Source organism: Nocardia sp. BMG51109 (genome assembly GCF_000526215.1).
GTDB lineage: Bacteria > Actinomycetota > Actinomycetes > Mycobacteriales > Mycobacteriaceae > Nocardia.
In genome coordinates this window covers 2,641,660-2,699,330 of record NZ_JAFQ01000004.1, presented here as the reverse complement: position 1 = coordinate 2,699,330, position 57,671 = coordinate 2,641,660, and the positions used below count along the sequence as shown (strand labels likewise).

General features: G+C 69.0%; 53 protein-coding genes and 3 pseudogenes (2 of these 56 only partly in view). 26 read left to right on the top strand and 30 right to left on the bottom strand.

What is annotated here, in order from left to right:
* The 10 genes and pseudogenes from D892_RS0113655 to D892_RS0113610 all read left to right on the top strand — a co-directional run.
* A protein-coding gene (locus D892_RS0113655; RefSeq protein ID WP_024801770.1) for an amidohydrolase crosses the window boundary here: on the top strand, positions 1-313 show its 3' end. It extends 530 nt beyond the left edge of the window; only the last 313 of its 843 coding nucleotides appear in the window; its start codon lies beyond the left edge, outside the window; its stop codon occupies positions 311-313.
* Between the two features lie 133 nt (positions 314-446).
* Positions 447-1,535 (top strand): CaiB/BaiF CoA-transferase family protein, encoded by a 1,089-nt coding sequence (locus tag D892_RS0113650; protein ID WP_084161064.1) that lies wholly within the window; start codon positions 447-449, stop codon positions 1,533-1,535.
* A 299-nt stretch (positions 1,536-1,834) separates the two neighbouring features.
* Entirely contained in the window at positions 1,835-4,459 is a 2,625-nt protein-coding gene (locus D892_RS0113645; protein WP_024801768.1) for a LuxR family transcriptional regulator, read from the top strand.
* Positions 4,460-4,972: 513 nt separating this feature from the next.
* Positions 4,973-5,404 (top strand): hypothetical protein, encoded by a 432-nt coding sequence (locus D892_RS43660; RefSeq protein WP_024801767.1) that lies wholly within the window; start codon positions 4,973-4,975, stop codon positions 5,402-5,404.
* 58 nt (positions 5,405-5,462) lie between these two features.
* Positions 5,463-5,732 carry an MmcQ/YjbR family DNA-binding protein gene (locus D892_RS0113635; RefSeq protein ID WP_024801766.1) on the top strand — a complete coding sequence of 90 codons (270 nt, stop codon included), beginning with the start codon at positions 5,463-5,465 and terminating at the stop codon, positions 5,730-5,732.
* A 210-nt stretch (positions 5,733-5,942) separates the two neighbouring features.
* Positions 5,943-6,365 carry a VOC family protein gene (locus tag D892_RS0113630; RefSeq protein ID WP_024801765.1) on the top strand — a complete coding sequence of 141 codons (423 nt, stop codon included), beginning with the start codon at positions 5,943-5,945 and terminating at the stop codon, positions 6,363-6,365.
* A gap of 213 nt (positions 6,366-6,578) precedes the next feature.
* Positions 6,579-7,398 (top strand): annotated as a pseudogene (locus tag D892_RS41135) (SUMF1/EgtB/PvdO family nonheme iron enzyme); the annotation flags it as partial.
* A gap of 86 nt (positions 7,399-7,484) precedes the next feature.
* Complete coding sequence (locus tag D892_RS0113620) at positions 7,485-9,989, top strand: arylsulfatase (protein ID WP_024801764.1); 2,505 nt, start codon at positions 7,485-7,487, stop codon at positions 9,987-9,989.
* A gap of 60 nt (positions 9,990-10,049) precedes the next feature.
* Positions 10,050-10,172, top strand: coding sequence for a hypothetical protein (locus tag D892_RS49165; RefSeq protein ID WP_255360221.1), 123 nt, complete (start codon positions 10,050-10,052; stop codon positions 10,170-10,172).
* A 44-nt stretch (positions 10,173-10,216) separates the two neighbouring features.
* The gene (locus D892_RS0113610; protein ID WP_156959504.1) at positions 10,217-10,699 is read left to right on the top strand and encodes a hypothetical protein; all 483 of its coding nucleotides are present in this window, start codon (positions 10,217-10,219) and stop codon (positions 10,697-10,699) included.
* Between the two features lie 355 nt (positions 10,700-11,054).
* Here D892_RS0113610 and D892_RS0113605 read toward each other — a convergent pair whose 3' ends face one another.
* The 3 genes from D892_RS0113605 to D892_RS46650 are packed head-to-tail and all read right to left on the bottom strand — an operon-like array spanning position 11,055 to position 12,099.
* Positions 11,055-11,600, bottom strand: coding sequence for a methylated-DNA--[protein]-cysteine S-methyltransferase (locus D892_RS0113605; protein ID WP_024801762.1), 546 nt, complete (start codon positions 11,598-11,600; stop codon positions 11,055-11,057).
* A gap of 53 nt (positions 11,601-11,653) precedes the next feature.
* Positions 11,654-11,926: a hypothetical protein gene (locus tag D892_RS0113600; protein ID WP_024801761.1), complete on the bottom strand. Its 273-nt coding sequence runs from the start codon at positions 11,924-11,926 to the stop codon at positions 11,654-11,656.
* On the bottom strand, positions 11,923-12,099 hold the full coding sequence (locus D892_RS46650) for a hypothetical protein (RefSeq protein WP_156959503.1): 177 nt from the start codon (positions 12,097-12,099) through the stop codon (positions 11,923-11,925). The genes D892_RS0113600 and D892_RS46650 overlap by 4 nt, the downstream gene beginning before the upstream one ends.
* A gap of 62 nt (positions 12,100-12,161) precedes the next feature.
* Between D892_RS46650 and D892_RS0113595 the strand changes: the two genes are divergently transcribed.
* Positions 12,162-13,652: a PLP-dependent aminotransferase family protein gene (locus tag D892_RS0113595; RefSeq protein WP_024801760.1), complete on the top strand. Its 1,491-nt coding sequence runs from the start codon at positions 12,162-12,164 to the stop codon at positions 13,650-13,652.
* A gap of 120 nt (positions 13,653-13,772) precedes the next feature.
* Here D892_RS0113595 and D892_RS0113590 read toward each other — a convergent pair whose 3' ends face one another.
* Entirely contained in the window at positions 13,773-15,062 is a 1,290-nt protein-coding gene (locus D892_RS0113590) for an adenylosuccinate synthase (RefSeq protein WP_024801759.1), read from the bottom strand.
* 297 nt (positions 15,063-15,359) lie between these two features.
* On the opposite strand from D892_RS0113590, the gene D892_RS0113585 reads away from it, so the two are divergent.
* Both D892_RS0113585 and D892_RS0113580 read left to right on the top strand, forming a co-directional pair.
* Complete coding sequence (locus D892_RS0113585) at positions 15,360-16,019, top strand: hypothetical protein (protein ID WP_024801758.1); 660 nt, start codon at positions 15,360-15,362, stop codon at positions 16,017-16,019.
* The gene (locus tag D892_RS0113580; RefSeq protein ID WP_024801757.1) at positions 16,016-16,801 is read left to right on the top strand and encodes a site-2 protease family protein; all 786 of its coding nucleotides are present in this window, start codon (positions 16,016-16,018) and stop codon (positions 16,799-16,801) included. Before D892_RS0113585 ends, D892_RS0113580 begins: the two co-directional genes overlap by 4 nt.
* A gap of 378 nt (positions 16,802-17,179) precedes the next feature.
* Here the strand turns inward: D892_RS0113580 and D892_RS0113575 are convergent, their stop codons facing one another.
* Both D892_RS0113575 and D892_RS0113570 read right to left on the bottom strand, forming a co-directional pair.
* Positions 17,180-18,331 carry an aromatic acid exporter family protein gene (locus D892_RS0113575; protein ID WP_024801756.1) on the bottom strand — a complete coding sequence of 384 codons (1,152 nt, stop codon included), beginning with the start codon at positions 18,329-18,331 and terminating at the stop codon, positions 17,180-17,182.
* A gap of 19 nt (positions 18,332-18,350) precedes the next feature.
* Complete coding sequence (locus D892_RS0113570; RefSeq protein ID WP_024801755.1) at positions 18,351-18,812, bottom strand: DUF3151 domain-containing protein; 462 nt, start codon at positions 18,810-18,812, stop codon at positions 18,351-18,353.
* Positions 18,813-19,930: 1,118 nt separating this feature from the next.
* Between D892_RS0113570 and D892_RS41130 the strand changes: the two genes are divergently transcribed.
* Positions 19,931-21,160: a hypothetical protein gene (locus D892_RS41130; RefSeq protein ID WP_024801754.1), complete on the top strand. Its 1,230-nt coding sequence runs from the start codon at positions 19,931-19,933 to the stop codon at positions 21,158-21,160.
* Between the two features lie 237 nt (positions 21,161-21,397).
* Positions 21,398-22,438 carry a fused (3R)-hydroxyacyl-ACP dehydratase subunits HadA/HadB gene (locus D892_RS0113560; RefSeq protein ID WP_024801753.1) on the top strand — a complete coding sequence of 347 codons (1,041 nt, stop codon included), beginning with the start codon at positions 21,398-21,400 and terminating at the stop codon, positions 22,436-22,438.
* Here the strand turns inward: D892_RS0113560 and D892_RS45115 are convergent.
* Positions 22,435-22,545 (bottom strand): annotated as a pseudogene (locus D892_RS45115) (DUF4185 domain-containing protein); the annotation flags it as partial. The gene D892_RS0113560 and the pseudogene D892_RS45115 overlap by 4 nt on opposite strands.
* On the opposite strand from D892_RS45115, the gene D892_RS47730 reads away from it, so the two are divergent.
* Positions 22,525-22,821 (top strand): excalibur calcium-binding domain-containing protein, encoded by a 297-nt coding sequence (locus D892_RS47730; protein ID WP_024801752.1) that lies wholly within the window; start codon positions 22,525-22,527, stop codon positions 22,819-22,821. The pseudogene D892_RS45115 and the gene D892_RS47730 overlap by 21 nt on opposite strands.
* A gap of 323 nt (positions 22,822-23,144) precedes the next feature.
* Here the strand turns inward: D892_RS47730 and D892_RS0113550 are convergent, their stop codons facing one another.
* A complete protein-coding gene (locus D892_RS0113550; protein WP_024801751.1) occupies positions 23,145-24,266 on the bottom strand; it encodes a BTAD domain-containing putative transcriptional regulator in 1,122 nt (373 codons plus the stop codon).
* A gap of 86 nt (positions 24,267-24,352) precedes the next feature.
* Positions 24,353-25,390, bottom strand: a complete 1,038-nt coding sequence (fbaA, locus tag D892_RS0113545) for a class II fructose-bisphosphate aldolase (RefSeq protein WP_024801750.1) — start codon at positions 25,388-25,390, stop codon at positions 24,353-24,355.
* A 297-nt stretch (positions 25,391-25,687) separates the two neighbouring features.
* On the opposite strand from fbaA, the gene D892_RS41125 reads away from it, so the two are divergent.
* Complete coding sequence (locus D892_RS41125; protein WP_084161541.1) at positions 25,688-26,371, top strand: VTT domain-containing protein; 684 nt, start codon at positions 25,688-25,690, stop codon at positions 26,369-26,371.
* Positions 26,372-26,374: 3 nt separating this feature from the next.
* On the top strand, positions 26,375-27,160 hold the full coding sequence (locus D892_RS41120; RefSeq protein WP_024801748.1) for a DedA family protein: 786 nt from the start codon (positions 26,375-26,377) through the stop codon (positions 27,158-27,160).
* Here D892_RS41120 and D892_RS0113530 read toward each other — a convergent pair.
* Together D892_RS0113530 and D892_RS0113525 are read right to left on the bottom strand one after the other, a co-directional pair.
* Entirely contained in the window at positions 27,063-28,112 is a 1,050-nt protein-coding gene (locus tag D892_RS0113530; RefSeq protein WP_369801824.1) for a glycoside hydrolase family 76 protein, read from the bottom strand. The two genes, D892_RS41120 and D892_RS0113530, sit on opposite strands and share 98 nt — an antisense overlap.
* A 321-nt stretch (positions 28,113-28,433) precedes the next feature.
* On the bottom strand, positions 28,434-29,426 hold the full coding sequence (locus D892_RS0113525; RefSeq protein ID WP_024801746.1) for a YafY family protein: 993 nt from the start codon (positions 29,424-29,426) through the stop codon (positions 28,434-28,436).
* Positions 29,427-29,515: 89 nt separating this feature from the next.
* Here D892_RS0113525 and D892_RS0113520 point away from each other — a divergent pair, with 89 nt between their 5' ends.
* Positions 29,516-31,774, top strand: a complete 2,259-nt coding sequence (locus D892_RS0113520; protein WP_024801745.1) for an excinuclease ABC subunit UvrA — start codon at positions 29,516-29,518, stop codon at positions 31,772-31,774.
* Between the two features lie 59 nt (positions 31,775-31,833).
* On the opposite strand, the gene D892_RS0113515 is transcribed toward D892_RS0113520, so the two are convergent.
* The 4 genes from D892_RS0113515 to D892_RS0113500 all read right to left on the bottom strand — a co-directional run bounded on the left by D892_RS0113515 (position 31,834) and on the right by D892_RS0113500 (position 34,448).
* A complete protein-coding gene (locus D892_RS0113515; protein WP_024801744.1) occupies positions 31,834-32,511 on the bottom strand; it encodes a hypothetical protein in 678 nt (225 codons plus the stop codon).
* Positions 32,511-33,140 (bottom strand): hypothetical protein, encoded by a 630-nt coding sequence (locus D892_RS0113510; protein ID WP_024801743.1) that lies wholly within the window; start codon positions 33,138-33,140, stop codon positions 32,511-32,513. Before D892_RS0113510 ends, D892_RS0113515 begins: the two co-directional genes overlap by 1 nt.
* Before the next feature lie 304 nt (positions 33,141-33,444).
* Positions 33,445-34,128 (bottom strand): RNA methyltransferase, encoded by a 684-nt coding sequence (locus tag D892_RS0113505; protein WP_024801742.1) that lies wholly within the window; start codon positions 34,126-34,128, stop codon positions 33,445-33,447.
* Positions 34,125-34,448, bottom strand: a complete 324-nt coding sequence (locus tag D892_RS0113500; RefSeq protein WP_024801741.1) for a hypothetical protein — start codon at positions 34,446-34,448, stop codon at positions 34,125-34,127. The genes D892_RS0113505 and D892_RS0113500 overlap by 4 nt, the downstream gene beginning before the upstream one ends.
* Before the next feature lie 135 nt (positions 34,449-34,583).
* Here D892_RS0113500 and D892_RS0113495 point away from each other — a divergent pair, with 135 nt between their 5' ends.
* The 4 genes from D892_RS0113495 (at position 34,584) to D892_RS0113480 (ending at position 38,233) form a co-directional block, all read left to right on the top strand.
* Positions 34,584-35,960 (top strand): sensor histidine kinase, encoded by a 1,377-nt coding sequence (locus tag D892_RS0113495; RefSeq protein ID WP_024801740.1) that lies wholly within the window; start codon positions 34,584-34,586, stop codon positions 35,958-35,960.
* Between the two features lie 379 nt (positions 35,961-36,339).
* A complete protein-coding gene (locus tag D892_RS0113490) occupies positions 36,340-36,981 on the top strand; it encodes a response regulator transcription factor (protein ID WP_024801739.1) in 642 nt (213 codons plus the stop codon).
* 281 nt (positions 36,982-37,262) lie between these two features.
* Positions 37,263-37,709, top strand: coding sequence for a DUF3592 domain-containing protein (locus D892_RS0113485; protein ID WP_024801738.1), 447 nt, complete (start codon positions 37,263-37,265; stop codon positions 37,707-37,709).
* A gap of 101 nt (positions 37,710-37,810) precedes the next feature.
* Positions 37,811-38,233 carry a DUF4145 domain-containing protein gene (locus D892_RS0113480; protein ID WP_024801737.1) on the top strand — a complete coding sequence of 141 codons (423 nt, stop codon included), beginning with the start codon at positions 37,811-37,813 and terminating at the stop codon, positions 38,231-38,233.
* Here D892_RS0113480 and D892_RS45110 read toward each other — a convergent pair.
* The 9 genes from D892_RS45110 to clpB form a co-directional block, all read right to left on the bottom strand.
* The gene (locus D892_RS45110; protein ID WP_198036892.1) at positions 38,190-38,489 is read right to left on the bottom strand and encodes a DUF4411 family protein; all 300 of its coding nucleotides are present in this window, start codon (positions 38,487-38,489) and stop codon (positions 38,190-38,192) included. The two genes, D892_RS0113480 and D892_RS45110, sit on opposite strands and share 44 nt — an antisense overlap.
* 157 nt (positions 38,490-38,646) lie before the next feature.
* Positions 38,647-39,774, bottom strand: a complete 1,128-nt coding sequence (locus D892_RS0113470) for an ImmA/IrrE family metallo-endopeptidase (protein ID WP_156959501.1) — start codon at positions 39,772-39,774, stop codon at positions 38,647-38,649.
* A 256-nt stretch (positions 39,775-40,030) separates the two neighbouring features.
* Positions 40,031-40,786 (bottom strand): lysoplasmalogenase, encoded by a 756-nt coding sequence (locus D892_RS0113465; RefSeq protein WP_024801734.1) that lies wholly within the window; start codon positions 40,784-40,786, stop codon positions 40,031-40,033.
* 144 nt (positions 40,787-40,930) lie between these two features.
* Entirely contained in the window at positions 40,931-41,989 is a 1,059-nt protein-coding gene (locus D892_RS0113460) for a beta-ketoacyl-ACP synthase 3 (protein WP_024801733.1), read from the bottom strand.
* Between the two features lie 69 nt (positions 41,990-42,058).
* Positions 42,059-42,604: an orotate phosphoribosyltransferase gene (pyrE, locus tag D892_RS0113455; RefSeq protein ID WP_024801732.1), complete on the bottom strand. Its 546-nt coding sequence runs from the start codon at positions 42,602-42,604 to the stop codon at positions 42,059-42,061.
* Between the two features lie 6 nt (positions 42,605-42,610).
* Positions 42,611-43,423 (bottom strand): SDR family oxidoreductase, encoded by an 813-nt coding sequence (locus tag D892_RS0113450; RefSeq protein ID WP_024801731.1) that lies wholly within the window; start codon positions 43,421-43,423, stop codon positions 42,611-42,613.
* Between the two features lie 21 nt (positions 43,424-43,444).
* Positions 43,445-44,683 carry a hypothetical protein gene (locus D892_RS0113445; protein WP_369801748.1) on the bottom strand — a complete coding sequence of 413 codons (1,239 nt, stop codon included), beginning with the start codon at positions 44,681-44,683 and terminating at the stop codon, positions 43,445-43,447.
* 124 nt (positions 44,684-44,807) lie between these two features.
* Entirely contained in the window at positions 44,808-45,701 is an 894-nt protein-coding gene (locus tag D892_RS0113440; protein ID WP_024801729.1) for a DUF5666 domain-containing protein, read from the bottom strand.
* 68 nt (positions 45,702-45,769) lie between these two features.
* Complete coding sequence (gene clpB, locus D892_RS0113435; protein WP_024801728.1) at positions 45,770-48,325, bottom strand: ATP-dependent chaperone ClpB; 2,556 nt, start codon at positions 48,323-48,325, stop codon at positions 45,770-45,772.
* Between the two features lie 404 nt (positions 48,326-48,729).
* Here clpB and D892_RS0113425 point away from each other — a divergent pair, with 404 nt between their 5' ends.
* From D892_RS0113425 to D892_RS0113415, 3 genes are all read left to right on the top strand, one after another.
* Positions 48,730-49,662, top strand: coding sequence for an NADP-dependent oxidoreductase (locus D892_RS0113425; RefSeq protein ID WP_024801726.1), 933 nt, complete (start codon positions 48,730-48,732; stop codon positions 49,660-49,662).
* 191 nt (positions 49,663-49,853) lie between these two features.
* A complete protein-coding gene (locus tag D892_RS0113420; protein ID WP_024801725.1) occupies positions 49,854-51,011 on the top strand; it encodes an FAD-binding oxidoreductase in 1,158 nt (385 codons plus the stop codon).
* Positions 51,012-51,052: 41 nt separating this feature from the next.
* Entirely contained in the window at positions 51,053-51,838 is a 786-nt protein-coding gene (locus D892_RS0113415) for an FAD-binding oxidoreductase (RefSeq protein ID WP_024801724.1), read from the top strand.
* Between the two features lie 106 nt (positions 51,839-51,944).
* On the opposite strand, the gene D892_RS0113410 is transcribed toward D892_RS0113415, so the two are convergent.
* The 6 genes and pseudogenes from D892_RS0113410 to D892_RS49380 all read right to left on the bottom strand — a co-directional run.
* Entirely contained in the window at positions 51,945-52,364 is a 420-nt protein-coding gene (locus D892_RS0113410) for a heat shock protein transcriptional repressor HspR (protein WP_036567012.1), read from the bottom strand.
* A complete protein-coding gene (dnaJ, locus tag D892_RS0113405) occupies positions 52,364-53,539 on the bottom strand; it encodes a molecular chaperone DnaJ (RefSeq protein WP_024801722.1) in 1,176 nt (391 codons plus the stop codon). Before dnaJ ends, D892_RS0113410 begins: the two co-directional genes overlap by 1 nt.
* 213 nt (positions 53,540-53,752) lie before the next feature.
* The gene (gene grpE, locus D892_RS0113400) at positions 53,753-54,427 is read right to left on the bottom strand and encodes a nucleotide exchange factor GrpE (RefSeq protein WP_024801721.1); all 675 of its coding nucleotides are present in this window, start codon (positions 54,425-54,427) and stop codon (positions 53,753-53,755) included.
* A pseudogene (dnaK, locus tag D892_RS41115) lies at positions 54,424-56,291 on the bottom strand (molecular chaperone DnaK). The gene grpE and the pseudogene dnaK overlap by 4 nt, the downstream one beginning before the upstream one ends.
* Positions 56,292-56,655: 364 nt before the next feature.
* Positions 56,656-57,435 (bottom strand): DUF1707 domain-containing protein, encoded by a 780-nt coding sequence (locus D892_RS0113390; protein ID WP_024801720.1) that lies wholly within the window; start codon positions 57,433-57,435, stop codon positions 56,656-56,658.
* Positions 57,436-57,512: 77 nt separating this feature from the next.
* Positions 57,513-57,671, bottom strand: partial view of a DUF1707 domain-containing protein gene (locus D892_RS49380; protein WP_198036891.1) — the end only. 918 nt of this gene lie beyond the right edge of the window; only the last 159 of its 1,077 coding nucleotides appear in the window; its start codon lies beyond the right edge, outside the window; it ends in the stop codon at positions 57,513-57,515.

Below are 57,671 nucleotides of genomic sequence, written 5' to 3'. Positions count from 1 at the left end.
CCGGGTGTCGATGAACGTCGTCACGGCGCTGCGGCGGATCCACGCGGTCAATCCCGAGGCGCTGATGTTCGGCTCCGATCTGCCGGGCAACCGCGCCGGGCGGCCGTTCCGGGACTCGGATATCGAGCTGATCGCCGACGCCATCGGCACCGACATGTATCGGGTCCTGGAGAACAATGCCCGCGCCTGCTATCGGCTGCCGGTGCGGGTGCCCCCGGCGCCCGAGGAGCCGACGCCCACCCTCCGCATCCGCCGCGCCGACCTGCCGAAACCCTCGCCGGGCGATACGTTGCCGTTCCCGGTGGTCGAATAGCGGCCACCACCGGGCCGGATCCGCGGCCCTCGGAATCGGGGCCGACCGCGGCTCACATCCTCGCGGGGAGCCGAGTTATTGTCGTATTGTCAATTACTGACGACGAGCGAGGTAGGGCGTGAGCACTCCATCCATGGCTTCCAGGCAGGGCCCGCTGGCGGGCATCCGAGTTGTCGAGCTGGCCGGCATCGGCCCCGGTCCGCACGCGGCGCTGCTGCTCGCGGACCTGGGCGCGGACGTGGTGCGGGTGCAGCGGCCCGGCATGCTGCCGGGGTTCATGGAGCGCCCGCAGTGGCGCGGCCGCACCATCGTCGAGGCGAACCTGAAGGAGCAGGCCGATATCGAGAAGGTGCTCGGACTCCTCGAGAGGGCCGATGTCCTGCTCGAGGGCTTCCGGCCCGGCGTCACCGAGCGCATGGGCCTCGGCCCGGACGAGGCGCTGGCGCGCAACCCGCGGCTGATCTACGGCCGCATGACCGGCTGGGGCCAGCACGGCCCGATGGCCGACCGGGCCGGCCACGACATCAACTACATCTCGCTGACCGGCGTGCTGAATGCCATCGGCCACAAGGGCGAACGGCCGGTGCCGCCGCTGAACATGGTGGGCGACTTCGGCGGCGGCTCGATGTTCCTGGTGTTCGGGGTCCTCGCGGCGCTGGTGGAGCGGCAGAGCTCCGGCAAGGGACAGGTCATCGACTCCGCCATGGTCGACGGCGCGCTGGCGCTGTCGCACATGATCTGGGGTATGCGTGGCATGGGCCTGTGGTCGGACGAGCGCGGCACCAACCTGCTCGACACCGGCATGGCGTTCTACGACACCTACGAGACCTCCGACGGCAAGTACCTGGCCGTCGGCTGCATCGAGCCGCAGTTCTACGCCGAATTCCTGAAGGGCCTCGAGGTCGATCCGGAGGGCCTGCCCGCGCAGCTCGACCCGAACGGCCAGGAACAGCTGAAAAAGCTGTTCGCGGAGCGGATCAAGACCAGGACCCGGGACGAGTGGGCGGCCGTATTCGAGGGCACCGACGCCTGCGTCACCCCCGTCCTGACCTTCACCGAGGCCACCGAGAACGGCCACATCGCCGCCCGCGAATCGCTGGTGGAGATCGACGGCGTGGTCCAGCACGCCCCGGCCCCCCGCTTCTCCCGGACGCCCAGCGGCACCCCCACCCCGCCACCGTCCGAGGCGACCCCCATCGACGAGGTGTGGGCCGACCGCTGACCGTTCCACGTGCCCGCTCCCGGGTTCGCCTGCGTTTCACAGGCTGCGCGGTGCGCCGCCGTGGCCGCACCCGGGAGCACCGCACATCCCCCGGGGCACGCCATTCCCCATGCGGCCCGGCGCTGACCACCGAGCGAATGCGGCCGGACCGGAGACCAACAACCTGGTCGCCTGAACAGTTGACTGGGCGCCGATCGCGCGATGGTTGATAGCAGGTGAACATCCGCCCTGGATCTGCCTGGGTCCGTTCGGGGTTCGTTCGCTCCGCTCACATTAGATGAGGCACTAAAGTAATCCGCATGGCTCGGAACTGGCCGATGATCGAACGCGGAAACGAACTCGAGTCGATCCGCGCGGCTCTCACCGGCACGGATTTCGTCGGCGCCGTGCTGACGGGGGATGCCGGCGTAGGGAAGACGACGCTGGCCCGACAGGCGACGGCCGCCGTGGGCGGCAACGTCCGGTGGGTGGCCGGCACCGAGTCGGCCCGCAGCATTCCGCTCGGCGTCTTCGCGCACATGGTGGGCGTCTACACCGCGCACGATCCGGTGACGTTCATGGCCGCGGCGCGCGAGGCGCTGCTCGCCGACGGCCACACCATCATCGGCGTCGACGACGCCCACCTGCTCGACCAGTTGTCGGCAACCCTGTTGCTGCAGTTGGCCATCGACAAGGCGGCGCACATCGTGTGCACCGTGCGCAGCGGCGTCCCGGTGCCCGACGCGGTGACATCGCTGTGGAAAGACGGGCACCTGCTACGAATCGACCTGTCCCCCTTCACCGAACGCCAGAGCGTCGAGCTGGTCGAGAATATGCTCGGCGGGCAGCTGGAGGGCTTCACCGCCAACCTGATGTGGGAGTCCTCGGGCGGAAACGCCCTGTTCCTGCGGCATCTGGTGGAGGGCGCGCTGGAGGCCGGATCGCTGAAGCAGGTCAACGGCGTCTGGCAGCTGCGCGGCCGGGCCGCGGTCACCTCGGAACTGGCCGCGCTGCTGGAGGATCGGGTCGAGCAGCTGCCCGAGGACGTGCTGCGGGTCCTGGAACTGCTCACCTTCTGCGAGCCGATCGATCTGGACGTGCTGGCCGAACTGGCCGGCGAGGAATCGGTGGAGTCGGCCGAATCCCGCGGCGTCATCCGGATCGTCAGCCTCACCGACAACGCCCACCAGCTGCTGGTGCGCTACAACCATCCGCTGTTCGGGGAGGTGATCCGGCGGCGGCTGGGCATCGCCTCGGCGCGGCGATTACGCGGCCGGTTGTACTCCTCGCTGCGGGAGCGGCCGATCAAGTCCGCCTCCGATCGCATCCGGCTGGCCGAATTGGCCCTGGACAGTGACAAATCCGCCGATCTGGAGCTGTTCGAGGCGGCCTCCGCCGACGCCATCGGGCTGGCCAACATCCCGCTCGGCGAGCGCTTCGCCCGGGCCGCCGTGGAGCGCCGCGGCGGTGTCGAATCGGCCGACCTGCTCGCCCGCGCGCTGCTGTACCAGGGCCATCGGATCGAGGCCGAGCGCACCCTGGCCAGTTTCGATCCCGATCAGCTGAACGAACTGCAACTGGTCCGCTGGGGCAGCACCCGGGTGGCGAACCTGTTGTGGTCCATGGGCGATGCCGACCGCGCCGACGAGGTGCTGGCGCTGGTCCGCGGCAAGGTCGACCATCCGAAGCTGCGACTGACGTTGCAGGGCTTGGCCTCCGCGTGCGCGGTGAACGAGAACCGGCTGGAGGACGCGTTCATCGACGCCGAGAAGGTGATGTCGGACGACGAATCGCCGCCGTGGGCGGTGTGGTGGGCCTCGTTCGGAGGTGGCCTGGCGCTGGCGCTGATGGGCCGCGGCGAGGCCGCCCGCAAGTACGCCGCGCGCGGGCACGAGGTGGAGTCCCACATCGACGGCCTGAACCGGTTCATGTCCGCGCACGCCGAGGTGCTGGCGCTGACCTTCACCGGCGATCTGGAGTCCGCGCGGCGGTGCGCCTCCGCGTATTTCGGCTACTCCTCGCCCGGGCAGTATCTGGCGTGGGGGCTGTCGAAGATCTTGCAGGGCACGGTCGATGTGGCCCAGGGCCGCTTCCCCGACGGCGTCGAGAACCTCGAGCAGGCCCTGGCCGCGCTCACCGCCGAGGGCGCCGCCGCGTGGATGTACCCGGCGAGAGTCCGCCTGGCCGAGGCGTATTCCGCGCTGGGCCGTGCCGCCGAGGCCAAGGAGACCATCGCCGAGGCCGATCGCCGCGGCGGCCGGCACTCGGCGATATACGAGGCGCAACTCGATATCGCGCGCGCCTGGCAGGCGGCGGCCGAGGGCACCGTCACTCCGGCGGTCCGGCTGGCCATCGCGGCCGCCGACGCCGCGGCCCGCTCCAATCAGCACGCCATCGAGGCGATGGCGCTGCACACCGCGGCCCGGTTCGGCGACCACTCCGTAGCGGGGCGGCTCGCCGATATCGCCGCCCGCATCGACGGCCGGCTGGTGCAGGCGCAGGCCCGGCACGCGGTGGCGGTCGCCTCCAACGACGGTCCCGGACTGGATACCGCCGCAGCGGAATTCGAGACGATCGGCTCGCTGCTGTCGGCGGCCGACGCGGCGGCGCAGGCGGCCTCGGCGCACGAGCGCTCCGGCGATCGCCGCCGGCTGCTGGAGTCGGCCGCGACCGCGAACCGGCTGGCCGCGGCGTGCGGCGGGGCCAGCACCCCCGCACTGCGGCAGTCCGCGCAGCCGCTCCCGCTGACGGCCCGCGAACGCGAGATCGCGAACCTGGTGGCGGCGGGCCTGACCAACCGGCAGATCGCCGACCGGCTCACCGTCTCGGTGCGCACGGTGGAGGGCCACCTGTATCGGGCCTGCATCAAGCTGGACGTGACCGATCGCGAGGCACTGGCGGAACTGATGCGGGGCGAGCCGCCGAGCGGCAAGCAGCGCAACTGAAACAGGCTGTGCCGCAACGACACCCACAATCTCGGTCGAGCGGCACAACCCACGTCCCGACGGCACGGCAGGCACCCGGCACCGCCCGCCGTGCGACTTGCACGGCGGGCAACCGACCCACACCGCCCGATCAGCCACCAACACGCGGCCGGCATCCAGCACCGCCCGACCAGCCACGTACACGGCAGACATCCAGCACCGGCCGACCAGCCACGTACACCCGGCAGACATCCAGCACCGGCCGATCGGCCACTTGCCGGCCAGGCATCCGGCACGGGCCCGATCAGCCATGTACGCGCGGCACGTATCCGGCGCCGACTGATCGGGCGACTCGCACACGGCACGGCCCGGCGCACCGGCACGACGGGGGCGTGTCGTCGCGAGACCACGGGCCGCGGCGCACCCGGCCGGACCGGCGGGCCGCCGCAACGGGGCACTGGGCGGAAGCCGCTCGGCCCGCTACGATCTTGCCTGGCGGCACAGGGTCGCCGGGGTCGGGAGATCACAGCGAGGATGGTGTCCGACGTGGTGCGTCGTAAGCGGAACGTGCAGACCGGAATTCGCGCCGCACTTGTGGCGCTGCCGGTAGCGATCGCGATAACGGGCGCCGGTGTGGCGATGGCCGCCCCGGGCCCCGGGCAGCCGGGGGTGACTTCACCACAGGCCGAGCAGAACACGGAACAGCCCGCCGAATTGCGCCCCGCCGCACCGCAGAACAGCGCTCCCGCGCCGAAGCCGCAGGCCGCACCGCGCCCGGCCCCGAAGCCGGAGGAGCCCGAGGCACCCCCGGCACCCGAACCGCGCAGCGTGCGAATCGGCGAGTTCCGCGCCCCCGTCCCGGACGCTGTCCCCAACGAGGTCGTAGACGGCGTGAACCGCACCGCCGAGGGCCTCCAGAACGCCCTCGTCCCGGGCGCCCCGCAGGCACAACCCGAGCAGAAATAGCGCCCCCGGCCCCGGGTTCTCCGACCAGCGCCCTCGCGCGGGGCCCAATCAGGACGGCGTGACGGGCGGGGTGTCGGCTTCGCCGATCGACGAGACCGTGATGGGCTTCGCGTTTCCCAAGGAGGAGCGAGCGGCGCTCGTCGCGAGCGAGCCGCACAAGTTTCAGATGCCGTCGGCATCGGATATGCGCTTCCACTGGATCCACGCCGACCTCGCGGCCCTGGACCCGGCCGAGGCCCGTGAACTCGTCGTCGATGCTTGGCGCATGGTCGTCCCCGAGAAACTCTCCCGCGCTTACGATCTCGCTCATCCCCACGGGCCTGTCTGAGGCTCGGACCCCATAACTTTCACTATCAACCCCACTCGCGCGAGCCAACCCTGCCCACCACCATCGAAAACTTGTGCAGCAGCAGAAGAAACGTCAGCGCGCCTGAATACGCACACACCGCCGAACCCGGCGACCGGCCCCGAAAAGGAGAGCATTGTGGACGACACCGACCAGCGAGGCCCCCGACCCGGGCGCGGGACCATCCAGCGGATGGACAACATCGCCATCGTCGTCGACGACCTCGCGGCTGCTACGGCGTACTTCGCCGCACTCGGACTGGAACTGGAAGGTGAGGCGACAGTCGAGGGCAGCGCGGTGGATCGCCTCGTCGGCCTCGAGGGAGTCCGATCGGACATCGCGATGATGCGCACCCCGGACGGCCACGGACGGCTCGAGCTGACCAAGTACCAGACGCCGCCGACCCGAGACGGTGACCCGCGCGCTCCGGCGAACACGCTGGGTATGCACCGCATCATGTTCGCCGTCGAGGACATCGACGACATCCTCGACCGCTTGCGGCCACACGGAGCCGAACTCCTCGGCGAGCTGGTGCAGTACGAGAACAGCTACCGGCTCTGCTACCTCCGCGGCCCCGCAGGCATCCTCGTCGCGCTGGCCGAGCAGATCGAGTGACACGGGCCGGACCGAGAGCATCGTCTCGCTGCGAACGTCCGCTTCTGCCGAACCAGACCCGCTGTGCCGGAAGACGTCCTCAAATACCGATTATGTGTTGTTGCTCCGGCCGGCCGGACAGAGTTCGCGCGATTTCTCGCCGACGAGGGTGGAGCTTGAAGAGCTCGGGGCCGCCGTGGACGCCCAGCCGATAAGCGAAGCCTCGGCGGCGCCGTCGAGCCGTTCTGGATGGACACCCATCCGGTCACCACTGCCGCGTTCGGCCGCTTCGTCCGGGACACGGGGTACGTCACGGTCGCTGAACGCGAACTCGACCCCGCGGACTTCCCCGGAGCCGACCCGGCAGATCTGCTTCCGGGCGGACTTGGTGTTTCGGGCGACGAACGGGCCTGTGCCGTTGAATGATTGGCGGCGGTGGTGGGCTTATGTTCCGGGAGCGAGCTGGCGTCACCCCGGCGAACCGGGGACGAACCTGGACGGGCGTGATCGGCACCCGGTGACCCAGGTGGCCTACGCCGACGCGGCGGCTTATGCCGAGTGGGCGGGCAAGACCTTGCCCAGTGAGGCGCAATGGGAATTCGCGGCCCGCGGCGGGCTGGAGGAGGCGGCCTACTCGTGGGGCGAGGAATTCGCGCCGCACGGCCGGCGAATGGCCAACACCTGGATGGGCCGCTTCCCCTGGGAGTTCGTGCCCGGCAAAGGGCAAGCGTCGCAGCCCTGTACCACCAAGGTCGGAACCTATCCACCCAACGGGTACGGGTTGTTCGATATGACGGGCAACGTCTGGGAATGGACCACCGACTACTACGTGCCCGGCCACAGCGTCGTCGCGGGCTCGTGCTGCGCACCGAGTGCGCCTGCTCCGCCGGAGCCCGGCGAACGATTTCCGCACCGGGTGATCAAGGGCGGCTCGTATCTGTGCGCACCGAACTACTGCCTGCGATACCGCCCGGCCGCACGCCGAAGCCAGTCCGAAGACACCGCCACCTGCCACCTCGGCTTCCGCTGCATCCTGCGCGCAGACGTTCTCTGAACAGCGTTTCGGCTCGCACCGGCGACTGCGATTCGGCGTCGGAGTGGCGTCGTGAAACGCCCACCCCCAAGCCATAGTCTTCCGCTATGACGCCGGATGAGCATCATTCGCCTAACGAGTCCGAATCCGAGGCCGCCACTCGGCCCCGCATTTCCAGGCGCTCGATCCTGGGTGGTTTCGCCGCGGCAGGCGTGGGGGCCGCGGCGATGCCGCTGCTCGGCGCTTGCAGCAGCGACGACAAGAACGGCCCGCCTGGTTACGGGACTGGAATCAACGACGGCTTCGACGGCGATATCGAACTCGATATTCGCGATTCCAAGCCCGACTGGCGGCCGTTCGAGGTGAAGAAGGCGCCCGATGGCGCGCCGAATGTGTTGGTGGTGCTCTTCGACGACACCGGCTTGGCGTCTTGGTCCCCCTACGGCGGGCGGGTCAACATGCCGACGTTGCAGCGCCTGGCCGACAACGGACTGACCTATACCCAGTGGCACACCACCGCGCTGTGCTCGCCGACCCGGTCCACCATGTTGACCGGCCGTAATCATCACGTGAACCGTTTCGCTGCCATTACCGAGGGCACCAACGGTTTCCCGGGCGCGGCGGGTCGCCTGCCCGCCCAGTGCGCGACAGTGGGGCAGATCCTGCAGGACAACGGCTACAGCACGTTCTGGGTCGGCAAGAACCACAACGTCCCCGAAGAAGACGTCTCCAGTGGTGGCGCGAAATCGGAATGGCCGCTGGCCAAGGGCTTCGACCGCTTCTACGGGTTCCTCGGCGGGGAAACCAACAACTGGTACCCCGATCTGGTCGAAGACAACCGGTTCATCGACCAGCCGGCCGGTCCCGAACAGGGTTACCACCTGTCGAAGGATCTGGCCGACAACGCCATCAAGATGATTCGCGATCAGCGCTCGTCCAATCCGTCCAAGCCCTGGTACATGTGGTTCTGCCCGGGCGCCAACCATGCCCCGCACCACAGTCCGGCCGAGTACGCCGACAAGTACAAGGGCCAGTTCGACGACGGCTATGACGCCTACCGCGAATGGGTGCTCGAGCGGATGATCGATAAGGGCATCATGCCCAAGGGCACCGCCCTGACCCCACTCGATCCGCTGCCGAAAGATGTTGCGGTGGAAGCTGATGCGGTGCGCCCGTGGGATTCGCTCAACGCCGACGAGAAGCGGCTCTTCGCTCGGATGGCCGAGGTGTTCGCCGGGTTCTCCGAATACACCGATGCCCAGGTGGGGCGAATCATCGACTTCTTGGAAGAGACCGGGCAGCTGGACAACACCGTGGTGATGTATGCCGCCGACAACGGTGCTTCCGGCGAGGGGTCGCCGAATGGTTCGGTCAACGAGAACAAATTCTTCAACGGCTACCCCGACGACCTCGCCGAGAACATGAAATACATCGACACCCTCGGCACTCCCGACACCTACAACCACTACCCGACCGGCTGGGCCGCGGCGTTCTCCACTCCGTTCCAGATGTTCAAGCGCTACGCCCAGTTCTCCGGCGGCACCTGCGACCCACTGGTCATCCACTGGCCCAAGGGAATCAAGGCCAAGGGCGAACTGCGCCACCAATACCATCACTGCACCGACATCGTGCCGACCATCTATGACGTCATCGGCCTGAAAATGCCCGAAGAGTTCCGCGGGGTGAAACAGTATCCACTCAATGGCGTTTCGATGCGCTACAGCTTCGATGACGCCGACGCCGCCACCAGGAAGCAACGCCAGTACTACGCGATGCTGGGCACCCGCGGCATCTGGGTCGACGGCTGGAAAGCCTCGTCGGTGCATGCCGCCCTGTCCGACAAGGGGCATTTCGATGACGACACGTGGGAGCTCTACCACGTCGACGAGGACCGTTCGGAGTCCGAGAATCTCGCCGATGAGAATCCCGACAAGCTCGAAGAGCTGATCGCCGCGTGGAACGAGGAAGCCGAGAACAACTACGTGCTTCCCCTCGACGACCGCACGGCGGTCGAGCAACTCGGCAACGAACGCCCGCAGTCCGAGCCGCCGCGTGACCGCTACGTCTACTACCCCGGCACCTCCCCGGTCCCCGAAGGCGTCGCGGTCAATATCCGCGGCAAGTCCTACAAGATTCTGGCCAATGTCGACATCCGGCCCGACGCCCAAGGTGTCGTCTTCGCCCACGGTTCCCGCTTCGGCGGTCACGCGCTGTTCGTCAAGGACGAGAAGCTGCACTATGTCTACAACTTCCTGGGCATCGCACCGGAACAAGACTTCGTCTCTTCGACACCGGTGACGCCGGGTAAACACACCCTGGGCATAGAGTTCACCCGCGAGAAGAGCGGGGACAACGGCGAATCCGTAGGCACCACCACGCTGTATCTGGACGGAAACCCGGTCGGCCAAGGCCCCATGCGTGCGCAGACCGGCAAGTTCACCCTCGCCGGTGACGGCTTGTGTGTCGGCTACGACAGCGGCGATGCGGTGTCCTCGCAATACCGCACACCCGGCACCTTCGCCGGCGGAACCATCCAGAGCGTCACCATCGACACCGGTAAGGAATCCTTCGCCGACCTGCAGAAGGACGCCGCCGCACTCAGCAAGAACTAGACCGACCACCCCGGCATCTGTCAACGGTCATCGGCGTCCAACGACCAGGAGGAGACAACCATGTCAGCATCGCTATCCGCGGGGCTGGTCGAGTTAGGTTCTGCGGCATTGGTTCTGGCCGACGAGGTCACCAGCATCGCCGCCAACATCGTCTACATCCTCAGCGTGTTCGGCCTTGTGTAACGACCCGGCGGCCCTCGCGCCGCCCTCACGACGAAGGAGCTGCAATGAAGGCCCTCGCACACACCCTCGCATCGACTGTGACCGTATCGACTGTGACCATGCTGGCCGCGCTGCCCCTGGCCGCAGGCGCCGCACACGCCGAACCGGAAACCACGCCCACCTGCATGGTGCCCGCGGACCCGACCGGCCAGATGCTGGTTCTGTGGGGCAATGCCGCGGCTGTTCCGGCCGGGGTACGCGGCGACAACCTGACGCTGGTCCGATTCACTGGTCCCGCCGCATACCGCTACTCGGTCGTCGGGGTCAGCGGATGGCGTGAAGCCACCTACGCCCGCGAGGACCCCGCGCCCGGCGTCGCGGTATTCAACAGCACCGAACACACCACGCCGGAACCGACCGACTTCACTATCACGCTGACCTGCCGCACCGACACCACCGGCAATTACCGATACACGACGCCGGCGATGCCGGAACCGGTCGACTCCGATGCACCCACCGTCTACCGGTTCGCCCCGCTCGCCAACTGATCAATGCCGGCCTGCCGGAGGTCGTCGAAGAACCGCAGCGCTCAGCCTGCGCGCGGCGACGGCCTTCGGCACGACCGAACGCACTGTATTGCCGCTTACCGAGCGGTTGTGCTGACCATATAGTGCACCCGGTTGCCCCGACCGCGACTCTCCAGTTCCGAGGCCAGGTCCCGGTGAAACAGGATCGGACAGTCATCCCGCACGCCGGTGTTGTCGCCGGTCCGGCTTCCCGGCTTCGGCCCGAAGTCGGTGTGGCCCGGAATCCGCAGCGAGATCCCGGTCGGAGCGTGCCGGTATGACGGGATGCGTCGCGCCGGGGAGGACGGGGCAAGGGTATGGCGAGGCTCTGCGGCGTTCAGAACAGGGTCGGCTCGCCGAAACCCGATGTGCGCTCGATCGCGAGCAGGTGCTGCTTGGCGGTGAGGCCGCCGGGGGCGGAGAAGCCGTGCAGGCCGTGGTCGGCGGCCAGGACCCGGTGGCACGGGACGATCAGGGGGATCGGGTTGCGGCCCAATGCCTGGCCGACGGCCTGTGCGGCGCCGGGCATTCCGATGCGGTCGGCGACCTGGCCGTAGCTGAGCGTGTGGCCCGGATCGATGGCCCGGGTGACCTCGTAGACGGCGCGGTGGAATTCCGGACTCCCGCTCTGGTCCAGCCGGATCCACCGCAGATCGTCCAGGGTGCCCGACAGGTGGGCGCGGACGCCCGCGATGGCCTCCGAGATCGGCTCGGGCGGTTCGGTTTCGCGTACTCCGGAGCCCCGCAGCAGCCGCGACCTGGTGGCCTCGGCGGTGGCTTCGGGAAGAAGGAACCGGACGACGCCGGTCTCGGCCCACGCGACGGCACAGGGGCCGATCGCGGTATCGAACAGCGCCCCGGCGAGGCGACCCGATGCTGGCATGGGGCCAGTCTGCACCCTGACACCGACAATTCCGACTCGACCAGGCCAGTAGTTCAGAACTGGACCTCTTCGCGATCGGTGCCGCGCACCGCCCGGCCGGCCTCCCCGCCCTCGTCCGGCTCGGACTCCCGGCGGGCCCGGATCGCGGTCAGCTCCGAGTACTGGCGCTGGTCGTCATAGTACGACAGCGACCAGTCGGCCATCGGCGCGTGCGGGCGGTACCGCTCGAACAGCTCCGCGGCGCGCTCGCCGCGCTTGGGCGCGTAGTGGTACACGACCACCGCGAACAGCACGACAACCGCCAGCGTCGCGCAGAAGGAGATCATGCCGGCCCCTCTCGCCGCCCGTCGGCGTATGACGCGTCCCAGTCGGTGAGCGAGTGCCGGGCCCGCAACGCGGCGCGCTGGAAAGCCCGGCGTTCGCCGGGCCGAGGCGCGTAGTCACGAACGGCGGCGGCCGACACCACGACGAATATCCCGATCACAAGAAGTGCAGCCATGCCCTGAGCATGCGCCCTAACTGGACTTGAAATACATATCCAGCAGCGCAATACTGGCCTGCATGGCGATACGTGTGATCGGCGCTGCCACCCTGGCCCGCGATCTCGGCCGGTGGCGGCAGGACGAAGCGGGCGCGCAGCGACGCACGTCGCGCCCGGCGTATCTCGCGCTGGCCGAGAGCATCCGGCTGCTGATCCACGACGGCCGCGCACCGCTGGGCGTCGCACTGCCCAGCGAGCGCGATCTGGCCACCACCCTCGGCGTCAGCCGCACCACGGTCACCTCCGCGTACGCGCTGCTCCGCGAGAACGGCTACCTGATCAGCCGGCAGGGCTCGCGCAGCACGGTGGCGCTCCCGGACGACGTGAAGCACGACGGCAGCAAGCCGTCCCGCAGCATCCTCGTGACGATGTCACCGGGCGAGCTGCCGACGATCGATCTGACCTACGCCGCGATGTACGCACCACCGGAGATGAACGACGCGTATTCGGCCGCGCTGCAAGGTCTTCCGATCTACCTGGGCACGCACGGCATGGATCCGGTCGGCGTGCTGCCGCTGCGCGAGGCGATCGCCCGCCGTTACACCGAGCGCGGCCTGCCCACCGACCCGGACCAGATCCTGGTCACCCTCGGCGCCCAGCACGGCCTGCGGCTGCTGCTGAACGTGCTCACCGCGCCGGCCGAACGGGTGCTCATCGATCACCCCACCTACCCGAACGCGATCGAGGCGATCCGCGACGTCGGCGCCCGCCCGGTGCCGGTGCCGCTGTGCCCGGAACACCCCGACGCCGCCTGGGATCTCGACGGAATCCGCAGTGCCGCACGGCAGACCGCGGCCGGCACCGCTTATCTGGTGCCCGACTTCAACAACCCGACCGGCCTGCTGATGAGCGCCGAGGGCCGCGCCGAACTGGCCGCCATCGCCCGCGAGACCCGGATGACGGTGATCGTCGACGAATCCATGGCCGATCAGCAGCTCGACGGTGAGACCCCGCTTCCGGCAGCGGCTTTCGCGCGCGGTTCGGAGATCGTGACGATCGGTTCGGCCTCGAAGTCGTTCTGGGGCGGCCTGCGCGTGGGCTGGGTGCGGGCCAACCAGGCGCTGATCACCAAGCTGCTCGGCACCCGCTCGACGGTCGACCTCGGCACCCCCGTGATGGACCAGCTGGCGACGGCGCACCTGCTCGGCCAGGCCGACACCATCCTGTCCCGCCGCCGCGACCAGCTGCGCAGCCGCCGCGCCGCGCTGCTCGACACCCTGGCCGAGGAACTGCCGGACTGGCATGCCGTCCCCGGCGCCGGCGGCATGTCGCTCTGGGTCCAGCTACCCACCCCGGTCTCGACCGCCCTCGCCGCCACCGCCCCCAACCACGGCGTACTACTCGCCGCCGGACCACGTTTCGGCGTCCAGGGCGCCTTCGAGCGCTTCCTGCGCATCCCCTTCACCCACGACGAGAACGACCTCCGCCTGGCCGTCAAGGCCATCGCCGCCGCCTACACCGCCCTCACCCCCCACGCCGCGGAGCCGCTGGCCCCCTTCACCTGCTACTGACCGAAATCACCTGCGGCACCGCATAATTCGCAAGCCGGTGGGCAGTGCGCGCTGCGCGATGCACGGTTTCGCGCTGCGCGTTGTTCGGCAGTGAGACGCCGCGCTGATACAGCTCGGCGCTCAGCCCAGGACGTCGTGGCGGACGATGGTCTCGTCGCGGCCGGGGCCGACGCCGATGCAGGAGATCCGCGAACCCGACAGCTCCTCCAGGCGCAGCACGTACGCCTGGGCGTTGGCGGGCAGGTCCTCGAAGGTGCGGGCGCCGGAGATGTCCTCCCACCAGCCGGGCATCTCCTCGTAGATCGGCCTGGCGTGGTGGAACTCGGTCTGCGTGGTCGGCATCTGCTCGACCCGCTCGCCGTCGATCTCGTAGGCGACGCAGATCGGCACCCGCTCCAGGCTCGACAGCACGTCCAGCTTGGTGAGGAAGTAGTCGGTGATCCCGTTGACGCGGCTGGCGTAGCGGGCGATCACGGCGTCGAACCAGCCGGTGCGCCGCGAGCGGCCGGTCGTCACGCCCACCTCGCCGCCGGTCTTGGCCAGGTACTCGCCGGACTGGTCGAACAACTCGGTCGGGAACGGGCCGGACCCGACGCGGGTGGTGTACGCCTTGAGGATGCCCAGCACCGCGCCGATCCGGTTGGGCCCGATACCCGACCCGACCGCGGCGCCGCCTGCGGTCGGATTCGAGGACGTCACATAGGGATAGGTGCCGTGGTCGACATCGAGCAGCGTGCCCTGCGACCCCTCCAGCAGCACCGTCTCGCCGCTCTCCAGCGCCCGGTTGATCAGCAGCCGGGTATCGCTGATCCGGTGCCGGAACCTCTCCGCCTGGGTGAGCACCTCGTCCACCACCTGCTGCGGGTCCAGGGCGCGGCGGTTGTAGATCTTCACCAGCACCTGGTTCTTGAATTCCAGTGCCGCCTCGACCTTCTGGGTGAGGATCTTCTCGTCCAGCAGGTCGGCGATGCGCACGCCCACCCGGGCCACCTTGTCCTGATAGCAGGGGCCGATGCCGCGTCCGGTGGTGCCTATCTTCTTATTGCCCAGGAAGCGTTCGGTGACCTTATCGATGGCCACGTGGTACGGCATGATCAGGTGCGCGTCGGCCGACACCAGCAGGCGCGAGGTGTCGACACCGCGTTCCTCCAGGCCCGCCAGCTCGTCCAGCAGCACACCCGGATCCACGACCACGCCGTTGCCGATGATGTTGGTCACGCCGGGGCTGAGGATGCCGGACGGGATCAGGTGCAGGGCGAAGTTCTCGCCGCCCGGCAGCACCACCGTGTGGCCGGCGTTGTTGCCGCCCTGGTAGCGCACGACCCACTGGACTCGACCGCCGAGCAGGTCGGTAGCTTTGCCCTTACCCTCGTCGCCCCATTGGGCGCCGATCAGGACGATTGCCGGCATGTGGAGTCTCCTACGGTTCGACGCGCAGCATCCGTGACGCTGCAGCTACCTGCCGTTTCCGAGGCGGTGGCCGGGAGCACAGTCTAATAGATGGCGGTTGCGGCCCATTCGGGCAGCGACCGCGGCCACCGTGACCGGCGCCGCACACCCCCCGGCCGAGCGGAGCGTGCCCGAATAAACACAGCTATGGTGGCTCGGGAGGCGAGCCGAACCGGGCCCGCCCGAGCGCAGCGAGGACAAGCAGTTGCCAGGGCAGTTGTCGGGGCAGTTGCCGGGTTCAAGGAGGGTGTACCGCAGTTGAGTACCCACGTTCTCCGCTGCAATGGTGCTCCGGTACCGATCGCGCTCGCATCATTGCCGACGACGCAGACCTCGGCCATTCCGGAAACCTCCGACCTCGATGAGCTGCTCCCGGTCCTGGCCGCCGACAGCCTGCCGCGGCTGATCGTCCTCGGCGAGGACGCCGGCCTGGCGGCGGTGCTCACGCATCTGCTGCGCACCGACCGGCTGGGCGTGGAGATCGGCTACGTTCCGGTGGACCGCACCTACGGCTCGCGCGCCTATCAGACCGGCACCGGATCCGCGGCCGCCAAGCGCGCGCTGGAGGGCAAGCCGGCCCCGACCCCGCTGATCCGCGACGACACCGGACAGGTGCTGGTCGGCCGGGCCACCGTGCACGGCCCGCACGGCGGCAAGCTGGAGGGTGAGGCCTATATCGACGATTTCCGGTTGTTCACCGGAAAGGTCGGCGCCCTGCACGTCTCGCCGACGCTGGACATGCCGGGGCTGCGCGCCACCGCCGTGCGCGGGCTGCGCAAGCGCCGCTGGGCGGCCGGGCGAGCCGTCCAGCTGGGTTCGCCGGGCGCGGTGGTGACCCGGGACGGCATCAACAGCGGCCGGACGGTGCCGCGGTCGAGTTTCTACCGCCACAACGAGCCTTGGCTGCTGGTCCGATGAGCACGCCGTTCAGCGCCAGGCGCATGTCGGGGGCGGTGCGCCCGAGCCCGGTCTTCTTGCTGATCGTCGCGGTCACCGTGCTCGGTGGCGCGCTCGCCTGGGACGCCGACGTGTCGTCGACCCGGGCCAAGGCGGGCGTATTCGTCCTGGTGGTGTTCGGCTGGATCGTGAGCCTGTGCCTGCACGAGTTCGGGCACGCCTTCACCGCGTGGCGGGCCGGCGACCGCGAGGTGGAGCTGCGCGGATATCTGACGCTGAATCCGCTGAAGTACAGCCATCCGGTGCTGTCGATCGTGCTGCCGATCGTCTTCATCGCGATGGGCGGGATCGCGCTGCCGGGCGGCGCGGTCTACCTGCAATCGGGCAGTTTCTCCTCGCGCACCCAGCGAATGATCAGCGGAGCGGGCCCGGCGGTGAACGCCGTGTTCGCGGTGGTGCTGCTGGTGGTGGTGCGACTGTTCGGGTCGTCGGACTCGCATCCGGCGTTCTGGTTCGGCCTGAGCTTCCTGGCCTATCTGCAGATCATCGCGACCGTGCTGAACCTGATCCCGGTGCCCGGAACGGACGGCTACGGCCTGTTGGAACCGTCGCTGAGCTATCAGACGCGGCGCTCGCTCGACCAGGTGAAGCCGTGGGGCTTCCTGCTGCTGTTCGCCCTGCTGATCGGCATCCCCCCGGTGCGGGACGCGTTCTACCAGCTCGTCGACACCCTCTTCGACCTGTCCGGGGTCCCCTGGCAGTGGTGGCGGTACGGCAGCAGCCTCACCTGGTTCTGGACGTAACAGCACCCGGTGCGCCGCGCCGACCGCCACCACCCTTTCCCCCCAATATTCCCCTCCCGGTCGGGCCGCTCGATACGACCTCGAGAACCGAGCGGCCCGCTTCGCTCGAGGGCGGACCGGCCACCACACCATATGGCCGGAATCTCCGCCGCCTTCGCGAAGTTCCGACCGCGCCACCCCTCGTCGACGCGGTCACCGATAAAGCTACGAGCCGGCGGGACCGCCGACACGAGTAGTGCACTACCCGAAGATCAATGGCCCCGTCGCACAGCGCGGACCGGGTGCCCCGCAGTTCGGCCGTGCTGCACGTGCACGGCTGCGTAGTCCGAATCGCCTGCGCGAGTGGGCGATCCGGTGGCAAACCCACCCGCCGGCGTTTCAGTCCTCCGGCGGCACATAGGGGTTCCGCACGGTCGTCGGCAGCAACGCGATCGCCGACAGCCGCTGCACCCCGCACACCTGCATGAGATCGACCACGATGGAACGCAACTGGGCGAACACCACGTGCGCCGACAGCCCGGCCCCGTCCACCAGATCCTTGGTGGCGCCCTTGGCGACCCGGCGCACCACCCGCGTCGACTCCGCGGCGTCGGGCTGCTCGCCCGGGTCGGCGAGCATGTAGCGGCGCACCACGTCCACCGCCTTGCCGAGTTCCTCCACCTCGTCGACCAGCCGCGGGTCGAGAATCTCGTCGTCGCGCACCAGCGTCAGCGCGCGGCGCAGCAGCACGCGGGTGTTGCGCACGACGTTGTCGAGCGGATCGGCGGCGGCGCGGACGGCCTCCAGCCGCTTCCGCGAATTCCAGTACAGCGGCGAGATGCGGCTGACCTCGCGGCCGCCCTCCAGCGCGCTGCGCAGCCCGTCGATCTGCGGCTGCGTGCCGCGGGCCGATTCCAGTGCCGCCCGGATCTTTTCGGGGTCCTGCTCGTGCAGCCCCTCGGCACAGTCGACGAGCGACGTGCCGACCACCGACAGGATGTCGGCGGCCTGCTGGCGGGCGCGCCGCACCGGATGCAGCGGGATGACGGCCACGACCAGGATGCCGACCAGCCCGCCGATCAGGGCGTCGATCATGCGGTTGGCGCCGCCGCCGGTGTGCGGCGGCATCAGCGTCGCCACCAGCACCGCGGAACTGGCCGCCTGCATCGGGATGATCGCACCGCCGTCGAGGAAGATCGCGATCGCCATCGCGATCGCGACCACCAGGGCGATCTGCCAGGTGCCCGCGCCGACCCGGGCGATGAAGAAGTCGCCGATGCCGATGCCGACCGCGACGCCGGCCACCAGCTCCACCGACCGCCGCAGCCGCGCCCCGAACGACACGCCCATCGAGATGACGGCGGCCATCGGCGCGAAGAACGGCTGCGGGTGGCCGACCACACGGTGCGCCAGGAACCAGGCCAGCGCGGCGCCGACGGCGCACTGCACGATCGGCAGCGCGGAGCGGCGCAGGCGCCGGGACGCGGTGCGCAGGCGGTCCCGCCCGCTGTCGCGGACAGCCTCGATCCGGAGCGATGTCGCGGGAGTCACAACGTCGAACGGGTCTCGCTCAGTCCAGGCCCAGTTCGGCCGCGGCCCGCGGATCGCAGTCCTCGAGCAGGTCCAGGCAGCGGGCGTACTCGTCCGACTCGCCGATGGCGCGGGCCGCCCGGGCCAGCGCGCCGACGGCACGCAGGAAGCCGCGGTTGGGCTCGTGGCTCCACGGCACCGGGCCGAAGCCCTTCCAGCCGTTGCGGCGCAACAGGTCCAGGCCGCGGTGGTAGCCGGTGCGGGCGAAGGCGTAGGCGGCGATCACGTCGTGGCCGATCGGGCTCGCGCCGTCCAGATCGGTGCCCGCGGCGGTGGCGCGGTCCAGTGCGTCCTCGGCCAGCTGGGCCCAGGCGAGCGACGCGGTCGGGTGCGCGGCGGCCACCTGGACCGGGTCCTGGTTATCCGCCAGCGCATCCTCCACATCGGGGAGTTCGGGGAGCAAAACCGGCTGGGGTCCGAGCAGATCGCCGAAGGAGGTCATGAGGACATTATCTACACGCCGTTTCGTTCGGGTCGGTAGCACCGCAATGTGCACTTCCGCCCGAAATGCTCGTTAGGCTGGCCCTCGAATTCATTGTTGACGTTGACCAAGGGGTATAGCGCGTGTCCGACCCGAACGACGACCAGAAGCCCGAGCGGCAGGCACAGCCGGGGTCCCCGGGCGCCGAGCCCCCGGAGCGGGCGAACGGACCCGACGCCGGGAAGACACAGCGCATATTCCGCCGCGACACGCCCGGACCGTCTCCGACGCCGCCGGGTGCGAACAAGCCGGGCGCCTCCGGCAGCGGGGCACAATCCGACCAGGGGTCGAGCGACGCCGGCGCGGAGTCGGCCCCGACCAGGCCGGTGCCGCAGGCCGGACGGGGTGCCGCGGGCCCCGGTAGCCAGAGCACCACCCCACCGGCCCCCACATCGCCGGGAGCCTCGAAGCAGACCCCCTCGGGCGAGGCGGATACGACCGCGATTCCGACACGGCCGGTGCCCACGACGCAACGGCCGGGCAACGAGCCGCCGGGTTCGGCACCGGGCCGTCCCGGATCCGGTGCGGCGCAAGGAGGAACGGGCGCCGCCGCGAGTTCGGCCGGGTCGTCCGGTCCCGGCAAGCCCGCAGACCAGCCAGGCGGCGCACAGCCGGGTTCCAGCAGGCCGTCCGGTCCCGGCACCCCCGGGCCCTACCGGGAACAAGGCGACGCGCAGCCGAGTTCGGCCGGGCCGTCCAGTTCCGGTACACCCTCGGACCGACGGGAACCGGGCGACGCGCAGCCGAGTTCCGGCAGGCCGTCCGGTCCCGGCACTCAACGGGAATCGGGTGCCGCGCAGACGAGTCCGGCCGGGCCGTCCAGTTCCGGTACACCCTCGGGCCAACGGGAACCGGGTGCCGCACAGCCGGGTTCGGACAGGCCGTCCGGTCCCGGTGCCCCCGGGGCTCAACGGGAACAAGGCGGCGCACAGCCGGGTTCCGGCAGGCCGTCCGGTCCCGCAACCCGACGGGAATCGGGTGCCGCGCAGCCAGGTTCGGGCGGGGCGCCGGGTTCCGGAAACCTTGGGGGCCAACGAGAATCGAGCGACGAGCAGTCGGGTTCGTCCGAGACCGAACCGGTGCCCGAGCAGCGGGGCGGCGCGACCGAGACGACGCGAGAGAAGCCGTCCGGAGCCGCCGAACCGCCTGCGGCACAGGGTGGTTCGGCCACGGCGAAGCAGAGTTCGGGCGCTGCCGGCCTCTCCGTCCCCGGTCCGCGCGCAACCGGGCAGCCTCCGACCGGCGCCGCGGCGCAGCGCCCGGACGGGGCCGACGCCGAAACCGAGGCCATTGCCAGGTCCGGCGGGCCGACGCGCGCCGACGAGAAGTCCGGCGGCACCGAACCCGGCAAGGGCTCCGGCAGCGCGGACGACGCGAAAACCGCTGCCATTCCGGCGGTATCGAATCCCTCCGACGCCGCGACCACGATATTGCCCGTGCAGAAGCCGGGCGATCAGGCCACCGAGAAATTCCGCACCGGCGGCGCTCCCCAGGGGAATCGTCCGCATACCGATCGAGTGTCGCCTCCGCCCGCCGGCCCGCCTCCGGTCACCCGCCCGCCCGCCACGCCGCGCCCGGCTCCGGGTCCGAAGAATTCCGGCCCGCACGGTCCCGCGGGCCCGCCGCCACCCGCGCCTCCGGCCGATCAGTCCGCCGGTATCGCGCGACCGCCGGCCCCACCGCGCCAGGCCGCGAGCGCCCCGTCACCGGCCGACATCCAGCCCACGCTGCCGACACAGTCACTGTCGCCGCAGCCGCCCCGGCAGCAGCAGCCGCCGCAGCCGCGCCCGGTCGCACCGCCCCAGCAGGTCCCGCCGGCAGGGCCTTCGGCCGGACCCCCGCCCGGCGCTCCGACCGCCTCGGGCGGGCGCAACCGGCGCCCGCTGATCCTGGCCGGTGCGGCGCTGGTGATCGTGATCGCGGCAATCGCGCTCGTGGTGGCGCTGATGGGCAGCAGCGAGGACAACTCGCCCGAGGCCCGCGTCAAGGCAGCTGTCACCGGCTACGCCGACGCGCTCGACGGCGGTGATCTGACCGAGCTGCGCGCGGCCACCTGCGGCCCGCTGCACGACTTCTACCAGAACATCGCCCCGGACCAGTTCGCCGGCGTGCACAAGCTGTCGGTGGACCAGAGGAAGGTGCCGAAGGTCGACAGCGTCGACTCGGTGCAGATCACCGGCGAGAAGGCGGTCGCGCAGGCGAGCGTCTACACCGAGGCCGATCCCGACCACCCGGTCGCCCGCACCTTCGATCTGCAGCAGACGCCCGACGGCTGGAAGGTGTGCGATCCGCCGAACGCCGCCGGCTGATTCCCCGTCCCCTACTGCGGTTCCGACCCCTATCCAGCGGCCTCTACACGACGGCGGCCGTGACGTACTGTCGCATTTCGGAGCCGGCGCGCGATGAACGTCACAGGACCTGTCAGCAGGTCCGACGCGCCGGTAGCATGGCCCCGTTTCCGAACCGATCCCGTCTCGGTCGGCTGGTCACGGGGGGTCGGCCACGTCAGGTTTACGCAGTAAGACTTTCGGGCAGGAGCAGGGGATATGCCGCAGCTGGCACCCGAGGCACCATCATCCGCGGCCACGGCCGATCAGCGGCACTTCCGGTTCCGCGATCACTACGAGGTCGGCCGGGAGAAGATCGGCGAGTTCGCCCGCGCGGTGCAGAACAGCCATCGGGCGCACCGATACGACGACGACGCCGCCGAACTCGGCTGGGACCGCGTGGTGGCGCCGCCCACCTTCGGATCGGTGATCGGCCTGAACATCACCCGGATCCTGCTCGATACGGCCCTGTCCCGATACGATCTGTCCCAGATCCTGCAGACCGATCAGGTCTTCGACATCCACCGCCCGATCATGGCCGGGGACCGGCTGCGCAGCCAGGCGGTGATCGAGTCCGTCCGGCGGGTGCGCGGCAACGACTTCATCACCGTCAAAGCCATCTTCCTCGATGAATCGGATACGGTCGTGCTGTCCGGCGACACCAGCCTCGTGGCCCGGCTGGGCGCGGCCGATCCCGAGATCGCGCGGCTGGTCGAGGGGATCGTCATGCCGCGCCACTCCATCGCGGACGAGCCGAACGTGCTCACCGCGGTCGGGCCCGAGGAGATCGCCCGAATTCCCGACCTCGCCGAATCACGCAGCGGCACACCGGTGCACACGGAACCGACGTTCGAGGACCTGACCGCCGGATACCGGCTGCCCGACAGCACCATGCGGCTCACCCGCGGCGACCTGGTGAACTACGCCGGAGTGTCCGGCGACCCGAACCCGATCCACTTCAGCGACCGGGCCGCCGAACTGGCCGGCCTGCCGACGGTGGTCGCGCACGGCCTGCTGACGATGGGCCTGGGCGCGCAGTACCTGACCGCCTGGCTCGGCGATCCGACCGCGATCGAGAGCTACAGCGTGCGGCTGGCCGGCTTCGTCCCGGTCGACGCCCGGTCTCCGGCGCACATCGAATTCACCGGCCGGATCAAGGCGCTGGATCCGGAGCGGCGGACGGCCACGATCCTGCTGAACGCCACCTCGGGCGGGAAGAAGCTGTTCGGCCGCGCGATGGCCCAGGTGCGATTGAGCTAACCGCCCAGCTCGGCGCGCATCAGGTAGACGTTGTAGTCGTTCCAGGTGCTGATCGTGAAGTACAGATCCGAACCGCTCGACCACGGGTGCAGGAAGCCGCCGTACAGCTACTCGCCCTCGGCGCGGCATCCGCTCGGGCCGCACCCCGCGACGGGTCCGCGCCGCCCCCGAGCGCCAGCGGCGCCGCGCCCAGCGCCGGAGGCTCCGGCTGGTCGAACAGCCCGCGCGAGACGGTCCTCGATCCACCGGCCGACGAACTGTCCGGCTATCCGTATTACGCCACCTGCGGCGAGGTCTGGGCGGAACACCACGGACCGCTCTATCGAAGCCGGCCCGGCTACCGGCCCCAGCTCGATCCCGACGACGACGGCGTGGCCTGCTGAACGCACGTTCCCCGCACCGTGAGTCCGGCGACGGCGAATGCCGCTCCCCGAGACAGCGACCCGCCACTCCCGCAGCGGCGGCCCGTCGTCACGCCCGCGACAACGAACCCATCGCCACTCCCGCGACAACGAACCCATCGCCACTCCCGCGACAACGAACCCATCGCCACTCCCGCGACAACGAACCCATCGCCACTCCCGCGACAACGAACCCATCATCACTCCCGCGACAGCGACCCGCTACTCCCGTAGCAGCGACCGCTACTCCCGTAGCAACGAGCGCGGACGAGCCTCGGCCGCAGGCGATCTCGACGCCGACGCGCTCAGTCCGACTCGGCCTGGAAGACCAGCACGGTGGCGCCGATCCGGATCACGTCGCCGTCGGAGAGCATCGCGCCGCTCTCGATCACCCGCTCGTTGATGTAGATCCCGTTGGCCGAGTGCAGATCCTTGATCAGCAGTCCGGCCCGGCTCGGCTGGATATGCGCGTGATAGCGGCTCACCTTGGGATCGTCGAGCACCAGATCGTTGTCGGTCATCCGGCCGACCTTCAGGCCCGACGTCGCTATCGGCACCGTGCGGCCGTCCGGTAGTCGCAGTCGGCCGTTGCGGGCGCTGCGCGGTGCCTCGGTGACCGTCTCGGTCATCGCCTTGGCCATCCGCTCGGCGTCCTGGATGCCCAGGGTGTTCAGCGGCTCCTGCCGCAGCACCCGCTGCTCCAGCTCGACGAGCGCCGGTCCGGGATCGATGCCGAGTTCCTCGGCGAGCACGGTGCGCACCCGCCGGCAGGCGTCCAGGGCGTCGGCCTGCCGCCCTGACAGATACAGCGCGGTGATCAATTGCGCCCACAGCGGTTCCCGCAGCGGATGCTCGTTCGTCATCGAGACCAGCTCGCCGACCACGGAAGAGGCTCGGCCGCACGAGATCTCGGCGTCGATGCGGGCCGACGCGACCAGCAGCCGCTCCTCATCCATGGCGGTGGCGAAGCTGTCGGCGAACGACAGCCCCGACAGATCGTCGAGCGCCTTGCCGCTCCACTCCGCGAGGGCGGTCGCGAACCGCCGCGCGGCGGTCTCGTCGTTCCCGGAGTCGGCAGCCTCGGCGCCTGCGCGGCGGGCCAGCTCGAACCGGCCCAGATCGCAGTCGCCGTCGGCCACCTCGAGCCGATACCCCGACGACTCGGTGCGCAGCACGCGCGTCGGGTCCACCCCCGAATTCCGCAGGGCCTTGCGGATATTCGAGACGAACACCTGCAGGCTGGCCTGATACGAGTCGGGGGGCTGCTCGTTCCACACCATGTCGGCCAGCGCCTGCGAGGACACCGCGCGCCGCCGGTTCACGGTGAGCGCGGCCAGCAGTGCCCGCGGTTTCGGTCCGCCGACGGGCACGGGCGCACCGTCGACCAGCAGCTGCACCGGCCCCAGCACCCGCACGTCCAAGCTCATGAGTGTCTACCTAACACGCAGGGCGCCCGCGAGTCGAGACAGGGCTCGATGCTCGCGCGCACCCGCGTGAGTCGGGCGCCGACGCGCTACTTCGCGCTGACGGACTTGCCCGCCGACTTCAGGTCGTTGCAGGCCTCGACCACGCGCTCGGCCATCGAGGTCTCGGCCTTCTTCAGGTAGCTGCGCGGGTCGTAGACCTTCTTGTTGCCGACCTCGCCGTCGATCTTGAGCACGCCGTCGTAGTTGGCGAACATGTGCGCGGCGATCGGGCGGGTGAACGCGTACTGGGTGTCGGTGTCGACGTTCATCTTCACCACGCCGTACTTCAGCGAGTCGTCGATCTCGGACTTCAGCGAGCCCGATCCGCCGTGGAAGACGAAGTCGAACGGCTTCGAGCCGTCGGGCAGGCCCAGCTTGGCGGCGGCCACGCGCTGTCCCTCGGCCAGCACGTCCGGGCGCAGCTTCACATTGCCCGGCTTGTACACGCCGTGCACGTTGCCGAAGGTCGCGGCCAGCAGGTACTTGCCGTTCTCGCCGCCGCCCAGGGCCTCGATGGTCCGCTCGAAGTCCTCGGACGAGGTGTAGAGCTTCTCGTTGATGGCGTTCTCGACGCCGTCCTCTTCACCGCCGACGACGCCGATCTCGACCTCGAGGATGATGTTCGCGGCCGCGGTCTGCTTCAGCAGTTCCTTCGCGATATCCAGGTTCTCGCCGATCGGAACGGCCGAGCCGTCCCACATGTGCGACTGGAACAGCGGGTTCTGCCCCTTGGCGACCCGCTCCTGCGAGATCGCGATCAGCGGGCGGACGAAGCCGTCCAGCTTGTCCTTGGGGCAGTGGTCGGTGTGCAGCGCGATGGTCACGTCGTACTCGGCGGCCACCACGTGCGCGAATTCCGCCAGGGCGACGGAGCCGGTGACCATGTCCTTCACCCCTTGGCCGGAGCCGAACTCCGCGCCACCGGTGGAGAATTGGATGATGCCGTCACTGCCCGCCTCGGCGAAGCCGCGGATCGCCGCGTTGATCGTCTCCGACGACGTGCAGTTGATCGCGGGGAAGGCGAAGGAGTTCTCTTTGGCCCGACCGAGCATCTCGGCGTAGACCTCCGGAGTCGCGATGGGCACTGCAGGGACCTCCGTATGTGTGCTGCGAACAACAGTGTCTGGTCAATACCCTAAGTTCCGGTGCCGCCCGGGGGGAAGGCGGGCTCGGGGTCCGCGGCCGCCCGGCGGGCTCGGTGGCCGGCGAGCCGACGACCAGCAACCTTCCGTGCGGGAGCCGGGAAGAGTCTGAGAGGTTGCCGTGACGTTGGGTGCGATGGCGATCGTCCCGGTACTGTAGGGGCCGTGACCTTGCTGGCCATATCTGACGCAGTCGCGAGCAGCTCCGGAATCTCCGGTATCAAGGAGCTGCTCGACCCGATGCACCTGCTCACGGAGACGTGGCTGAAGAATGCGGTGCTACCGGCCATCCTGGTCATAGTCTTCATCGAGACGGGCCTGCTGTTCCCGATCCTGCCCGGCGATTCGCTGCTGTTCACCGGCGGCCTGCTCGCCGCCCAGCCGAATCCGCCGGTGGGCATCTGGGTGCTGGTGCCGGCCACCGCTCTGATCGCCATCGCCGGCGACCAGAGCGGGTACTGGATCGGCCGCGCCATCGGACCGGCCCTGTTCCACAAGGAAGACGGCCGCTTCTTCAAGCAGCGCTACGTCACCGAGACGCACGAGTTCTTCGAGAAGCACGGCCCGAAGACCATCATCCTGGGCCGGTTCGTGCCGATCGTGCGCACCTTCATGCCCGTGCTCGCGGGCGTGTCGAAGATGGACTACCGCACGTTCCTGACCTTCGACATCATCGGCGGCATCGCATGGGGCGGCGGCGTCACCGTGCTCGGTTATTTCCTGGGCAATGTCGCCTTCATCCGCGATCACGTCGAGGCGATCTTCCTCGTCATCGTGTTCGTCTCGATCCTGCCGGGCATCATCTCGGTGGGTAAGAAGCTGCTCGACCGCGAGCCCGCCCAGGGCTCCACCGCCCCCGCCGAGGGCTCCACCGCCTCCGCCCGAGGCGACGTTCCCGTACCGACGAACGAACCGACGCGCTGACCCTTGCAGACAACGCCGCTACCCCTCGCACTGGGCGGACTCGATCCGCTGCAGTCCGCCGGGCCGACGCTCGTCTGGACCATCGTTCTCGTTTTCGTGTTCCTCGAGTGCGCCCTCATCATCGGGCTGTTCCTGCCGGGCGATTCGCTGCTGCTCACCGCGGGCATCGTGCTGGCCTCGCACGCCACCGGCCACGTCCAGATATGGGGGCTGGCGGTCGGCACCATGGTCGCCGCGATCGCCGGCAATCAGGTGGGCTATGTCATCGGCAATCGCACCGGTCATCATCTGGTCGCCCGCAAGGACGGCCGTTATATCAACGCCCGCAATCTGTCCCGGGTGACCGAGCTGCTGCACCGGCACGGCTTCGTGGCCGTGCTGGTGGCGCGCTGGATTCCCTGGGTGCGCACGCTGTGCCCGCTGGTCGCCGGCGCCGCGGGAATGGATCACCGCCGCTACACGCTGGCCAGTTCGATCGGCGCCGTGATCTGGGCGCCGGTGCTGCTGCTGATCGGCTACTACTCCGGCGGTTTCCTGGAACAGGTGTCGTGGCTGCCGAAGCTGGTGACCGGGACGATGGTCGCGGGCCTGATCGTGGGCACCGCGCTGGGCATCCGGCAGTACCGGGCGGAGATGGCACGCCCGACCGAGGATTTCGACCTCGATGCCGTGGGTGAGGGCTCCGACGCTGTCAGAGCCCCGCTGCCGTCACAAGATACGCAGACTCCATCAACAACCAGCCAGACAGCTGCACCGACAGGTCGCGTTCCGGAATCTTGGACGAGGTGACCGAGCCGCCCGCGGTGAAATAGGACGCGCCCGCCGTGCCGGTCGGCAGCTGCGCGGGCTTGGTCCAGTCGTAGCCGAACAGCGGATCGCCCTCGACCGCCAGCCGATGCTCCCAGGCCGCGGCGGCCGACGCGGTGACGATCGCCGCCGCCGTGCGCCGCGCCGCGCGCTGGTCGGCCTCGTCGCCGGGCAGCATCAACGCGACGTGCGCCAGATACCGCACCAGGATGCCGTTGAACAGGCCGCCGTCGCCGCCGGCTCCCCCGGTGACGACCCGGCCCGCGGTGAGATGCTTCTCGACCGCGTTCACCAGCCGCTGCACCCGTTCGATGTGCTCGAATTCGCCGGTGTGCACGGCCAATTCGGTCTCCAGCCCGAGCACCACGCCCTGGCAGTAGCTGTACACCGGGCGCTCGAGCTTCCCGGACGGCAGGTGGATACCGTCGAAGATCAGCCCGGTGTCGGGGTCGCGCAGCCGTTCGTCCAGGAAATCGGCGATGCGCCCGGCCTTCTCGTAGTCGCCGAAGCGGGCCAGCGCGATCGCGGCCGGACCGTTGGCGGGCGCGTTGAAGAAATCCGACCCCTTGCGCCACGGCACGGCGCCGATCTCCGGCTGGAATCCCGACGATAGATCGGTGCGCAACGCGGTCAGCCCGCCGCGAACCTCGGTGATGCCCCGGGTGCGCTCGGCGCGCTCCAAAGCGATTGCCAGCCAGGCCATGTCGTCGTAGTAGTTGTTGGTCCAGCCGGTGACATTGCGAATTCGGTGGGCCCGGGCCACGGTGCCGATGCGGCGGGTGCGGGCGGCCGTCGACTCGCGGTTGGCGGCGTCGACCGCGGCGTCGATCAGATGCGCCTGCCACCAGTAGTGCCAGGTGAGGAAGACCCGTTCCCCGCGCGTCGGCGGCCAGCCGACGACCCCGAGTTCCGCCCCCGGGACGACCCACAGCATGCGGAGATGGCGCGACAGGATCGCGGATTCGGCCTTGTCGGCGCGCGCCGACCACACACCCGCATCGGCCACGCCCGAATGATCGGTCGAAGGCTCGGTGTGGCGCCGGGAGCCCGGCGCGGGCGCGTCGTCACTCCGCGAAGTCATGGCTCAATGGTGCCAGCCCGGCACCGAATTCCGCGCCCGATTTGTTACGGAATCGACTCTCCGCTGCGATATGCCTACCCATTGCTGTGCGGAATCCTCAACGGCTACCCCGCGAAAGCTCGCCGGGCGCTCCGCATCAGCGGCGCGAACCGATCTGTCCCACCTCGGCCGAGGCTACCGACGGGGTTCGGACGGGTCCGGGGACGAGGTCCGGCCCGCACGCTCGAGGCGGGCGGCGAGCGCGCGGCAGCGGTCGCGGAACTCCGCCGGCTGCTCGATGACGAAGTCGGCATCGAGGAAGGCGAGGTTCAGTATCAGCCATTCGAACGAGTCGATCCGGGTGGTAACCGTGCAGCGGCCCGCGGATACGGCCTCGATGTCGCAGTCCTGGTATTTCAGGGTGTCGGCCACGCGGGCGGCCGGAGCGTCCACGGTGATCACCGCGCGGTGCCTGCCCGCGGTCAGCGCCTCCCGCAGGTACTCGGCGGCCGATCCGGCCGGGAGCGGACGCGGATCGAATGTCGTTCCGCCGCGGTGGATCTCGTCGATCCGGTCCAGGCGGAAGGTGCGCCAGTCGCCGCGGTCACGATCCCAGGCCAGCAGGTACCAGCGCAGATGCCGGTGGACCTGGCGGTAGGGCTCGACCCGGCGACGGCCGCGGGATCCGGTCCGGGTGGTGTAGGCGAACGAGACGTGTTCGTGGCGGGCCGCCGCGGCGGCGAGGGTCGCCAGCGCCTCCGCATCGACCGCCGGTGCGGTCTGGGCGGCGGCCTCCACCGTCTCGCGCACGGCAATGGTGCGGGCCCGCAACCGTTTCGGCAGCAACTGATCGATCTTGCCGAAGGCGCGGTCGGCCGCCGCGGCCACGCCGGGGCCGTCGCCGGCCGCCGTCGTCGCGGCCAGCAGCCCGAGGCCGACGACCGTCGCCACGGCCTCCTCGTCGTCGAAGACCATGGGCGGCAGGGCATTTCCGGCGGACAGCCGGTAGAAGCCGCCCGGTCCGGGTTGGGTGATCACCGGGTAGCCGTACTCGCGCAGCCGCTCCACGTCGCGGCGCACCGTCCGGGGACCGGTCGCCAGCCGCTCGGCCAGCTCGGCGCCGCTGAACCGGCGTCCCGTCTGGAGGTAGGCGAGCAGGTCGAGCAGGCGGCGGGTGTTGTCGGCCATGGCTGGTTCGCCTCCGTGCTGTCTCGGGTACCCAGCATGGTCTCAGTTGTGGTCAGAAACTGTCCACATCTACCTCTAGCGTCGATGCCATGACCGATATTCGCATCCGGGGCGCGCGGACCAACAACCTGAGACGCCTCGACATCGATGTGCCGCGGCGGGCGCTGGTGGTCTTCGCCGGTGTGTCCGGCTCGGGTAAGTCGTCGCTGGTCTTCGACACCATCGCCGCCGAGGCCGGGTATCAGGTGAACGAGACCTACCCGCCGTTCGTGCGCAACCGGCTGCCGCGCTGGAACCGGCCGGAGGTGGATCTGATCGAGGGGGTGTCGCCGGTGGTGGTCATCGATCAGAAACGGCTGGGCGGCAACGCCCGATCGACCGTCGGCACCATCACCGACGCCTATACCTATCTGCGCCTGCTGTTCTCGCGGGTGAGTGAGCCGTATGTCGGTGAGTCGAAGCACTTTTCGTTCAACGACCCGGCCGGGATGTGTCCCGGGTGCGCGGGCCTGGGCGAGACCCTCGCGACCGCGGTGGAGCGGTTGCTCGACCCGGACAGGTCGCTGGAGCAGGGCGCGATTCTGCTGCCGGGCTTCGGCAACGGCCAGTACTGGTACCGGCAGTACGCTGACATCGGGTCCTTCGATCCGGCCACGCCGCTGCGGGACTGGTCGGAGCGGGAGCGGCAGGCGCTGCTGTACGGCGGCGCGGCCGCGGCGGACCTGGAGCCCCGGCCGCCGCAGGACTACGAGGGTGTCGTCGAGCGGTTCGAGCGGATCTACCTGCACACCTCCGATTCCCTCTCGGATCACAAAAAGGCTGTGGTGGAACGGTTCACCCGGTCGACGCCGTGCCCGGACTGTCACGGGGAGCGACTGAACGCGGCGGCGCGTACGGCCCTGGTGCTGGGTCACACCATCGTCGAGATGAGCCGGAGGGAGATCGGTGAACTCGCCGGACTCGTTGCCGGGGTAAGGAATCCGAATGTCGCACCGGTGGTAGCGGCACTGCGCGAGAAGCTCGCCGCGCTGGATTCGATCGGCCTCGGTTACCTCTCGCTGGCTCGGCCCACGACCACGCTGTCCGGTGGTGAATCCCAGCGCATCAAGACCGTCCGGCATCTCGGCAGCAGCCTGATCGAGATGCTGTACGTCTTCGACGAGCCCACCATCGGATTGCACCCGCACGATGTGCGGTCCATGACCGGGCTGCTGAAAAAGCTGCGGGACAAGGGAAATTCGGTGCTGGTGGTGGAGCACGATCCGGATGTCATGCGAGTGGCCGATCACATCGTCGAGATCGGGCCGGGCGCGGGGGACGGCGGCGGACGGGTCGTGTTCGAGGGCGGGTTCGAGGCGCTGCATGTTGCCGACACCCCGACCGGTCACGGACTGCGGACCCGGCGCACCGGGCGGACGCCGCGGGTGCCGACGGGCAAACTGCGCATCGAGAACGCGACCCGCAACAATCTGCGCAACGTGTCCGTCGACATCCCGACCGGTGTGCTGACAGTCCTGACCGGAGTGGCCGGTTCGGGGAAGTCGAGCCTGGTCGCCGAGCTGATCGCGCAACACCCCGCCACCGTCGTGGATCAGCGGCCGGTGACCGCCAACCGGCGCTCGACGCCGCTCACCTACGCCGGCCTCGCACCGGCGATCCGCAAGCTGTTCGCGCAGCGCAACGGCGTGAGCGCCGGCCTGTTCAGCGCGAATTCGACCGGTGCGTGCCCGGTATGCAAGGGCTCCGGCGTGATCTACACCGACCTGGCGTTCATGGACGGGCAGGAGGTGGTGTGCGAGGCGTGCGGCGGCCGCCGCTTCACCGGCGAGGTTCTCGCCTACACCGTCGACGGCCTGACCATCGCCGACATCGACGCCCTCACCGTCACGGAGGCCACCCGCCGCCTCCCCGCCCCCTCGATCGCCCGCGCCCTGCGCCACCTGGACGAAGTCGGCCTCGCCTACCTGCGCCTGGGCCAGTCCCTGAACACGTTGTCCGGCGGCGAATGCCAGCGCCTGAAGATCGCCAAGGAGCTGGCCCGCCCCGACGACCACACCCTCTACATTCTCGACGAGCCCACCACCGGCCTGCACCTCTCCGATATCGACACTCTGCTGGCAGTCCTGAATCGACTGGTGGACAAGGGAAATACGCTCGTCGTAATCGAACACAACCTCGACGTCGTTCGGGAGGCCGACTGGGTGATCGACCTCGGGCCCGGCCCCGGACGGCACGGGGGCCGGGTGCTGTGCGAAGGGACGCCCGAAGAAATCACCCACTGCGAAGAATCGAAAACGGCTGCCGCGCTGCGTATTCTACCTGAGCAGGAGCCGCACTTACTTCGGTGATCGCACCGGCCGACGATTGCCCCCAAGGCAGAAAATCGCCCTCGAACCGGCCGGCACGGCTAACGCAGGTGGGCCAGCAGCGTCCGCATCTGATGCTCGCATTGTTGTTTCACCTCGGCGCCGGTGAAGTGGCCCCCGCGATCGCGCACGGTGAAAGTGGTGGTCGCGAACAGGTTTCCGTCGGCGACGTAGACCTCGGTGGTGAATACGTGCGGCTCCGAGTGCGAATCTCCGTCCCGCAGCACGGCAATGGCCTGCGCCCCCGAACCCATGTCGCCGATATCTTCGGTCCTGACCGCGGCAACGGCACGTTCGGCCGTGTCGAACCGGGCCTGCCCACCGGCCGGATCGCGCAGGTAGTCGACCTCCATGTGCACCGTGGCCGTGACACCGGACCCGGCGAAATCGGCGCGGCATTCCAGTCGGCTGTCGGCCACATCGCCGGCGACGAGTTCCGCGCCTGTCGGGGGCTCCGCCTGTTGCATGTCCCCTCGACCGATCGCGGAGAGATCCAGTGCCGCACAGGCATGGGGAACCTTGCCCGGCCGATATTCCGCATCGGCGGCCGGAGGTACCGGCACGACGGAATCGGGCCGATAGGGGCCGCCGGGGTGATAACCGGCGAAGACAAGGGCGGCGGCCACCACGGACACGGCGAAAACCGCTGCGGCACCGACCGCGACCCAGGGCCGGGTGCTGAGCGAGGCAACCGCCGCATCGCGTGAATCATCGGTCATCACAGCCTCCCCGCGGCCGTTCGAAGCTGCTGCTCGCAGAGGTCGGCCAGATCGTCGGCACCGATCCCCCGCGCCCCGTACAAGTGGAATTGGATGCCTACGGAAACATTGCGCTGAATCAGCCCGGCCTCGCATCCGCGCATCGCGATCCCCGAGTCCTGGGCTGAAGCCGACAGGTACGCGTCCTCACCGATACCGGGCACCGGCCGTGTGACGACATCGGTCCCGGACCGCCCCAACACCAGCGTGCGCGCCTTGTCGTAGGCCGGGCGCAGGTCGGTGGTCTCGGTGGACCGATCGGCCACCGTCACTGTCAGATTCACCATGGCGTGGTCCAACGCGACATTGTCACAGGAGAGCTGCACCGGGGACGCGATGTCGATCTTCCCCGGCGTGGGCGGCTCTTTCGCAACTCCACCGACCCGCTCGAAGAGCGGCAGATCCATCATGGCGCAAGGGTTTCCGACTCCGTCGGCGGTATACAGCGCGGGCTGATCGACTATCCGCGCCCAGACCGTAACTCCCATGACGCCGAAGACAACGACACCGGCTGCCACGAACGCCCGGGTGATGATCCCGGGCAGGCGATTACCCGGCATCGCCACGTCCCACCGCTCGCCGAGTCGCATCCCCGATCGCCATGCTCTTCCCCATCCCGGTCGGCAAACCTTCGCTGTCCCTTCGGTTTTCTCGCAACCGAGTGTTCGCCAACGGCCTTAACCACAACTTGCGATCCCCATAAGACCCCGATCATGCCCACCAGCCGCGCTCGCGACTGTCACGGCGGGATCCTCACCTTGCCTCGAGAGGCTTCCGTATCAATTCCCGTGCGACTTCGCCTGTTACGGATCGACCGGCTGCGTGTTCCGGCCGAACCGCACCCTGAAAGACAAGGCAGTGCAAGCGAACCGGACGCGCGGACGGCTGACGCGCCTACCAGGCGCGGGTGAGGTCGGCGTGCTGGCTGATCCAGGAATGCATGGCTATGCCGGCGGCTACGCCCGCGTTGATGCTTCGGGTGGAACCGAATTGGGCTATCGAGACCGTCATGACGGCGGACTGCCTGGCCTCGGCGGTGACGCCCGGGCCCTCCTGGCCGAACAGCAGCAGGCAGTTCCGGGGAAGGCGGGCGGTTTCCAGGGGGACCGAGCCGGGGACGTTGTCCACCGCGACGACCGTCAGTTCCTCGCGGTCGGCGAATTCCAGCAGGGTCGCGACGTCGGAGTGGTGGACGAGGTGCTGGTAGCGGTCGGTGACCATGGCGCCGCGGCGGTTCCAGCGGCGGCGGCCGACGATGTGCACGGCGGACGCGGCGAAGGCGTTGGCGGTGCGTACCACGGTGCCGATGTTGGCGTCGTTCTCGAAGTTCTCGATGGCGACGTGGAACGGGTGGCGGCGGCGGTCGATGTCGGCGACGATCGCCTCGCGCGTCCAGTACCGGTAGGCGTCGACGACGTTGCGGCGGTCGCCGTGCTCGAGCAGTTCGGGATCCAGCCGCGGATCGTCCGGGGGCGCGGTGCCGAACTCCGCCGACCACGGCCCGACGCCGCGGGGGTGTTCGCCCCATTCGGTCGGCCCGCTCGCGGCCTCCTCGTCCGGGGGCTCGTCGACGCTCACGCCGCCGAGACTCCGAACCCGATCGCGACGACGAGCATGATCACTGTGTAAGCGATCAGGAGGAGCAGGCTGATCAGCATCAGCACCGACGTGCAGATGCCGATGATGTAGCCGACCTGCACGTTGGTGCGCCCGCCGTAGCTGCCGCCGGACGCGTCGATCTCGTTGAGCACCCGCCGCCCCATCACCCACGCGAACGGACCGGTCAGGCCGCAGAACAGGCTGACCAGCCCCAGCACGAGAATGGTGGTGGCCTGGGGATGCTCGGGCGGCGGCGGATAGCCGTAGCCGTACTGCGGCGGAGGCGGCGGATAACTCATCCGCGTCATCGTAGCCGGGCGAACCGGACCTGGTTCGTCACCGATTCCCAGGGCACAGTAGGTGTAGCTGCCTACACCAAAGATTCGGTGGGTCGCTCCCTCGTATCCCGCCACTCCCCCGACCAGCATGGAGTCATGACCGAGACGTTCGCCGAACCGACCCTCGTACTCGACCGCCCGGACCGGCCACCGATGACCGCCGGCCGGGTGGTCCGCGCGATCCTGCGCGCGCCGTTCGAGGCGCGGACCTGGAAGGAACTGGCCTACCTGATCGTGGCCTTCGTGCTCGGCATGGTCGCCATCAGCTGGATATATTTCGGCTTCGGCGCCGGACTGGGCCTGTCGATCGTCCTGATCGGCATCCCCGTGCTGGCGCTGGTACTGCTGGCCGGCCGGATCTGGGGTGTGGTCTACCGGGCCGTCGCCTCCGCGCTGCTCGATACGCCGATGCCCGCGCCGCCGGCATTCGCGCCACGTCCCGGATTCTTCGGCTGGCTGCGCAGCGCCTACACCGATCGCACCTCGTGGCGGGCGCTGGCGTTCCTGATCGCCGAGGTGGTGCTGGGCCTGTTCGCCGGTTACGGGGTGCTGATCGTCGTCGCGATGACGGTGTTCACCGCGATTTCGCCCATCCCCTGGGTGATCTTCCATCCGATCAACGTGGACGACCAAGGGCGCGAACATCATTCGCTGGCCCAATTCGGCGACTACTACATCGAAACCTGGCCGCGCGTGCTGGGCATGGCCGCGGTGGGCGTGATCGGCTGCCTCGTGCTGCCGTGGCTGGTGCGCGGCATGTGCTGGCTGCACCGGCAGCTGGCACTGGCGCTGCTGACCCCGACCGCCCGCGACCGCCGGATGGTCGAGTTGCAGGAGAGCCGCCGGGTCGCCGTCGAGGATTCCGCCGCGACGCTGCGCCGCCTGGAGCGCGATCTGCACGACGGCACCCAGGCCCGGCTGGTCACCATCGCCATGGCGCTGGGCCGCGCCGAGGAGCGCCTCACCGCCGGTGGCGATGCGTCCGCACTGGTCGCCGAGGCGCACGCCGGTTCCAAGGAGGCCATCGCCGAACTGCGCGAACTGGTGCGCGGCATCCATCCGCCCGCCCTCGAGCTGGGACTGGAGCCCGCGCTGGAGACGCTGGCCGCCCGCTGCGCGCTGCCGGTCGAACTGCGGGTCCACCTGCCGCAGCGGCCCAACCCGGCCATCGAGGCGATCGCGTACTTCTCGGTCGCCGAACTGCTCACCAACGCGGTGAAACACTCCGGCGCCGACCGGGTGTGGGTCGCCGTGCTGCCGTCGGACGGAAACTCGATCGCCGTCTCCGTCCGGGACAACGGCCACGGCGGCGCCCTGCAACCGGCCGTACCGACCGCGGAAACCGCAGTGAGCGGCGGACTTGCGGGCCTGGCCGCCCGGGCACGCGCCGTCGACGGCATACTGACGGTGGACAGCCCGGCCGGCGGCCCCACCACCGTCACCCTCACCCTGCCGATCGAGGGACCCCGGTGAGCCACACCGCCGCACACGGCCGAATCCGTGAATGTATCCACCGGCCGAGCCGGACCGACCGGCGGAACGACGCCCGCGAGTGCGCGCGATCGGCAACACGGGACCTGTCGGCACACCGACCTCCACAACCGATTTCGCGGGAACGCAGTCGAGCCGATACTCGTGACCAGGCGGCGCGCCGACGACGTGGAGCGATGAGGCCGACCCCGTTCGGGAAGACACCCTCCGAGACGGCGGGCCTCCGGCACAGGCCCCCGCGGACGCGGTCTCTTCGGTCCTCGCAGGACAAATGAACCGAGCGTTGGAGGTCACGGTGACGAAGGAAGGTAGCGCTATCAGCGATCCCGCGAGCGAACCAACGACCACGGCCGAACAGCCGCTGCGCATCGTGATCGCGGAGGACAGCGCGATTCTGCGGGACGGGCTGGCCGGGCTGCTCGCCGACCGCGGTCATGAAGTGGTCGAAATGGTCGGGGACGCAACGCAATTGCGCGAGGCCGTAGCCGAACATCAACCGGATGTGGCGGTGGTGGACGTGCGCATGCCGCCGTCGTTCACCGACGAGGGGCTGCTGGCCGCGATCGAACTGCGCCGCAAATTCCCCGACATCGGCATGCTGGTGTTCTCGCAGTGGGTCGAAACCCGGTATGCCACCGAACTTCTCGCCGGAGGCGCGGGCGGCGTGGGATATCTGCTCAAGGACCGGGTGGCCGACGTGCGCGAGTTCGTCGACGCCCTGCACCGGGTCGCCACCGGCGGCACCGCCCTGGACCCGGAGGTGGTGAGCCAGCTGATGGGCGCCGCACGCCAACAGGATTCGCTTACCCGCCTGACCCCGCGCGAACGCGAGGTCCTGGAACTGATGGCACAGGGCCTGACCAACGCCGGCATCGCCCAGGCATTGACCGTCACCGAGCGCGCCGTGGAGAAGCACATCGGCAACATCTTCCTGAAACTGGAACTGCCTCCGTCGGACACCCACCACCGCCGGGTCCTGGCGGTACTGCGGTTACGGGGCTGAGCCCAGCTCTGCCCCTCGGCAAGCTGTCACTGGATACGCCCCCAGTAAGCCGTCACCCTGGCGAACGCTCTCGGCATACCGTCATCCCTACGTGCCCCGACCGAGACCGGCCGCCCACGAGCACCGGCGCTGACCGTCCCGGCTACTTTCTGACGTCCCGGCGCGCTCTTGGCCGGGATGCATCAGCCGACCAGGCGAACTCCATCAGCCGCGTGACGCGCCTCACACAAACGGGTACTCCGGACTATCCTGGAGGCCCGCAAGCGGTGGTGGAGGCAGTCATGAACCACGCGCGCATCCTCCGTATCGTGCTCGGCATCACCGCCGGGTACATGATCGCCCTCGGGATCTGGCTGGGCTGGGTCGTCGACCACACGCCTGCGGGCACCGTCCCGTACCAGATCATGGCGCTGGTGGGTGTCTTCGGCTCGGGCATCGGCCTGGGCATGATCTTCGCCCAGCGCCCACCCCACTCCGATCGACGCCTGCTACGCCACGGCCTGGAAGGCTGGGCCACCATCGAGGCCGTACACCCCCTCCGCCGCACCGACCACCACACCGAACTCACCCGACTGGATCTACAACTCACCGTCCCAGGCTCCGAAACCTACCGTGGCACCATAGTTTTCGATATCACTCCGCGAGACGAATCGAAAATCAACGTCGGCGAAACGGTCTCGATACGTGTGGATCCAGCCGACCGCAACCGCATCATCCTCTGCCTGTAGACCAGCAGCTACCAAACACGATATTTTGGCAGGTTGGCCTGTAACGGGCCACGTTGTATCACGCGATGCAGGGATGTAGTCCAACAGCGAGGAGCGACGTCGTGGCGGTTGACCAGCAAATTCGGGAGCTGGCCGAACGCACTGCGAACTTCGGTTACCTGCTGGCGTACGAGCCGGTGTTGGTTGTTCACGGTGCCGCAGCGGAGGCCGCGCTGTTCACCGACCCGAACACGGCCATGTTCAAGTGCCGGTTGTTCGGCGAGACGCTCGTTGAGCGAGCCTTCATCTCGTTCGGCCTGCCGAACATGCCGGACACACAGCACAAGCGCCTGAAGGTGCTGAGCGACCAAGGCTTCCTCGACGCACGGGTACACGGCTGGTTCGATTCCGTCCGCAAGATCGGAAACCAGGCCGTACACGAAGGATATGCGGGACAGCGCGAAGCGCTGCTGCTTGTTCGCGCCTGCTACGAATGCAGGGTCAGAACCTCCAGCACTCACGGCGGGCCAACTCGATCGGGTTGATACAGGAGACCTGAAATTCAGCCGCTACGTTGGGGATCTTCAGGTTTCGGTCCGCAGTGCCCGGCCCCTTGGCACGTTCGTCGGTGACGACGAACGCCTTCCTTCGGCAAGCATGCGCGATTACCCATGGATCAGCCGCGTTCTGCTGTTCGAAGACCCAGTTGGGATACCGGTCGGAGATCTTCTGAACCAGGTCCACATCTTCCTGGCTCGGTTCGTCGATGAAGTAGTCGAGTCGCTTCGCCCAGTTGCTCAAAGTATCGTCTCCACGACCCAACTCCTCGAGACCTCACGAGGGATCACCGCGCGACCGGCCGCGATCAGCGCCTCCCACGCGTCCCACAGAGACGGGTGAATCTCTCGAGGGGTGTACCGGTGCAGCAAGACAAGGACATTGGTGTCTATGACGTAGCTCAACCGATCGCTCTCCGCGCGAGCTCGGCTTCCATCCTGTCGATGGTCGGGAGCTTGGACTCCAGGAAGTAGGTGGCGTCCACCGGGGAGATGACGCCGTTGTGGAGCGCGTCCAGCACCGTGGATACGTACCGCTCGCCCAGATTCCTCAGCTCGAGAACGTGTGGTGGAGCGAAGCCGGATTGATTCTCGCCCTCGACACGCTGGGCTCGCTCGCGGGCGATTTCCAGCTGCCGGGACAGTTGATCCGAGTCGATGATTTCCAGAGTCTTCATCCGGACGGCTATCGCGGACTGGCTCACTCGAAACACCTTCGACAAGCGCTCCAAGCTGGCGATCGGATCCAGCTCGCCCAGTTCTGCTACGAACTCGTCCGCCGGCAAAAGGAAAGCGGAACCGAATGCGTTGCATACCGATTCGGTGTCGCCAGGGGTGAATACATCGCACACACCGCTGGTACGACCGAGCAGGTGCCCCAACTCGTGAAAGAGCGTGAAGATGCGACGCCGCGGGGTGTCTGCGCCGTTGAGCAGAATGATCGGTGCGACATCCTCGTACAGCGACAAGCCGAGGAATTCGCTCGTCGGAATCCTGCTGGCCTGGAACACGAGCGCCCCCAGCCCCTCGACCGCGTGGATCCAGGAGTTGAGAGCTGCCCTTTCGTTGGCGAATCGACGTTGCGTACCGACGTCGACCCCGATCAGACGTCTCACCTGCACGGCCGCTGCCTTGGCGGTCTTCCGCGTAAGGGTGATGGCAGGCAAGCTCTCGAACTCGGCACCCAATTCCAGGATCCTGGCCCGTCGTCCGCGTACCTTTCGTATTTCGGCGACGACGGGCTGGGTCATCGGTCTGTCATGGTTGCGACGGAAGTCCGGCACCCGCTGCGCGGCGTCATCGACCGGCCGGGGCTGGGACGAAAGTAGCGCCGCCACTGTGGTGCCGTACAGAGCAGCTGCTCGGCGCAGCTGATTCAGGGTCGGCTCGGCTAGCTCGGTCTCCCATTCGACAACCCGCTCGGGAGCCACCCCCAGCCGCTTGGCGGCCGCGGCAATGGTGAAGCCGGCACTCTCCCGCGCACTGACCACGTTGTCACCGTTCGCCGGTGCACGTACTGCACTTGCCACCGCTGCCCCCTCCACCGTCACTGAGAATCGCAACGACCGAATCACCGAACAGTGCTGGGGCGGTATGCCCGGCCGAGCTATCTGTGCCACGCGCTCCGAGGCCAGCGTAGCAATTCCGCAGGCTGTGCTCGGAGTGTCGCGAGCAGCTGAGATTCATGGAAAGCCGCTGTATGTGCCCGTCGGCGGTTACTCACGCCCGCGGACCCGAGAACCTCGATGAACTCGTTCGCTCTCCGTCGAGACCGAACCCGAGCAATTACCGGTCTATCGGCACCTGCGTGATCCGGGGCGAAGGCGTTGCCGGCGACGGAACTCGAACCGCCTGCCCGGTATGTACCCGGGGATCGGTCAGAAAGTACTGCGCGGCAGCATAAGTCGAGAGGATCACTCCCTCTGCCGTCCGTCGCGAGCCGGTGCTGCGGGCGAACAGGCGGCGGAGGACGATCAGGCCGTCGGAGATGGTGAACAGCAGTGCACCCAGGCCGAGGCGGCTGCGGGGGTCGCGGCCTGGAATATTCATTCCTGCAACATTTTTCGCCGTAGGCGCGAGTGACGGGTCGGAGGCGAGTACGGCGGCGGTGCCGAGGGTGGCGCCGTAGAACGTCAGTGTCGCGGTGAGGTTCGGGGCCTTCGCGCGTAGTAGTGCGGCCGCGCCGAGCCAGGCGGCTATCCGGGGTAGCGCCACCGATGGTTTCGGCCGGGCGCCATCACGCCACCACAGGACCGAGTATCCGGACTGCATGATCGCGAAAGATGATGCGCCCGCGATCAATCGGCGGTCGTCGTCGGGATCTATGAGCAGCACGTCGCCGATCGTGGCGGCGCTCAGTGCGCCCAGGAGAACTCGACGGTCGGCGGGCGCGAGGTCTCGGCCGCTGTGTAGTACGCCCGCGGCCAGCAGGGGCATCATCAAGGGTTTTGCCGCCCACTGCCAGCGGTCGCGGCCGGTGACCGCGCCGAAAACCGTTGTGGCGGCGGCAGCGACGAAGGCCGCGCGGAATGGCCGGGCCATGTCAGCGGGCCGTCTGGGCGGTGGCGGATCCCGGCCGAAAGCATGCCGGGCTGACGCGGGCAGACCATCCCGAACTGACGCGGGCGGGGCGCGCTGGGCTGACCTCGGCAGAGCGCGACGGAATGATGCTGGTGCCCACCACGCTCAGAAGCTCGGTTCGATCGGCCTGGGCGGCAACGTGACCACCTGCCCGGCGTAGCTCAGCCCCGCGCCGAAGCCGAGGACCAGGGCCAGTTGGCCGCCCTTGGCCTTGCCGGTGACCAGCATTTCCTCGATGGCCAGGGGGATCGAGGCGGCGGAGGTGTTGCCGGTGTTCTCGATGTCGTTGGCCATCGGGATGTCGTCGGCGAGGCCGAGGTTCTTGCGCATCAGTTCGTTGATGCGGGCGTTGGCCTGGTGCGGGACGAAGACCTCGATGTCCTCCTTGGCCACGCCGGACCGCTCCAGCGCGGTGGAGAGCGCGCGCGGCAGCGTGACCGCGGCCCAGCGGAATACCCGCGGGCCCTCCATGTGCAGCGACATCCGGCCCACCGGTTCGATCGCCGGATCGGTGCCCTGCAGCGCCTGCGCCTTGTTCATGAACTCGAGGAAGTCGACGTCCTGCGCGATCGCCTCGGCGTTCTCGCCGTCGCTGCCCCACACCGTCGGCGAGATGCCGTTCTCCTCGCTGGGCCCGACGACCACCGCGCCGGCGCCGTCGCCGAAGATCATCGCGGTGCCGCGGTCGGTCGGGTCGAGCCCGACCGTCATCGTCTCCGCGCCGATGACCAGCACGTGCTCGGCCGAACCGGCCCGGATCATATCCGCGGCCACGCCGACGCCGTAGCCGAAACCGCCGCAGCCCGAGGTCAGGTCGAACGCCGGAATGCCGTTCATGCCCAGGTCGTAGGCGACGGCCGGGGCGCCGTGCGGGGTCAGCTTCAGCCAGCTCGAGGTGGCGAATACCAGCGCGGTGATCTTCGACCGGTCGACGCCGCTGTTGACGATCGCCCGCTCACCCGCGGCCGCCGCCATGCTGCGCAGCGTCTCGTCGCCGCTGGTCCAGCGCCGGTTGCGGATGCCGGTGCGCTCGAAGATCCACTCCGGCGTGGAGTCCAGCACCTCGCACACCTCGGCGTTGCTGACAATGCGCTGAGGTCGGTAGGCGCCGATGCCGAGCATCGCCACATTCTCGCGACCCCGGTTGACTGCAATGCTCACCACGGGCGACTCACACGACCCTTCACCACTGTCGGACAAATGACCAGCTTTCAGGGTACCCAGCGCCGGAATTCACCCGAGCGCCAGATCCTTGAGACCGAGAATCGACCGGTACTCCAGCCCCTCCTCCGCGATCACGGTATCCGCACCGGTCTCCCGGTCCACGACGGTCGCCACACCGACCACCGCGGCCCCGGCGTCACGCAGCGCCCGCACCGCCATGAGCGGCGAATTTCCGGTAGTGGTCGTATCCTCCACGACCAGCACCCGCTTACCCGACACGTCCGGGCCCTCGATCTGCCGCTGCATGCCGTGCGTCTTGGCGGCCTTGCGCACCACGAAGGCGTTCAGCGGGCGGCCGGGGGCGTGCAGCATCGCCAGCGCCACCGGATCGGCGCCCATGGTGAGACCGCCGACGGCCTCGAAGTCCCAGTCGGAGACCAACTCCCGCAACAGCTTTCCGATCAGCGGCGCGGCCTGATGCTGAAGGGTTGCCCGGCGCAGGTCGACGTAGTAGTCGGCCTCTTTCCCCGACGACAGGATGACCCTGCCGTGCACGACGGCGAGCTCGCGAACGAGCTCCGCCAGTCTGTCTCGGTCCGTGGTGGACTCGATCATCGTGTCCTATGTCCTTCCGCGTGCGTTGAACAAGCCTTGGTTCAAGCGGACCTGCAGGGACCGCGGAATCAGCCCCGCGACCGCCGTCAGCGCTTTGTACTGCACGCCGGGCACACTGATCACCCGGCCCTTCTCCAGATCGTGCAGCGAACCGGCCACGACCTGATCCACACTCAGCCACATCGGTTCCGGCCCCGACGGCCGCTCGAGCCCGGCTCGCCGATGGAATTCGGTGCGCACGAACCCCGGACACAGGGCCTGCATCCGGACCCCCGTTCCGGTCAGCCCACCGGACAGTCCCTCGGTGAAGGATATGACGTACGCCTTCGACGCCGAATAGGTGGAACCGCGCCCGGGCACCAGGCCCGCCACGCTGGCCACGTTCACCACCGTGCCCTTCGCCGCGGTGATCATCGGCGGCAGGGCGGCCCGGGTCAGTTGCAGCACCGCGGTGACATTGACGTCCAGCTGGGTCTGCAGCTTCGCCGGATCGACGGTCCAGAACTCGCCGGACAGACCGAGTCCCGCGTTGTTGACCAGGAATTCGACGCCCTCGCCCAGGCGCGCCGCCACCCGGTCGCGGTCGGCGGCGTCGGCCAGGTCGGCGCGCAGGACCTCCGACCGGGTGTCGAACCGGCGCTTCAGCTCGTCGGCGAGGGCGGCGAGCCGTTGCTCGTCGCGCGCCACCAGCACCAGGTCGTAGCCCAGCGACGCCAGGCGCTCGGCGTAGCCCTGTCCGATTCCGGAGGTCGGTCCGGTGACGAGTGCGATGGGACGGGTCGCGCCCGGTAGGCGCGCGGCGGCAGAGGAATCTGTCATGGGGACATCATCCCGCACCCGTCATCGAGGTGCGGGGCCCTGATAGGGGCGGAACCCGGGGTGGAACGGCCCCCCCGGCTGCTCGTCGCCGGTGCGCCGCTCGCGCCACTCGTCTTCGACGAAATCGCCCTCGAAATCGCCACTGAATTCGCCATCGAAACCGCGGTCGAAACCGGTTGCGGTGGAATCGGTCTCGTCGGCGTCCGGTTGCTCCCCGGCGGGCGGCCAGTCGCGGCGGACGCGAGTGCGCGGATCCGGCACGACGGCCAGCTGCGGGCGGCGCGGGGGTTCCGGGTCGGTCTCGCCGGCGATGTCCTTGACCAGGGGGGCGAAATCGGCGTCATCGTCGGCGTATTCGTAGCGGTCGTCGTCGAGGCGTGCCCGCTCGTCGCCAGGGTCGTCGACGGGGGCCCGGTCGGCTCGATCCGCTGGGTCCGCTGGGTCGTTGTAGGCACCACGATCGTCGTAATCGGAATAACCGGCCTCGGCGTAACGGGTGTCCTCGGCGGCGTAACGGGGGGCGTCCTCGACATAGCGGGGGGCGTCCTCGTCGAGGCGCCGGTCGTCGAAGCGATCCTCCGGGTAATCGCGATCCGATGCCCGGACGGGCTCGGGCGATTCCGCCTCCGGATAGCCGGAATCACCGCCGGAGACCGGCGGCAGCACATGCAGCAGACCGGACAGCCGCAGCACCGCGTCGATGGCCGTCTCCCAGTCGCGCGAGGTCGTCCCCACGGGCAGCAGGCCCAGGGTCCAGTTGCCCTCGCTCCACAGCTGCTGCACCGAATCGGGCAGCGCCTCGATGAAGGCGACCATGCGCTGGTCGACGGCGTGCCGGGCGATATCGGGATTGGTCGCGAACACCACGCGGTCGCCGATCGCGCCGAGCAGTTCCAGGTCGGCGTCCTTGGGCGGCGAGGCCGTCTTCAACCGCAGGTCGATGTCGATATCGGAGCCGATCTGGCGGCGCACCGCGACCAGCGTGGCCGCGTCCTCCAGATCGAACAGCACGAACTTCTCGCCCTTGCGGTTGCCGGTGACCACGTCCACCGCGGTCAGGTAGCCGAGCTTGGCGATCGCCCCGCGGCGCCAGGTGGACGCCAGCATCGGTTCGACCGAGACATAGGTGTAACCCTGGGATTTTGCCCAGACCTGCCGCACATGACCGGTCCGCTGCCGCTGGAGCCGATCGAAGTACAGCAGTACGATCGCACCCACCAGTGCGATCGCCGCGAGTCCGAACCAGATTGCTGCCGTCATCGCCGTCGAGTCTAGTTCCCGCGTGCCCGACGCGGTGGGGGCACGCTGTGTGTTGGGGGAGTTCACCCCTGGCGTCGCCCACCCTGGATCGCTGCCACACCGCCCACCTGGGCCGCGGCGGCCGCTAGCGCGGCGGGGTCAGCGAGGTACTGATGATGATCTTGGCCTGGATCGATGCGTCCGGGGCCTTGTCGCCCTGCACCACCACCATGTCGCCGGGATGCAGATCGGTGACCTTGCCCGCCCCCGTCGCGACGACCTGGGTCTGCGCATCGGTGTGCACGGTGACCAGCGAGCCGAGCAACGACTGGATCGTCAGGGTGGTGCCGTCGTTGGTGCTGATCGTGCCCATCGTGGCGCCGAGGTCGTCGATGTCGCCGAGACCGGGCATCCCGGGCACGCCGGACTGCGGACCGCCGGAGCCGTTCGGCGGCACCACCGGCACGCGGGACGGCGACGACCGGGTGGAGGTGTCGGCGGCCGAGGTGGAGGACGAATCGTCGTTGCCGGCGAGGAACATGCCCGCGGCGATGCCGCCGAGCACGACCAGGACGAAGACGGCGGCCGTGAGCCCGATCCACAGGCCGGTGCGGCGGCGGCGCGGCGGCTCCACGGGCATCCCGGTCGGGCCGATCGGACCGTCCGGCGGGGCGCCGCCCCCGGCCCACTGCTGCCCCGGTCCCGGAGCGCCGTACGGACTTTCGTGCATGCCCCAGGCACTGTCGTAGGGCGGCAGCTCCCGAGTGGCGTTGGGACCGGCCGGCTGATCGAAGTACGACTGCGGCTCGGCGTACTCGTAAGGCTGGGGGTAGGTGGGCTGCGGATAGGACGGCTGGGTGTAGGAGACCGTCGGGTCGTAGCCCTGGCCGTACGCCTCCGAGTACTCGGAGGTATGCAGCGGCGCCTCGCCGGAGGTGTGCAGGGGCTCCTCGCCGGGCCCGCCCGAGGACCCCATCCGCTCGGTCGGCGCCTCAGGGGAATCCGGACGCTGTGCCCACGGGTCGCGCGGATTCGTCATGCAAACCAGAGTAGGTGCATAAGGTGACGCCGCACCCGGGGCAGCGGGTGCGGCGTCGGGCAGCCGGATCAGCGACCGACGATCAATCCGTCACCGTCCGGCGAGACATTGACCTTCACCAGGTCGCCGTCGCCGACCTCACCGGCCAGCAATTCCTTGGCCAGCGAGTCGCCGATCGACTGCTGCACCAGCCGGCGCAGCGGGCGGGCGCCGTAGGCCGGGTCGTATCCGCGCACGGCCAGCCAGAACCGGGCCGAATCGCTGACGTCGAGCTTCAGCCGGCGCTGCGCCAGCCGCTTCTGCAGCTGGTCCAGCTGGATGTCGACGATGTACTGCAACTCCTCCTCGTCCAGCGCGTGGAACATCACCACGTCGTCCAGGCGGTTCAGGAACTCCGGTTTGAACGCCGAGCGCACGGCGTTCATCACGAAGTCCTGGTCGCCGCCCGCACCCAGGTTGGAGGTGAGGATGAGGATGGTGTTGCGGAAGTCGACCGTGCGGCCCTGGCCGTCGGTCAACCGGCCCTCGTCGAGCACCTGCAGCAGGATGTCGAACACGTCCGGGTGCGCCTTCTCGATCTCGTCGAACAGCACCACCGTGTAGGGCCGCCGCCGCACCGACTCGGTCAGCTGACCGCCCTGGTCGTAGCCGACGTAGCCGGGCGGGGCGCCGACCAGGCGAGCCACCGAATGCTTCTCGGAGTACTCGCTCATATCGATCCGGATCATGGCGCGCTCGTCGTCGAACAGGAAGTCCGCCAACGCCTTCGCCAGCTCCGTCTTGCCGACGCCGGTCGGGCCGACGAACATGAACGAGCCGGTCGGCCGGTTCGGGTCGGCGACGCCGGCACGCGCGCGGCGCACCGCATCCGACACCGCCTGGACGGCCTCTTTCTGCCCGATCACACGCTTCCCGAGCTCCTCCTCCATCCGCAGCAGCTTCTGGGTCTCGCCCTCGAGCATGCGGCCCACCGGAATTCCGGTCCAGGACGACACCACCTCGGCGATATCGTTCGGCCCGACCTCCTCCTGCAGCATGACCTCACCGTCGGCCGCCGTACCGGCCTTCTGCTCGGCCTGGTCGAGCTGCTTCTCCAGCTGCGGGATCCGGCCGTAGCGCAGCTCGGCGGCCTTGCCCAGATCGCCGTCGCGCTCGGCGCGCTCGGATTCGCCCTTCAGCGATTCGAGCTCCTCCTTGATGACGCGCACCGAGTCGATGGCCTGCTTCTCGTTCTGCCAGCGGGCCATCAGCTGGTTCAGCTTCTCGCGGTCGTCGGCGAGCTCGTGGCGCAACTTCTCCAGCCGCTGCTTGGAGGCCTCGTCGGTCTCCTTCTCGAGCGCCATCTCCTCGATCTCGAGGCGGCGCACGGCCCGCTCCACCTCGTCGATCTCCACGGGACGCGAATCGATCTCCATGCGCAGCCGCGAGGCCGACTCGTCGACCAGGTCGATCGCCTTGTCCGGCAGGAACCGCGAGGTGATGTAGCGGTCGGACAGCGTCGCGGCGGCGACCAGCGCGGAGTCGGTGATGCGCACGCCGTGGTGCACCTCGTAGCGCTCCTTGAGGCCGCGCAGGATGCCGATGGTGTCGCCCACCGACGGCTCGCCGACCAGCACCTGCTGGAAGCGGCGCTCCAGGGCGGCATCCTTCTCGATGTGCTGCCGGTACTCCTCGAGCGTGGTGGCGCCGACCAGCCGCAGCTCGCCGCGGGCGAGCATGGGCTTGATCATGTTGCCCGCGTCCATGGCCGACTCGCCGGTGGCGCCGGCGCCGACGATGGTGTGCAGCTCATCGATGAAGGTGATGATCTGCCCCGCGCTCTGCTTGATCTCCTCGAGCACGGCCTTGAGCCGCTCCTCGAATTCGCCGCGGTACTTCGCGCCGGCGACCATCGCGCCCAGGTCGAGGGCGACCAGCTTCTTGCCGCGCAATGATTCCGGGACGTCGCCGGCGACGATGCGCTGGGCCAGCCCCTCCACGATCGCGGTCTTGCCGACGCCGGGCTCGCCGATCAGCACCGGGTTGTTCTTGGTGCGCCGGCTCAGCACCTGCACGACGCGCCGGATCTCGGTGTCGCGGCCGATGACCGGGTCGAGCTTGCCGTCGCGGGCGGCGGCGGTGAGATCGGTGGAGTACTTCTCCAGCGCCTGGTAGGTGCCCTCCGGATCCTGCGAGGTCACCCGGGCGTTGCCGCGCACGGTGGTGAACGCCTCGCGCAGCGCGTCGGCGGTGGCGCCGTACTTCAGCAGCAGCTGCGAGACGTCGGAATCGCCGCCGGCCAGCCCGACCACCAGGTGCTCGGTGGAGACGTACTCGTCGCCGAGTTCGGTGGCCAGCTTCTGCGCCGCGGTGATCGCGGCCAGCGCCTCGCGGCCCAGTTGCGGTGAGGTGGTGGCGCCCGTCGCCCGGGGCAGCCGGTCGACGATGTCCTGGGCCTCGCGTCGCACCGTCGCCGGATCGACCGCGACGGCCTTCAGCAAGGGACCGGCGATGCCGTCGGTCTGATCCAGCAGCGCCACCAGCAAGTGCGCCGGACGAATCTCCGGGTTGCCCGCGGCCGAGGCCGCCTGGAGGGCGGCGGTCAGCGCCGCCTGGGTCTTGGTGGTGGGATTGAACGAGTCCACGTTCACCTTCCTACTAGTCGTTCTCGCGCGACGATGGGGTCCTTCGGCGCGGATCGGCGGTCCGAAGGACACCGGACCCGCACGGCCGCGGTCGTACGCTTCGATCTGTTCAACACCGAGCTGTTCACCGTCGATTTGTTCGCCGTCGATTTGTTCAACGCAGTAGAAGTTGAGTCTGTTCCGCTCAAGTTTGCGGCCTTTCCGGTGCTGCCGCAATACCCGTCCCGACACTGCTCAACGCTAGACCTCGAATAAGACCGACCGGCCTGAATTGCATCGCTATCCGGTATCGGCTGATTACGATGGCAGGCAGCTCAGCAGTACCGCCGCGAACGGCCGAGCCAGGCACGGCCGGGCCCGCCCGCACCGCCGGGAAGGCCCGCCAGGCACAGAACGGAGCAGCGATGCGCGCGATGGTGGTACCGGAGTTCGGCGGCACGCCCGAACCGGCCGATATGCCCACCCCTCAACCGGGCCCCGGCGATATTCAGATCCGGATCGAGGCCGCCGGGGTCAACCCACTCGATCGCAAGCTCGCCGACGGCATCCTGAAAGATTCGCTCCCCTACGACTTCCCGATGATTCCGGGCATCGACGGCGCCGGCACCGTCTCGGCCGTGGGCCCGGGCACCACGACCTTCTCGGTCGGCGATCGGGTGGTCGGCAAGTTCCTCGTCCCGCCGGTCGGGCACGGCACGTTCGCCGAGTACGTCACCGCGCCGGAGCACGACGCCATCCACATCCCCGACCCGCTCACCACCATCCAGGCCGCCGCGCTGCCCACCGCCGGGCTCACCGCCCAGGAGCTGTTCGACGCCGCCGGCGTCGCCGCCGGCCGGACGATCCTGATCAACGGCGCCGCGGGCGGTGTCGGATCGTTCCTCGTGCAGCTGGCCGCCACGGCCGGCGCGCACGTGATCACCACCGCGCGCCCGGACGACGCCGATCGGATGATCCGGCTCGGCGCGACCGAGGTGGTCGACTACACCGCGGCCCCGGTCGGCGATTCGGTCCACGCCACCCATCCGGACGGCATCGATGTGCTGTTCGATCTGGTTTCCCCGCCGCCACGCCTGGCCGATCTCGCCCGGCTCGTCCGCCCCGGCGGCATCGTCTACAGCACCGTCCGCGCCGCCGACGAATCCGGCCTGCGGGCCCGCGGCCTGCACGGCGGGAACTTCGAGTCGGCCGGTGGCGCACCGGAACTGCGGCATCTGCTGCTGCAGGCCGCCATGGGCGAGCTGGTGGTGCCGATCGAGGCGGTCCGGCCGCTGACCGACGCCCGGGACGCGCTCGGCGCGGGCGGTGCGCGCGGTAAGACGGTCCTGGTCATCTGACGATTCGGATCCCCACCGGCCGGATTCCGCGGCCCGGACCACTACTGTTACGAGTTTCGTCACCTGTAACCGTGGGTAATGCAATCCACCCATAACCGTGCGACCACGGCTTTTTGAGGGATACTTGACCGCGTAGGAACGCCGGTTCCCGGCGGTTCCGGCAGGTATTCGCAGAAAGGAAGCTCGACGTCGTGGATTCGCGTACGGCTGCGCTGGTCCGCGCCAACTTCCGGTCGGTGGTCGAGGCCCCGTCCGGTCCCGAACGGTTGGTCAGCGCGTTCTATGGCCATCTGTTCGCGGAGAACCCCCGGTTGCGTGAACTGTTCCCCCCGACGATGGATATGCAAGCCAAGCGGCTGACGACCGCCATCGGCTTCGTGCTCGACCACCTCGAGGACTGGGACCGGGCCCAGCGTTTCCTCGAACAGCTGGCCCGCGACCATCGCAAGTTCGGTGTCGAGGCGGCCCATTACGACCTGGCCGGCCGCGCCCTGGTCGCGGCGTTCCGCACCTACGACGGGCCCAGCTGGTCCCGGCAACTGGAGGAGGGCTGGCGCGACATCGCCATTCTGATCTCGGCCTCGATGGCCATCGGCGCCAATTCCGACAAGTCGCAACCGTATTGGGAGGCGACGGTGGTCGGGCACCGCCGCGTCCTCGACGATCTGGCCATCGTGCGGCTGCAGTCGGAGAGCCCGATCCCCTATCAGGCCGGCCAGTACGTCCCGGTCTCGATCCCGCAGCGCCCGAAGATGTGGCGCTATCTCTCGCCGGCCATCCCGACGAATCCGTACGGCGAGATCGAATTCCACGTCCGCAAGGTCCGCACCGGCTGGGTGAGTCCCGGGATCGTCAACGAGACCAAGGTCGGGGACAACTGGCTGATCGCCGGGCCGCTGGGCGGCCTGCACGTCGAGCACAACTCGGGCCGCGATGTGCTGATGATCGGCTCCGGCACCGGAATCGCCCCGCTGCGCGCCCAGCTGATCGAGATGGGCCGGCGCGGCACGAATCCGCGGGTGCACTTCTTCATCGGCGGCCGCTACCCGTGCGACCTGTACGACGTGGAGAACATGTGGCAGCTGTCGCTGAGCAATCCGTGGCTGACCGTAGTTCCGGTGTGCGAGAACGAATCCAACCCGTGGTGGCATCCGTATCCGCCGGCCGACCCGCCGTTCGGCATGCACCGGCGGCTGATCGGTAATCTGGGTGCCGTGATCGCCAGCATGGGCGCCTGGGCGGACCGGCAGATCCAGATCGCCGGATCGGCGAAGATGATCGCCGACACCCGACGCGCCCTGCTCGCCATCGGCACGCCCGAATGGGCGATCATGTCGGATCCGGTCTAGCACCGGCAGGTGAACGAGCTTCGGACGATAGAGGTAGCGCAGTGACTCTCGGCCCGGACGAGACCGGAGAGATCCGGCTCGATACCCCGACGGAGTGGACGTCCACGGTGGTCGGCCACCACCGGCTGCGCCACGACATCGCGGTGATCCGCCTGATCGGCGAGCACGTCCCGTTCTCGGCCGGGCAGTCGGTGGAGGTGCAGGTGCCGCAGCATCCGGGGCTGCGGCGGCGGTTGTCGCCGGCGCTGCCGCCCTCGCTGGACGGCAAGCTGGAATTCCATGTGCGGACGGTCCCCGGCGGCTGGTGCAGCGGCTCGATCGTGGCCGACACCCGCCCCGGCGACCAGTGGAGCATCACCGCGCCGGCCGGTTGGCTGAGCGTCGACGACTGGGCCACCGATGTCGTGATGATCGCCGGCGGAACGGGTCTGGCGCCGCTGCGCTCGCTGCTGCTGAACCTGTCCCACCGCCCCGAACCGCCGCGCACCCACCTGTTCGTCGGCGGCCGCTCCCCCCGCGACCTGTACGCCTCGGACATGCTGTTCCTGCTGGCCGGCGAATTGCCCTGGCTCACCGTGGTTCCGGTGGTGGAGAGCGCCGACGACCCGGGCTGGGCGGACCAATGGTACGAGAGCTGCCGCGTGGACGTCGGTTTCGACGTGAACGAGATGCTGGAGGGCACGCTCGCCGACGTGGTCGGCGATATGGGACCGCTGCCCGACCATCAGGTCCTGGTGTGCGGGTCGCCGGCCATGACCGTGGCGACGGTGGACCGGTTGATCCAAACCGGCACGCCCGCGGAAGTCATTCGCTACGAAGGGATCTGACTCCCGGACTCCCCCGACGAGAAAACGCCCCCGGGCTTCCCCGAGGGCGCTGCTCTACAGATCGGTATTCTACCGGACCGGTGCTCTACCGGATCGGATTCGGCACCTACCTGCGCTTGTTGCGCGGTTGCCACACCACCAGCGCGGTACTGCGTTGCGGGGGCGTGAGTTCCGGCCGGTAGCCGGCGCGCAGCCGCTCCACCTCCGCCGACAGCTCGCGAACCCGCTCCTGTAGCGCCTCGACCTGATTGGTGAGTTCGATGATCCGCTTGATGCCGGCCAGGTTGACGCCCTCGTCCTGGGACAGCCGCTGCACCTCGCGCAGCAGCTCCACGTCCCGGGTCGAGTAGCGCCGGCCGCCGCCCGAGGTGCGTTGCGGGGTGACCAGACCCAACCGGTCGTATGTGCGCAGGGTCTGCGCATGCATACCGGCCAGTTCGGCCGCCACCGAGATCATGAAGAACTCGGCGCGCTGGGTAGGGCCGTGGGCCGCCGAAACATCGGCATTCTTCGGATCGCCGTTCATCACGCACCTGCCCATCCGGCACGCGGGTCGAACCCGCTGACCTTCTCCGCCTCGGCGTAGCCCCGCAGCGCCTCGGACGCATTCTCGTCCAGCTTCTGCGGCACCGCGACCTTCACCGTGACGAGCAGGTCACCGGCACCGCCGCCGCGCTTGGGGACGCCGCGGCCACGCACCCGCAGGGTACGCCCGTCGGCCGTGCCCGGCGGGACCTTCACCCCGACCCGGCCCGTCAGCGTGGGCACCGAAACCGTTGTGCCCAGCACCAACTCGGCGTAGCTGACCGGCAGCACCAGGGTCAGGTCGTCGCCGTTGCGGCCGAAGACCTTGTCCTGGCTGACCTGCACGGTCACGTACAGGTCGCCCGCCGGGGCGCCGCGCAGGCCCGCCTCGCCCTGACCGGCCAGGCGAATCCGCTGACCGTCCCGGACGCCCGGCGGAATCCGCACGGTGATGGTCCGGGTCCGGTTCTGGATCCCGCTGCCGCGGCAGTCGGTGCACGGATCGTCGATGATCGACCCCGTGCCGCGGCAGTCGTCGCACGGCTCGCTGAATCCGAAGGCACCCTGGTTGCGGCTGATCACGCCGGTTCCGTTGCAGTGCGGGCAGACTCGCGGGCTGGTGCCCGGCTTGGCGCCGCTGCCGTGACAGGTCGTGCACGGCGACGGGCTGGTCATCCGCAGCGGAACCGTGACGCCCTGCGCGGCCTCGCGGAAGCCGAGGGTCGTCTCGGTCTCCACATCGCTGCCGCGCCGCGGCCGGGTCGAGGCCCGCTGGCCACCGGCACCGCGGTTGAACAGATCGCCCAGCAGGTCACCCAGGCCGGCGCCGCCCGCGGCCGACGCGCCGCCGAAGATGTCGCCCAGGTTGAACTCGTTGAAGCCGCCGCCCTGCCCGTATCCGCCACCGGGCGAGAATCCGCCGCGGCCGAAACCGCCGCCGCTGGCGAACAGCCGCCGGGCCTCGTCGTACTCCTTGCGCTTCTCCGGATCGGCCAGCACGGTGTGTGCCTCGCTGACCGCCTTGAACCGCTCCTCGGCCTTGGCATCCCCCGGATTCTTGTCCGGGTGCAGATCGCGGGCCAGCTTGCGGTAGGCCTTCTTGACCTCGTCCTGGGTGGCGCTGGAGGAAATACCCAGCTCTTTGTAGAAGTCCTTTTCCAGCCACTCCCGATTCACCGGGCATCTCCTCCTTTCCTGTTGTCGGCCGGCCCGGTGTGCGCCGGAGCCGGCTCCATCCGATGTCGCCTGAGCGGGGGCCCTACGTGGTAACGCAAGCTGCCGCCTCCGGGTCCCGACCGCCCAGGCTGGATCCGATGTCGCCTGAGCGGGGGGCCTGCGTGGCAACGCAAGCTGCCACCTGCGGGCCCCGGCCGCTCAGGCTGGTGAGTGTTACGCGATCCCGTCGGCATCGTTGCCAGCGTTCGCCGCATCCGGTGAGTCCACCAGATCTGCCACCCCGTCGGTGACTCCCACGAGCGCATGCCGCAGGATTCGATCACCGAAGCGGTAACCCTTGCGCATCACCACGCCGATCACCGGGTTGTGGCCCTCGCCCTCGTGCTGCACGGCCTCGTGCAGCGTCGGGTCGAAGGGCTCGCCCTCCGTGCCGAACTCCTCGAGACCCTGCTTGGTCAGCGCGTCGACGAGCTTGTCCGCCACCGACTTCAGTGGTCCGGACTCCAGATCGCCGTGCGCGCGGGCCCGGTCGAGATCGTCGAGCACGCCGAGCAGTTCGGTGACCACCGCGGCCTTCGCCGAATCGGTCGCCGTCTTCCGGTCGCGCTCGACGCGGCGCCGGTAGTTGGCGTACTCGGCGGTCAGCCGCTGCAGATCCGCGGTGCGCTCGGCCAGTTCCGCGCCGATCGTGTCGGCGAGGGCCTCGCCGTTGCCGGCCTGGGCTCCGGCGGCGGGGGCCGCGGCGCCTTCGGCCGCGGCCTCGCCCTGCGGAGCGGAGCCGGCCGCGTCACCCTCGAACGAGCCCGCGGCACGACCCTCGTAATCCGACGGATCGACCTTTCGCCTGTCCACGATGGTGATCGGCTCCTGTTCCGGGTTGTCCGTCACTTCTTCTCCGGCTCGTCCACGACCTCGGCGTCCACGACGGTGTCGTCGGTGTTCGAACCGGCGGTGTTCGAACCGGCGGAGCCCTCGGCCCCGTTGCCGGAGGCGGCGGCATCGGCCGCGGAGGCCTCGTAGATCGCCTGGCCCAGGGCCTGCGACTCGGCGGCCAGCTTCTCCACCGCGGCCTTGACGGCGGCGGTGTCGGTGCCCTTCAGCGCCTCCTTGGCCTCGCCGATGGCCGCCTCGACCTTGTCCTTCACGTCCGCGGGGACCTTGTCCTCGTTGTCCGCGATGAACTTCTCGGTCTGGTGCACCAGCGATTCGGCCTGGTTGCGGGTCTCCGCCTCCTCGCGGCGCGTCTTGTCCTCGGCCGCGTGCGCCTCGGCGTCCTTCACCATCCGGTCGATCTCCTCCTTGGACAGACCGGAGCCGTCCTGGATCTTGATCGTGTTCTCCTTACCGGTGCCCTTGTCCTTGGCGGTGACGTGCACGATGCCGTTGGCGTCGATGTCGAAGGTGACCTCGATCTGCGGCACGCCGCGCGGGGCCGGCGGAATACCGGTCAGCTCGAACGAGCCGAGCAGCTTGTTGTGCGAGGCGATCTCGCGCTCACCCTGGAAGACCTGGATCTGCACCGACGGCTGGTTGTCGTCGGCGGTGGTGAAGGTCTCCGACCGCTTGGTGGGGATGGTGGTGTTGCGCTCGATCAGCTTGGTCATCACGCCGCCCTTGGTCTCGATGCCCAGCGACAGCGGGGTCACATCGAGCAGCAGGACGTCCTTGACCTCGCCCTTCAGCACGCCGGCCTGCAGGGCGGCGCCGACGGCGACGACCTCGTCCGGGTTCACGCCCTTGTTGGGCTCCTTGCCGCCGGTCAGCTCGCGCACCAGATCGGTGACGGCGGGCATGCGGGTCGAACCACCCACCAGGACAACGTGATCGATGTCCTTCACCGCGATGCCGGCATCCTTTATCACCGACTGGAACGGCTGCCGGGTGCGGTCGAGCAGGTCGGACGTTATCCGCTGGAACTCCGCGCGGGACAGCTGCTCGTCCAGGAACAGCGGGTTCTTGTCCGCGTCGACGGTGATGTAGGGCAGGTTGATCGAGGTGGACTGACTCGAGCTCAGCTCGATCTTGGCCTTCTCGGCGGCCTCGCGCAGCCGCTGCATCGCCATCTTGTCCTTGGTCAGGTCGATGCTCGAGCTGTTCTTGAACTTCTCGACCAGCCAGTCGACGATCCGGTTGTCCCAGTCGTCGCCACCGAGGTGGTTGTCGCCGGAGGTGGCGCGGACCTCGACGACGCCCTCACCGATCTCCAGCAGCGAGACGTCGAAGGTGCCGCCACCGAGGTCGAAGACCAGGATGGTCTGTTCCTTCTCGCCCTTGTCCAGGCCGTAGGCGAGCGCGGCCGCGGTGGGCTCGTTGACGATGCGCAGGACGTTCATGCCCGCGATCTGGCCGGCCTCCTTGGTGGCCTGGCGCTGCGAGTCCTCGAAGTACGCCGGCACCGTGATGACCGCATCGGTGATCTCCTCACCGAGGTAGGACTCCGCGTCGCGCTTCAGCTTCATCAGCACGCGCGCGCGCTGATCTCCTGCGGGCTGTACTTCTTGTCGTCGATGGCGACGTTCCAGTCGTTCTCGCCCATGTGGCGCTTGACCGACCTGACCGTGCGATCGACGTTCGTGACGGCCTGGTTCTTCGCCGGCTGGCCGACCAGCACCTCGCCGTTCTTGGCGAACGCGACGATCGACGGGGTGGTGCGCGATCCTTCCGAGTTGGCGACGACGACCGGCTCACCACCTTCGAGAACGGCGATGACCGAGTTCGTGGTCCCGAGGTCGATACCGACCGCACGAGCCATTGTGTTCCTCCTGTACTCATTCGGTAGGAGCGGTTCCTACGCGGTCGCGCAGGCTGCCGCCTTCGGCTTGACCGCTCCTACCTGTGTTGATGTCCTGTGTGGGTGTGCAGGCGAACCTGCCGCGGTGGCGATCTCTTCGCCGGGCCGCAGGGACCTGGCCCCAACACCGCACGGAGCACGGTCCCAGCAACGCTGAGCGTGGTCGGCTCAATCCTGCCTGTCGACCACAGTCGAGTCAACCTCGAACTTGAGTCTGCCACGCTCAACCACTGCCTTGATCCGGACAACGAGCGGCGCGCGTCATCCATTCCCGGCCGGTGAAGTTTCTTCGAAGGCCGTCCCACTCGACCGGTCCGGGACCGGCTCAGCGACTCGCGCGGTAGACGCTCAGCGGCTCACCGGACGGGCTGATCGTCATATATCCGCTTCCGGCCGCGCCCTTGGTGTAGATCGACAGCACCGGACCCTCGTCGGGCAGGTCCGTCGAGCGCTGGACGATGAGGTAGGTGACGGCGCCGCCCGGGGCGCCGACGGTCTGCGGCGCACCGGCCAGATAACGCGCCAGCAGGGGCACGTCGATCGCGCCGAGATCGAAGGGCCGCACGTCCGGATCGCGGTCGGTCACCGACGAGTCGGCGAATTCCCCACGGTAGGAGAAACGTCCGGTGCCACCCTCGGCCGCGCGTTCGAACGAGGCGTGCTCCGGATGCAGGGTCAGTTCGTCGACCATCAGGTCACCGAAGTGCGCGCGGTAGTCGGCGAGGAACGTCTCGATGCCGCGCGCCGTGGTCAGGTCGGGCAGATCCGAGCCGGATGATCCGGGCCGATCGGTGGCCACCACCCCGGCCAGCGCGCCGACCGCCGCCGCGGCGGCCACGGCGGCGCCGGCGAGCACCCACCGGCGCGACCGCTGCCGCCGCCGCGGGTTCACCACCGCGCTCCGGACCAGGTTGCGGGGGATCTGCAGGTCGGCTACCAGCGCATCGAGATCGCCGAAGGTCTTGGCGCGCAACGCCGCGGCCGTTCGCTCGCCGTGCTCGTCCGCCGTGAGCTGGCCGTCGTCGCGGGCGGTATCGAGGAGGGCGCAGGCGTCCACCCGGTCCGCGTCCCGCACCCGCAGGCCGCTGTTGCGCGCCGGGCTCACGGCGTCACCTCGCCGCGATCCGACGCCTGGGCGTGCCGTCCGGATGATTCACTCGGATACCTACTCACTGTCGCCGGCTATCCGCCGAACGGGGAAACCCGCACCATGTCGCCGGCCGGGGTGGTCTCCAGGTAGCCGCTCTCGTCGAAGCTGTTGCCGGCATAAATGGAGATCTGCGGGGCGTGCGAAATGGTGTCGGTCTCGAAACTCACGTGCGATACCGCGCCGCCCTCGAC

Bases quoted from the DNA above. Each gene is read 5' to 3' on its own strand.
- D892_RS0113650 (WP_084161064.1), top strand. From the start codon at position 447: ATGGCTTCCAGGCAGGGCCCGCTGGCGGGCATCCGAGTTGTCGAGCTG.
- D892_RS0113645 (WP_024801768.1), top strand. From the start codon at position 1,835: ATGGCTCGGAACTGGCCGATGATCGAACGCGGAAACGAACTCGAGTCG.
- D892_RS43660 (WP_024801767.1), top strand. From the start codon at position 4,973: ATGGTGTCCGACGTGGTGCGTCGTAAGCGGAACGTGCAGACCGGAATT.
- D892_RS0113630 (WP_024801765.1), top strand. From the start codon at position 5,943: ATGGACAACATCGCCATCGTCGTCGACGACCTCGCGGCTGCTACGGCG.
- D892_RS0113620 (WP_024801764.1), top strand. From the start codon at position 7,485: ATGACGCCGGATGAGCATCATTCGCCTAACGAGTCCGAATCCGAGGCC.
- D892_RS49165 (WP_255360221.1), top strand. From the start codon at position 10,050: ATGTCAGCATCGCTATCCGCGGGGCTGGTCGAGTTAGGTTCTGCGGCA.
- D892_RS0113610 (WP_156959504.1), top strand. From the start codon at position 10,217: ATGAAGGCCCTCGCACACACCCTCGCATCGACTGTGACCGTATCGACT.
- D892_RS0113605 (WP_024801762.1), bottom strand. From the start codon at position 11,600: ATGCCAGCATCGGGTCGCCTCGCCGGGGCGCTGTTCGATACCGCGATC.
- D892_RS0113600 (WP_024801761.1), bottom strand. From the start codon at position 11,926: ATGATCTCCTTCTGCGCGACGCTGGCGGTTGTCGTGCTGTTCGCGGTG.
- D892_RS46650 (WP_156959503.1), bottom strand. From the start codon at position 12,099: ATGGCTGCACTTCTTGTGATCGGGATATTCGTCGTGGTGTCGGCCGCC.
- D892_RS0113595 (WP_024801760.1), top strand. From the start codon at position 12,162: ATGGCGATACGTGTGATCGGCGCTGCCACCCTGGCCCGCGATCTCGGC.
- D892_RS0113590 (WP_024801759.1), bottom strand. From the start codon at position 15,062: ATGCCGGCAATCGTCCTGATCGGCGCCCAATGGGGCGACGAGGGTAAG.
- D892_RS0113580 (WP_024801757.1), top strand. From the start codon at position 16,016: ATGAGCACGCCGTTCAGCGCCAGGCGCATGTCGGGGGCGGTGCGCCCG.
- D892_RS0113570 (WP_024801755.1), bottom strand. From the start codon at position 18,812: ATGACCTCCTTCGGCGATCTGCTCGGACCCCAGCCGGTTTTGCTCCCC.
- D892_RS0113560 (WP_024801753.1), top strand. From the start codon at position 21,398: ATGCCGCAGCTGGCACCCGAGGCACCATCATCCGCGGCCACGGCCGAT.
- D892_RS0113550 (WP_024801751.1), bottom strand. From the start codon at position 24,266: ATGAGCTTGGACGTGCGGGTGCTGGGGCCGGTGCAGCTGCTGGTCGAC.
- D892_RS41125 (WP_084161541.1), top strand. From the start codon at position 25,688: ATGCACCTGCTCACGGAGACGTGGCTGAAGAATGCGGTGCTACCGGCC.
- D892_RS0113530 (WP_369801824.1), bottom strand. From the start codon at position 28,112: ATGCTGTGGGTCGTCCCGGGGGCGGAACTCGGGGTCGTCGGCTGGCCG.
- D892_RS0113525 (WP_024801746.1), bottom strand. From the start codon at position 29,426: ATGGCCGACAACACCCGCCGCCTGCTCGACCTGCTCGCCTACCTCCAG.
- D892_RS0113520 (WP_024801745.1), top strand. From the start codon at position 29,516: ATGACCGATATTCGCATCCGGGGCGCGCGGACCAACAACCTGAGACGC.
- D892_RS0113515 (WP_024801744.1), bottom strand. From the start codon at position 32,511: ATGACCGATGATTCACGCGATGCGGCGGTTGCCTCGCTCAGCACCCGG.
- D892_RS0113510 (WP_024801743.1), bottom strand. From the start codon at position 33,140: ATGCGACTCGGCGAGCGGTGGGACGTGGCGATGCCGGGTAATCGCCTG.
- D892_RS0113500 (WP_024801741.1), bottom strand. From the start codon at position 34,448: ATGAGTTATCCGCCGCCTCCGCCGCAGTACGGCTACGGCTATCCGCCG.
- D892_RS0113495 (WP_024801740.1), top strand. From the start codon at position 34,584: ATGACCGAGACGTTCGCCGAACCGACCCTCGTACTCGACCGCCCGGAC.
- D892_RS0113485 (WP_024801738.1), top strand. From the start codon at position 37,263: ATGAACCACGCGCGCATCCTCCGTATCGTGCTCGGCATCACCGCCGGG.
- D892_RS0113465 (WP_024801734.1), bottom strand. From the start codon at position 40,786: ATGGCCCGGCCATTCCGCGCGGCCTTCGTCGCTGCCGCCGCCACAACG.
- pyrE (WP_024801732.1), bottom strand. From the start codon at position 42,604: ATGATCGAGTCCACCACGGACCGAGACAGACTGGCGGAGCTCGTTCGC.
- D892_RS0113450 (WP_024801731.1), bottom strand. From the start codon at position 43,423: ATGACAGATTCCTCTGCCGCCGCGCGCCTACCGGGCGCGACCCGTCCC.
- D892_RS0113445 (WP_369801748.1), bottom strand. From the start codon at position 44,683: ATGACGGCAGCAATCTGGTTCGGACTCGCGGCGATCGCACTGGTGGGT.
- D892_RS0113440 (WP_024801729.1), bottom strand. From the start codon at position 45,701: ATGACGAATCCGCGCGACCCGTGGGCACAGCGTCCGGATTCCCCTGAG.
- D892_RS0113425 (WP_024801726.1), top strand. From the start codon at position 48,730: ATGCGCGCGATGGTGGTACCGGAGTTCGGCGGCACGCCCGAACCGGCC.
- D892_RS0113410 (WP_036567012.1), bottom strand. From the start codon at position 52,364: ATGAACGGCGATCCGAAGAATGCCGATGTTTCGGCGGCCCACGGCCCT.